This is a genomic window from Amycolatopsis sp. NPDC104819 (assembly GCF_055583145.1).
The window spans coordinates 1-53757 of the sequence record NZ_JBVJON010000026.1; the positions used below are offsets into that span (position 1 = coordinate 1).

Here is a 53757-nt window from a genome sequence, read left to right on the forward strand (position 1 = left end):
CCCCCCCCCCCCCCCCCCCCCCCCCCCCCCCCCCCCCCCCCCCCCCCCCCCCCCCCCCCCCCCCCCCCCCCCCCCCCCCCCCCCCCCCCCCCGGCCGTTTTCGAGGAGGAACCATGGCTCCGGTGCTCGTGCGGCTTGCGCTGCGGCGCACGCTGCGGGACGTGAAGTACGTCGAGGCGGTGCGGCCGCGGCACGCGCGGGGCCTCGTCCGGGACGTCTACCGCCAGGTGGAGCGGGACTTCGGGATGCTCGCCCCGCCGATGGCGCTGCATTCGCCCGCGCCGCAGGTGCTCGCCGCGGCCTGGTTGATGCTGCGGGAGTCGCTCGTGGCGGCGGGTTCGGCGAGCCGGGCGGACAAGGAGGTCGTCGCGGCCGCGGTGTCGGCGGCGAACTCGTGCCCGTACTGCGTCGAGGTGCACGGGATGGCCATCGGCTCCCTGGGCGACCCGGCGGCCGCGGCGGCGATCGCTTCCGGCGCGGTCACGGAGATCCCCGACCGCGACACGCGGGCGCTCGCGGCCTGGGCGCGCGGCGCCGGCCCGCTGCCCCCGGACGTCCCGGCCGCCACGGCGGCGGAGTTCGTCGCGGTGGCCGTGGCGTTCCACTACCTCAACCGGGTGGTGAGCGTCTTCCTCGGGCCGTCCCCGCTGCCGGAGGCAGTGCCGCCGGCCGCGCGGGCGAAAGCCAAGGCCGTGCTGGGGTTCCTGCTCAAGCCGGGCACCCCGCCGCCGCCGGGGGACGCCCTCGGACTGCTGCCCGCGGTGGCCGTCAGCGGCCCGGACTGGGCGCCCGCGGGCGGAACCCTCTCGGACGCCTTCGCGCGGGCCGCGGTGGCCATCGAGGCCGCCGGGGAACGCTCGGTGCCGACGCGGGTGCGTGACCTCGTGCGCCGTGAGCTGAAGGCGTGGGACGGGAAACCGCCCGGGCTCAGCCGCGCGTGGACGAAGGAGGTCGTCGCGGAGCTGCCGCCCGAAGAGCGGGTGGTGGGCCGCGTCGCGCTCCTCGTGGCCAAGGCGCCGTACCAGGTCGACGCCGCCGACGTGGCCGACTGGGTGCCCGGCGATCGTGGCCTGGTCGAGCTGGTCTCGTGGGCAAGTCTCGCCGCGGCCGTGGAGTTCGGCGACCGCTTTCCGCTGGGCGCGTGAAGAGAAGACCCTGGCCGGCCCGCCGGGTGATGATCGAAGGGTCGGATCCACCGCCGGGGCGCGCAGCACCGGGGCACACCGAAAGCCCCTCCCGGTTCGCGTCGCTGCCCCCGCGCGGCAGCCGATCCGGCGACCGGCGGCCGCTCGCGACGGTGGCTCCCCAGCCACTGCGCGGGCGGCCGCCGGCGCACGAACACCAAGTCATACGGTGAGAGGAAATCAAGGTGACTGACACCACGGGCGTGATCGCCGACCTGACCGCCGAGGGCGCCGAAGTCGACGCGCTCGTCGCCGGTCTCACCGAACGGGAGTGGGACACCCCCACTCCGGCCCCCGGGTGGGCCGTCCGGCACCAGATCGGGCACCTGGCGTTCATCTTCCGGCTCGCCGGCCTCTCGGCCGCGCAGCCGGAGACGTTCGTCCAGCTGACGAGCTCCCTTTCCGGTGGCCTGGAGGTGGCGGTGAACGCCGCCCTGGAGGAGTACATCCACGACCCCGCCGAGGTGCTGCTGACGCGCTGGCGGGCCGAGCGGGACGCCGGCATCAAGGCCCTCGCGGCCGTGCCCGGCGACCAGCTGGTGCCGTGGCTGGTCAACCCGCTGCCGCCGTACGTGCTGGCGTGCGCCGGGATGATGGAGCTGTTCGGCCACGGCCAGGACGTCGCCGACGCGCTCGGCGTGCGCCGCGAGCGCACCGACCGCATCAAGCACCTGGTCGGGTTCGCCGTGCGGGTCCGGGACTTCGGGTACGAGGCGCGCAACCTGACGCCGCCGGCCGAGGAGTTCCGGTTCGAGCTGACCGCGCCCTCGGGCGCGCTCTGGACGTTCGGGCCGGAGGACGCGACGCAGCGCATCACCGGCAGCGCGGCGGACTTCTGCCTGCTGGTGACCCGGCGGCGGCACCGCTACGACCTCGACGTGCGGGCCAAGGGCACCTTGGCCGACCAGTGGCTGGACATCGCCCAGGCGTACCGGGGCCCGGCCGGCGACGGCCGCCGGCCGGGGCAGTTCCGCGACTAGAAGATCCATTGTGGACGGTTAGACGTCCTTGTCCGAGCGTGCTGAGGTGCAGGCCACGGGCAGGAAGAAAGAAGACGGTCCGCGCCGTCCGGGAGATGCTGGACCCCGGCCGGACGGGCGGGCCGGGACGGACGGGCAGGCCGGAAACGGGACGCGGTCCCGGGTACGGACGACAGCGGGACCTGACGGACCCGGTGAGACTGGGCTCGAGAGCCAGTGGGAGTGCGGTGGCATGAGCGTTGAGCGGATTTCGATCGTCGGTATCGGCCTCCGATACCCCGACGCGAGTTCTCCGGAGGAGCTCTGGGAAAACGTGCTGGCCGGTCGCCGGGCGTTCCGCAGGCTCCCCGACGAGCGGATGAACCGGGCGGACTACTATTCGCCCGATCCCAAGGCACCAGACCGTTTTTACGCACAGAAGGCGGCGGTGCTGCGGGACTACGAGTTCGACCGCGTTTCGCACAAGGTGGCCGGCAGCACGTTCCGGGCCACCGACACCACGCACTGGCTGGCGCTGGACGTGGCCGAGCAGGCGCTGGCGGACGCCGGGTTCGCCGAAGGGGAAGGCGCGCCGAAGACGAGCACCGGCGTGGTCATCGGCAACAGCCTGACCGGTGAGTTCTCGCGGGCCAACATCATGCGGCTGCGCTGGCCGTACGTGCGCCGCACGGTCGCCGCCGCGCTGAGCTCACGCGGCTGGGACGACGAGGAGACCGCGACCTTCCTGCGGGACCTCGAGGTCCAGTACAAGGAGCCGTTCCCGGAGATCAACGAGGACAGCCTCGCCGGTGGCCTGGCGAACACGATCGCCGGCCGCGTCTGCAACCACTTCGACTTCGCCGGCGGCGGGTTTACCGTCGACGGCGCCTGCTCCTCGTCGCTGCTGTCGGTCGTGACCGCGGCGAACGCGCTGGTGCAGGGCGACCTCGACCTCGCCATCGCCGGCGGTGTCGACCTCTCCATCGACCCCTTCGAGGTCATCGGCTTCGCCAAGACCGGCGCGCTGGCCAAGCGCGAGATGAAGGTCTACGACGCCGACTCCAACGGCTTCTGGCCCGGTGAGGGCTCGGGCATGCTCGTCCTGATGCGCGAGAGCGACGCGCTGGAGCAGGGCAAGCGCATCTACGCGTCGATCGGCGGCTGGGGCGTTTCTTCCGACGGCAAGGGCGGCATCACGCGGCCCGAGGCCGCCGGGCACCGGCTCGCCCTCCAGCGCGCCTACACCCGCGCCGGCTACGGCGTCGAGACCGTGTCCTACTTCGAGGGCCACGGCACCGGCACCGCGCTGGGCGACGCCACCGAGATCGAGGCGCTGTCCACCGCCCGCCGCGACGCCGACCCGCTGGCGAAGCAGGCCGCGCTGTCGACGATCAAGGGCAACATCGGCCACACGAAGGCCGCGGCGGGGGTCGCCGGCCTGATCAAGGCGACGCTGGCGGTGTACCACCAGGTCATCCCGCCGGCCACCGGGCACTACGAGCCGCACGAGTCGCTGACCGGCTCCTCGGCGCGGATGTACGTGCCGAGCGAGGCGGCGCTGTGGCCGGCCGACCAGCCGGTGCGCGCCGGTGTCTCGGCGATGGGCTTCGGCGGCATCAACTCGCACGTCACGGTCACCGAGGCGCCGACCGCGCCGCGGCGGCGCGAGGTCGACGAGCGGGCCCGCGCGCTGGTCGCCGGGCGCCAGGACGCCGAGCTGCTGCTGTTCGACGCTGACGACGTCGCCACGCTGCGCGGGAACGTCGCCGCGGCGCTGGAGGTCGTGCCGAAGCTGTCCTTCGCCGAGCTGACCGACCTCGCGGGCTCGCTCGCCGGGGAACTGGCCGGCCGTGCGGTGCGCGCGGCGGTCGTCGCGGGCAACCCGGAGCAGGCCGAGCGGAAGCTGACCAAGCTGCTCGAGAAGCTCGAAGAGACCAGCTCCGTGTTCGACGCCGCCGACGGCGTCTTCGCGAGCAACCGCACCAAGGCGCCGAAGATCGGCTACCTGTTCCCGGGCCAGGGTTCCGGCCGCGGCGGGGACAGCGCGCTGCGCCGCCGGTTCAGCGCGGCCGAGGAGATCCACCGCGCCGCCGGCCTGCCGGTGACCGGTGACCAGGTCGCCACCGAGGTGGCCCAGCCGCGGATCGTCACCGGCTCGCTCGCCGCGCTGCGCGTCCTGCGCTCGTTCGGCGTCGAGGCGGTCACGGCCACCGGCCACAGCCTCGGCGAGCTGACCGCCCTGCACTGGGGCGGCGCGCTCGACGAGCGGGCGCTGCTGGACCTGGCGAAGGTCCGCGGCAAGGTGATGGCCACGACCAGTGGCGACGGCACCGGCGCGATGGCCGGCATCGCCGCCTCACCGAGCCGGGTGGAAGAGCTCGGCCTCGGGTCCGACGTCGTCATCGCCGGCTACAACGCCCCCGAGCAGACCGTGCTCTCCGGGCCGGCCGAGTCGATCGACCGGATCGTGGCCCGGGCCAAGGCCCAGGGGGTCAGCGCGACCCGGATCAAGGTCTCGCACGCCTTCCACTCGCCGCTGGTCGAGCCGGCCGCGGTCGAGATGACCGGCCGGCTGGGCGAGTTCAGCTTCTCGCGGCTCGAGCGGCCGGTGGTTTCGACCGTCAGCGGCGACGTGCTGCACGCGGCGGAGAACCTGCCGGAGCTGCTGCGCGAGCAGATCGTGCTGCCGGTCCGCTTCCGCGAGGCCGCCACCAAGGTGGCCGAGCGCAGCGACCTGGTGGTCGAGGTCGGCCCCGGCCGGGTGCTGACCGGGCTGTTCGAGGAGATCGCGCCGGACACCCCGGTGCTGGCGGTCGACTCGGACAACGCGTCGCTCGCGGGTCTGCTGCGGGTCGTCGGCGCGGCCTTCGCGCTCGGCGCGAACCTCACGCTGGACACGCTGTTCGAGGGCCGGGTCGTCCGGCCGCTGCCGATCGACGGCCAGTTCTCCTTCCTCGCCAGCCCGTGCGAGGCCGCGCCCGCCATCGACGGCGAGCTGGCCGCCGAGCTGGCCGCGGAGAAGGCGCAGGCCGCCGAGGCCGACGCCACGGCCGACAACTCCGGCAGCTCCACCCTCGACCTGCTGCGCAAGCTCGCCGCCGACCGCGTCGAGCTGCCGCTGGAGACCGTCACGGCCGACACCCACCCGCTCGACGACCTGCACCTGTCGTCGATCACGGTCGGGCAGCTGGTCAACGACGTCACCCGGGCGCTGGGCCGGCCCGCCTTGGAGGGCATGCCGAACTTCGCGACCGTGTGCCTCGGTGAGCTCGCCGAGATGATCGACGAGCTGGCCCAGACGGCGAAGCCCGCCGACGCGGGCCAGGCCGAGGCCACCGGTGTCGGTCCGTGGGTCCGGCCGTTCGCGGTCGAGTACGTGCCCGCGCCGCGCCCGGTCGCCGACCTCACCCCGGGGATCGGCAACGCCCAGTGGCAGGTCTTCGCGACCCCGCGGCACCCGCTGGCCGAGCCGTTGAAGGCCGCGCTGGCCGCGGCCGGCGCCGGTGACGGTGTCGTGCTCTGCCTGCCGGCGGACTGCGACTCCAGCCACGTCGGGCTGTTCCTCGACGCCGGCCGCGCGGTCATGGCCGCCCCCACCGGCACGCGTTTCGTGGTCGTGCACCACGGTTACGGCGCGGCCGGCCTGGCCCGGACCCTGCGGCTCGAGGACCCCTCGGCCAAGACGACCATCATCGACCTCGCCGACCCGACCCCGTCGGGCGCGGACGAGATCACCGCGGCCGTCCAGTCCGTGGTGGCCGAGGTCGCCGGGACGACGGACTTCACCGAGGTCCGCTACGGCGCCGACGGCGGGCGCACGGTGCCGCGGCTGTCCGCGCTGCCGGCCGCCTCGACCGGCCCGATCCGCGAGTCGCTGGACCAGACCGACGTCCTGCTCGTCACCGGTGGTGGCAAGGGCATCACGGCGGAAAGCGCGCTGGCGCTGGCCAAGGACTCCGGGGCCAAGCTCGCCCTGCTCGGGCGCAGCGACCCGGAGACCGACACCGAGCTGGCGGAGAACCTCGACCGGCTGGAGGCCGCGGGCATCCGCTACCGGTACGAGCGCGCCGACGTCACCAACGCGACCCAGGTCGCCGAGGCGGTCGGCCGGATCCAGGCCGAGCTCGGCACGGTCACCGCGGTGCTGCACGGCGCCGGCCGCAACGAGCCGGCCGCCCTGTTCAGCCTCACCGAGGACAGCTTCCGCAAGACCCTCGCCCCGAAGATCGGCGGGCTCAACGCGGTGCTCTCGGCGGTCGACCAGGACCGGATCAAGCTGCTGGTCACGTTCGGCAGCATCATCGGCCGGGCGGGCCTGCGCGGGGAAGCGCACTACGCCACGGCGAACGACTGGATGACCGAGCTGACCCTGCGCTTCGGCCAGGAACACCCGCAGGCGCGGGCGATCGCGCTGGAGTGGTCGGTCTGGTCGGGCGCCGGCATGGGCGAGAAGCTCGGTGTGGTCAGCGCGCTGATGCGCGACGGCATCACGCCGATCCCGCTGGAGGAGGGCATCACCATCCTCCGCCAGGTGCTGGCCGACCCGGCCGCGCCGCCGGTGCTGGTGGTGTGCGGCCGCACGTCGGGCCTGGCCACGCTGCCGATCCAGAAGCGCGAGCTGCCGCTGACCCGGTTCGTCGACCGCGCGGTCGTGCACTACCCGGGCGTCGAGCTCATCACCGAGGCCGACCTGTCCGACGGCAGCGACCCGTACCTGACCGACCACCTGCTCGACGGGCAGCTGCTGTTCCCGGCGGTGCTCGGCATGGAGGCGATGACGCAGGCCGCGTCGGCGACGCTGGACCGCGTCGGCGCGCCGGTGCTCTCCGACGTCGAGTTCCTCCGGCCGATCATCGTCGCGCCAGGCGGGTCGACCACGATCCGGCTGGCCACGCTGGCCCGCGACGCCGACACCGTCGACGTCGTGATCCGCAGTGACGAGACCGGCTTCAGCGCCGACCACTTCCGGGCGCGGCTGAGCTTCGCGCGGCCGGCGGAGCTCGGCGAGCGGGCTCCTCGCGAAGTCGCGCTGCCGCCGGTCCCGGTGGAGCCGATCAGCGAGCTGTACGGCTCGGTCCTGTTCCAGGGCAAGCGGTTCCAGCGGGTCCTCGGCTACCGGCGGGCGAGCGCCCGGCACGCGGTCGCCGAGATCGCGACCACCGCGGACTTCTCCTGGTTCGCGCCGTTCCTGCCGCAGGACCGGCTCCTCGCCGACCCGGGCACACGGGACGCGATGATGCACGCGATCCAGTGCTGCGTCCCGGACGCGACGCTGCTGCCGCAGAGCATCGAGAAGCTCTACCTGGCCGAGCCCGGTGTCCAGCACGAGGAGTACGTCCTGCTGGACGCGAAGGAACGCTTCCAAGACGGCGACAGCTACGTCTACGACCTCGACGTGCGCAACCCGGACGGGACGCTGGTCGAGCGCTGGGAAGGGCTGAAGCTGCGGGCGGTCCGCAAGCGCGACGGCGCGGGCCCCTGGGTCCCGTCGATGCTCGGGTCCTATGTGGAGCGTGCGTGCGAGCGCCTGCTCGGCGGGACGCGGTCGGTCGTGCTCGAGCCCGACCCCGCCGGCCAGCCGGCGGAGGCCACCGCCGAGCGGCGGGCGCAGACCGCGCTCGCGGCGGGCCGGGCGGTCGACCGCCAGGTCGAGATCCGGTACCGCCCGGACGGCAAGCCGGAGTTCGACGACGGCAACGTCACGGCTTCGCACACGTCACAGCTCACGCTCGTGGCGGCCGGTCCGGCGCAGCTCGCGGTCGACATCGAGACCGCGATCGAGCGCACCGACGAGGACTGGGCCGGGCTGCTCGGCGAAGAGCTCCTCGCCCTGGGCCGGCTGCTCGCGGCCGACACCGGGGAACCGATCAGCGTGGCCAACACGCGGGTCTGGAGCGCGATCGAGTGCGTCCGCAAGAGCGGCGCGATGACCCAGGCCCTGACCGTGCGCCAGGTCGACCCGGACGGGTGGGCCCTGCTCGCCAACGGCGAGGCGCGCATCGCGACCTGGTCGACCACCGTCAACGACCGGACCGACCCGATCGTGTTCGCGGTGCTCCACGCAGAGGGGAACTGAGATGACCGACTACTACGAGATCCGCCACACGGTCGGCTTCGAAGAGACCAACCTGGTGGGCAACGTCTACTACGTGAACTACGTGCGCTGGCAGGGCCGGTGCCGCGAGATGTTCCTGAAGGAGAAGGCCCCGGCCGTGCTCGAGGAGGTCCGCCACGACCTCAAGCTGTTCACCCTCAAGGTGGACTGCGAGTTCTTCGCCGAGATCACCGCCTTCGACGAGCTGTCCATCCGGCTGCGCCTGGAAGAGCTGACGCAGACCCAGATCCAGTTCACCTTCGACTACGTCCACCTGCACCCGGACGGCGAGCGGCTCGTCGCCCGCGGCCGCCAGCGCATCGCCTGCATGCGCGGCCCCAACACGGCGACCGTGCCGTCGCGGGTGCCGGAACAGCTGCGCGAGGCGCTGGCGCCGTACCACGCGGCGGGTTCGGTCAACGGCAAGGGAGTCTGATCGTGTCGACCGAGGCAGATCGGCCGCCGGAGCGGGGTGTGCTCAAGCGGCTGCCGACATCAGCGGCGCGGCGCGGGCTCTCGGCCCAGCCCGGCCTGCGCCAGGTGATGTCCCAGTTCGCGACCGGGGTCACGGTGCTGACGGCGGGCGGTGAGGACGCGCACGGCATGACCGCCAACGCGTTCTCGTCGGTCTCGCTGGAGCCGCCCTTGGTGCTGTGTTGTGTGTCGAAGGCGGCGCGGATGCACACGTCGATCGTGGCCGCGGACTCGTTCGCGGTGAACATCCTCGCCGCCGAGCAGCAGGAGCTGTCGAAGTACTTCGCCGACTGGCGCCGTCCCGACGGGATGGCCCAGTTCGACGCGGTGGGCTGGACGGCCGGCGCCAAGACCGGGGCGCCGCTGCTCGACGGAACGCTGGCCTGGCTGGAATGCGAGCTGGCCCAGGTGCTCGACGGGGGTGACCACTCGATCTTCCTGGGCCGGGTGGTCGCCACCAGCCGGGGCACCGGCGAGGACGCGCTGGTCTTCTACGGCGGCCAGTACCACGAAGTCGACGGGCGCGCCCGCGCGGCTTGAGAAGGGACGAGGTCATGCTGATCGCGGTCACGGGCGGCACCGGGTTCCTCGGTGCGCACACCGTCGCGGCGCTGCTGCGGCGGGGCCACCGGGTGCGCCTGCTCGCCCGTGACCCGGCCCGCGTGGCCGGCGCGCTCGCGCCGCTCGGCGTCGATCCGTCCACTGTGGACGTCGTCGCCGGTGACGTCACGGCGCCCGAAGCCGTGGGCCGGCTGGTCGCCGGGGCGGACGCGCTGCTGCACGCGGCGGGCGTCTACACCTTCGACAGCCGGCGTCGCGCCGAGCTGGACCGGGTGAACGTGCACGGCACCGAGGTCGTGCTCGACGCCGCGCGCCGGGCGGGCACCGGGCGGATCGTGCACGTCTCCACCGTCGGGGCCCTCTACCCGACGCGGGAGCCGTCGATCGGCCCGGGCAGCCCGGTCGGCGAGCCGCGGGAGGCCTACCTCGCGTCCAAGGCCGCGGCCGAGCGGATCGCCCGCGGGCACCGCGAGGCCGGCGCGCCGGTGGTCGTCACCTACCCGCCGGCGCTGCTCGGCCCGCACGACCCGCACCTGGGCGACCAGAACGCGCGGCTGCGGGACCTGCTGCGCGGGCTGATGCCGATCTGGCCGTCGCGCGGGCTGCCGATCGGCGACGTCCGCGACTCGGCGGAGCTGCACGCGCGGCTGCTCGACGGGACGGCGCCGGCCGGCGACGCGTTCTTCGGGCCGGGGCACTTCCTGGCCACCCACGAGTACCTCGCGACGGTCCGCGCCGCGACCGGGCGGCGGCTGCCCGCGGTGTTCCTGCCGCCGCGCTCGATGTACCCGGTCGGCCGCGCCGCCGACCTGCTGCAGCACGTCTGGCCGTGGCACATCCCGGCCGAGTACGGCGCGATCTACGTCTGCGCCACCGCCGTGCCCGTCGACGCGGCCGCGCCGCGCGCGGACGTCCCGGCGCGGCCGGCGCTCGAAACGGTGCACGACACGGTGGCCTGGTTGCACACGACCGGGCGGCTGACCGACCGGCAGGCCGGCATCGCGGCCGGGCCGGGCCCAGCGTCCACATCGTCCACATCGGACGACGGCTCCGGCGCGCCCGGAGCCGCAGAGATCGAGGAGGCACTGTCATGACCGCCAGCGACGCCACCGAGCCCATCCGCATCGCCCCCGCGCCCGCACCGGCCGTCGCGGCGGCGGACGTGCCCGCCGAGTGGCCGGTCCGGCCGATGCCCCGGCTGGGCCGCGGCATCGTGTGGTCCGACATCGTCGCGGAGATCGCGCGTGACAACGCCGCCCGTGACACCGGGATGCGGGACGCCGCGTGAGCGGTCGGCACGAGTCCGGGGCGCAACGCGCCGACGACACCGAGGTGGTGCCGGTTCCGGAAGCGCTGCAGCAGGGCCGTCGCCGGCTGAGCCGGGTCGACGACGGCGCGGCCCAGGTGATCGCGCTGGCCAGAACGGCCGAGCCGGTCCCGCCGGAGCCGGTGGAGATGCCCCTGCTGCGGCAGCAGCGGGAGGAGCTGCGCGCCCACATCGCCGAGGGGAAGCTCGAGGCGGTCCGGCGCCAGCACTCGCTGGGCAAGCTGACCGCCCGCGAGCGGCTCGACCTGCTGCTGGACGAGGACTCGTTCGTCGAGGTCGAGCCGTACCGGCGGCACCGCGCGAGCGGGCCCGGGCTCACCGGGAACCGGCCGTACACCGACGGTGTCGTCGCGGGCTCGGGCACGATCGACGGCCGGCGGGTGTTCGTCTACGCCCAGGACTTCACCGTTTTCGGCGGCTCGCTCGGGGAAGCGCACGCGAAGAAGATCCACAAGGTCCTCGACCTCGCGATCGCGAACGGCGCCCCGGTGATCGGGCTCAACGACAGCGGCGGCGCCCGCATCCAGGAGGGTGTGCTCGCCCTCGACGGGTACGGCGGCATCTTCCGCCGCCAGGTCGAGGCGTCCGGCGTGATCCCGCAGATCAGCGTGATCCTCGGGCCGTGCGCCGGCGGCGCCGCGTACTCCCCGGCGCTGGCGGACTTCACGTTCATGGTGCGGGACACCGCGCGGATGTACCTCACCGGCCCGGACGTCGTCGAGGCGGTGACCGGCCGCCGCGTGACCCACGACGAGCTCGGCGGCGCGGACGTGCACGGTTCGATGTCCGGCGTCGCGACGGTGGTGCACGACGACGAGGAGAGCTGCCTGGCCGACGTCCGGTACCTCGTCTCACTGCTGCCGTCGAACTACCTCGACGCCCCGCCGGTCGTCGCGGAAACCGGCGCCAAGGACGACTACCGGCCGCGGCTGGCCGAGCTCGTCCCGGTGCAGCACAACCAGCCCTACGACATGCGGGAGCTGTTCGCCGAGGTCGCCGACGACGGCGAGTTCTTCGAGCTGCACGAAGGCTGGGCCCGCAACGTGCTGTGCGCGCTGGCCCGCGTCGACGGGCGCGTGGTGGGCTTCGTCGGCAACCAGCCGGCGGTGTTCGCCGGGGTCCTCGACGGCCCGGCGTCGCAGAAGGCGGCGCGGTTCGTGCGGTTCTGCGACGCGTTCAGCATCCCGTTGGTCAGCTTCGTCGACGTCCCCGGCTTCCTGCCCGGCGTCGAGCAGGAGCGCGGCGGGATCATCCGGCAGGGCGCGCAGCTGCTGCACGCCTACTGCGAAGCGACCGTGCCGCGGATCCAGGTGATCGTGCGCAAGGCCTACGGCGGCGCGTACATCGTGATGGACTCGCGGTCGATCGGCTGCGACCTTTCGCTGGCCTGGCCGACGAACCAGATCGCGGTGCTGGGCGCGGAGGGCGCGGTGAACATCCTGCACCGGCGCGAGCTGGCGGCGTCGAACCACCCCGAGGCGCTGCGCGCGAAGCTCGTCGACGAATACACCCGCGAGTACCTCAACCCGAGCTACGCCGCGGAACGCGGGCTGGTCGACGACATCATCGACCCGGCCGAGACCCGCGCGGCGCTCGCGCGGGGCCTGGCCATGCTGGCGGACAAGCGGAAGCCGGGCCCGGCCAGGAAACACGGCAACCAGCCCATCTGAGGGGTTTACCACGATGGACGAGCTGAAGGTGGTGCGCGGCAACCCGGACGACTACGAGCTGGCCGCCCTGGTGGCGGTGCACGCGGCCCTGCGCGCCCGCCGGCGGGCGCCGGAGCCCCGCCGGTCGTCGTGGGGCCGCCGGGCCGGCTGGGCGACGTCACCGGCGGCGTGGCGTCGCTCCGGCCTGCCGGGCTGAGCCTTCCGTTACTCGTCGAGGAACCGCGCCAGACCGGCGTACCCGACCTCGGCGAGCCGCTCGCCGGATTCGGTGGCGTAGGCCGGGTCCGCCTTGATGCCGATGCCTTCGACCATCCGGTTCATGAAGTTGAAGAGCGCGCAGACGAGCACGGCGTCGTGCAGCGCGTCCTCGTCCCACCCGGCGGCGAAGACGGCCTCGGCGTCGGCCTCGGTCATCCGCGCCGGCGTCCGAGTCAGCTTGCCGACGTAGGCCAGCACGGGCTTGAGCTTCTCGGAAACGGGCGCACTGTCGAGATCGGCGACCGCGGCGGCGAGCACACCCGCGGGGACCCCGAAGGCTTCCGCGGTCACGGTGTGGATCCCGTGGCAGTAGTCGCAGCTGTTCAGCCCCGAAACGTAGGCGGCGATCATTTCGCGTTCCCCGGTGGTGAACGGCGAATCCCCGCGCAACAGCGTTTCGTGGAAGGCGAGCAGGTGTTTCGCCGGTTCGGGGTGGGCCCGGAAGACCTGCAGCAGGGTCGTTTCAGCCGGCAGGGACTTCAGGTAGGACATCGTGGAGTTCCTCTCGGTCGCAGAGCCGCTCGATTTCGTCGCGGCGGATCCAGCAGGCGGTCAGATAGCTCCGCGACGCCGTCCCGGCACCGGGAACGGCCCGCTCGACCCGCCTGGCGGTGTCCCGCCATTCCCGCCGCATGCCCCCGGAAGGCGTTTTCCCGGGCACGGCTTCGACGGCGGGCCGCAGCCGCCGCCATTGCCGCACCCCGCTGGTGACGAGTTCGGCGTGCCCGGCGCTGAAAACCCCGTGCCTCGCTCGGTCGACGACTTGCGTGACAAGCCCGGGATCATCGGCCAACCCGGCAAACCCGAGCCCGGCGAGCAGCCGGTCGGGGTCGAGGCCGAGCAGGATCACCCCGGCTTCCTCGTCCGGTGAGGCGTCGAGGTCGGGGAGGTCGAAGCGGGAGTCAGGCACTGAGGGTCACCTCCGCGGGGGAGTCGGGAGTCGTGTTGCGGAAGCGGGGGCCGGGTGATGCGACGGCCCCGCCCGCCGCCCGAGGCCGAGTCTGGGTAGGCCGCTGTGCGTGGCGGCCACCGGCGCCGGTCTTGCGGGGGCGAGCCCCGGTCGGCCGCTGTGCGAGGCGGCCGCCGGGTGTGCGGTGGGGGCGTCAGACACCGGCTCCCACCCTGTTGCGGCGGGGGAGGGCCGCCATTGCGTCGTCGTGGCGGAGGCTCTGGGCCACCGCGTCCGCCACGCGGGCCGTCGCCACCCGGTGGCCGTCGATGTTGCGGGCCGCCGGGCCCAGGACCATCCCCGCCGCCGCGCCGACCACCGACACCCGGGGGGCGTGCGTGTAGGCCAGGGTGCGTTCGTCCAGGTCAGGCCAGCCGTCGCGCTCGCCGACGGCGAACGCCGGCAGCAACCCGCGGCCGGTCTCCGGTGTGGTGCCCAGCGCGAGCACGGCGTGGTCGCCGCTCACCCTGCGGCCGCCCGCGAGGCGCAGGACCGCCGTCCCGCCCATCCCGGCCGAGAGCCCGGTGATCTCCTCGCCGCGGTGCACGACCAGCCGGCCTTCGGCTTCGGCCCGCTCCAGCGCCGGCCGGAACTCGAACATCACCGACGCGCGCCGGTACTGCGCGAACAGCCCGAGCCGGTCCTTCCACTGGACCCCGCCGATGCGGGCGCGGCCCTCCGGCCGGAAGAACTTCGAGTTCACGTCGGCGCACTGGTAGTGCTCCCCGGTCGCGCGGACCACCCAGTGCACCTCGCGCCCGGCCTCGAGCGCCGCGGTGATCAGGTGGGCCGAGCTCAGCCCGGCGCCGACCACCACCTGGCGGCCCGTGATGCCCGACGGCAGCCGCTCGTCCCAGTACGTCACCCCGGGTGGCGCGGCCCCGCCGCCCCACCAGCTGTCCGGCGCCTCGCGGCGTTCCTCGCCGGGGCACAGCACGACGTGGCGCGCGGTCACGGTGCCCCGGTCGGTGCGCACGATGACCTCGTCCGCCTCCGGGCTCACCTGCTGGACACTGGCCCGCCAGGTCTTTTCCGCGACCTCGTGGGTGGCGACGAGGTGTTCGCAGTACGCCTCGAAGACGTCCACCGGCACCACCGAGCGGTGCCCGGCCTGCGACATCCGCACCTCGCGCCGTTCGGTCGGCGTCAGCCGCCCCCAGTGCAGCCGCGCGAAGTCCAGCAGCTCGCAGTCGCGGTACCCCTCGACCCCGGGGTGGTGTTCGTACGGCGACCGCAGCACCCGCTGGCCGAGCAGGTCGATCCGGCCGAAGAACCGGCCGCAGGCCCGTCCGCCCCGGTCCAGGACGACCACGTCGCGCACCCCGTGGTGCCACAGCGCCGAGGTCACCGCGAGCCCGGCCGGACCGGCTCCCACGACGACGACGTCGGCGCGGGCCGGCAGCTCGTCGCGCGGCGGGACGGGCGGGAACGGCAGCCGCGGCCACGCCCGGCCCCGCGGCGAACCGAGCAGGTGCGGCTCCGGGATGAACGAGCTCGTCACGGGCCCGGGCGGGGGAGTCATCCGATCACGGTGACGGGGACGACGATCTCCACCATCGGCCGCCGCGGCATGCCGTTCGTCACCATCTCTTCGAGCGTCTGCTCGGACTGCTCGAGGCTGTCGGTGGCGATGGGGCTGTAGCGCGAGTACGAGTAGGCGGGCTTCCGGGCGCTGGTCTCCATTTCGTACACCTTGATGACCGCTTCGCCGGGTCGCACCTCGCCACCGTAGAAGGTCAGGCGGCGCTGGTCCGGGGTCATGAACGACTTGGAGAACTGGCGCGACATCACCAGGGTCTCGGGGTCGTTCACGAAGGTCGACTCGTCGTCCATCACGACCTGCATCGCGACCCAGGTCTGGTCGGTCAGGTTCGTCTCGGACTTGATGATCTGCCAGCGCCCCGGCTCCGGGAGGTTCACCGTCACCGAGACGTCGTGGTCGGTCGTGTCGATGGCGCCCGAAATCATCATGACCCGGCGGCGGACGTCGGCGACACCCGCCATTTGGATGTCCCGCGCGCGCACCCGGCCGGAAACGTCCAGTCCGGCGAATTCAGGTGAAGACATTTGCGTGGCCTCCTAGTTATTTCCCCCGAGAACCCCCGATGAGCCAACAAGGCCGAGGATTCCAGAGCGACGGAAGCATCGCAAGATGACGGATACACGATCACCGCGGGTGATCCGCGCGAGCGGCGGCGCGGATCACCTGGGGACTGCGACGTTCGGAGTAGTGGCCGTTCGCGAACGGGTCAAGGCTCGTCGATGTCCACGTCCGCCTCGACCTCGGCGACGAGGGCCGCACCGGCCGCAGCCGCGGCGTCGTCGTCGAGCGTGCCGACGTACCGGATTTCGAACGAGGACTCATTCCGGTTGATGGCGACCTTGAGGGTCAGGTCGGCTTTCACCAGAATGACGAAATTGTAAATGTGCTCGGGGTCACCGAAGACGTCGTAGATGAGAAAAACCGAGCCGTCCCCGATCGCGAACAATGCCTCGTAGACGATGTTTCGCTCGGCCTGCGTCGCCTTGGCCGACCATTCCTCGAGCACCTCGAAACCCGCGATGAGCTGGAGGCGCATAGCCATCCCGCTGGCCTCCCAACGAGCGCACGCCGAGGGGCGGGAAGAGCGGGCTCGGACGTGCGCGAGACGGCCCGCCGAAGGTCCGGCCTCAGGCCGGGTTCCTCCCCCGTGGTGATATCCACTCAAGTCTGTCGGTGCGGGAAACGCCCCGGCATCTCCGAGATTGCCCACCGTGGCCGGGATGACTACCGCCGGTACCGCCACCTTGCGGGAAACCGGCCCGCCGGACCGGTGCGCAACGGACGAGAAGCCCCGCGGCCGTGAAGTGCGGTGAGCTGGACGGGTGTGAAATATCCACTGCGCAACCCCTTCGAGGTGCATGATGACCGAAAGCGTTGAACCCCAGCGGATCCCCGGGCTTTCTGCATACTCCCCGTGTGAGGAAGCCCGATGAGCGCGGCCGAACGCCAGCAGACGTGCGCCGTCTGCGGCGGAGCGTTCGTTCCGGGCGAACGCACGGACGTCGAAGTCCTGCTGGACGGCGAAGTGCGGTACGTGGCCGTGCATCCGGGACACAGCACGTTCCCGGCCTCCGCAGCCGGGGAAGAAAGCGCCCCGGGATCGGGCCGCCAGGCGGCTTGACCGTCACAGGACCGGCTTTTGTTAGCACAGCGGGAGATTCCCCGCCGGTGCTGCCTGAAGATGAGACGTGGTCGCGGTTTCCCGGCTCCGGCGTGAAGATCCCCACGGTGTCAGGTCCGGTCTTCCAGCCGCGCGGCGATGTCGGCCGGGCTCGGCTGGGTGGCGATCTCCGCCGCCACCTGCTCCGCCGCCGTCCGGTGGTCGGGCGACTCGAGGAGCTCGCGGCAAGCGCGGCGCACGGCCTCGATCGTCGCCTCCGCCGGGAGCAGCATGATTCCCGTGCCGGCCTTGACCGCGGCCTCCGCATTGTCGAAGGCGTCGTCGAACTGCGGGATCACCACCTGCGGGCAGGCGGCGGCGAACGCGGTCAGCGTGGTGCCCTGCCCGCCGTGGTGGATCACCGCCGAGCAGGTGGGCAGCACCTCGGCGAGCGGCAGCCGGCCGGCGTGGCGCACCTGCTCGGGCAAGGCCGGCCACGACGCGGCCACCTGGTCGTCGATCGCGACCACCAGCTCGACGTCCAGCGAGCTCAGCTGCCGCAGCAGCGGCACCATGAACCCGCCGACGTCCCGCGAGCCGAGGTGCGGCAGCAGGGTGCCGAACGTCAGGCAGATGCGCGGTGAACGCCGGGCGCCGATCAGCCAGCGGGGCAGCGACGCGTCCCCGCTGTGGGCGACGTGCCGGATGCTCTGGTGGGCCTCGGCGTAAGCGGCCCGCAGGCTCGGCGGCCACGGGTTCAGCAGGACGTCGGCCTCGGGCGCGGGGCTGCCCGACTCGGCTTCCCACGCGGCCCGGTACTCCGCCAGGTGCGCGGCGCCCCAGTGCAGTTCGACGCGCGGCAGCCCGCGCCCGGCCGCGACGACCGGCCCGGCCAGCTCGGCCTTTTCGCTCACGACCAGATCGGGCCGCCAGTCCCGGATGACCTCGTCCGCGCCGGAAAGGCTGCGCCGCGCGATTTTCGCGAACGCGAGGCCGTGGGCGAACCGCTCGTCTTCGGTGGCCTGATCCGTCGCGGCGACGTCGGCGACACCACCGGAACTGCTCCACGCCACGACCGGCAGGCCCGTGCGGACGGCGGTCGGCCGGAAATCTTCCGTGGTGGCAACCAAAACCTCGTGCCCGCGCGCGCGGCAGGCCCAGGCGAGCGGAACCAGCGGGAAGAGGTGGCCCGGGAGACCGACGGTGGTGAACAAGATGCGCACGGCCACTCCTGGCTCGCCGATTCGGTTGGGTTCAAACTAGCGTCGATCCGGCGGGCGCCTTCTTCTCGATTGACTCAGGCGGCATCCGCTGTGGAGGGTGGGGCGCCGGGACCGGACAGCGGCGTTTCCGTGGGGGAGCCGGGTTTGCGTGTTCGACCTGCGGTGGAGTAGTACGCCGGCGCGGAGGAGGGCGGGATGCCGAGTCCGGGTGTCTCGCCGGGCGCGAGGTGGAGCGACGGCGGCTCGGTGGTGCGGGGCGGGGTGCTGGGGCTGTGCGTCCGGCCGGTGATGGTGGTGCCGATGACGTGCGGCGAGTCGGGGAGCAACGCCGTCTCGGGGGTGTCGCGCTCACCGAGGTGCCGCAGTTTCCTGAGGTGCCGCTGGACGAGCCCGGCGCGGCGCGCTTCGTCCAGCTGCGCGCGGGCGACCCGGTTGGCCCGGCGGCGCCGGTGCCGGCCGGCGGAGGGGTGGTCGGTCATGTCGGTCCTATCGCTCAATGTGATCGTTCGATTGCGGCGCGCAGGAATGGTGAATTGCCGCCCAGATAACAAGCTTGTCTCGAGTGGAGCTCGGTAGGGAGCGGTTGGGCCACTTGGCCGCTCGCGCGGTGCGACGTCCGGTCGCGGCGCGGGGACGCTGACCGTCCACAGTGGGTGCCCGCCGATGTGGGGCCGGTCACTGGTCGAAAGGGAAGCCGTGCGCGCCCCGCGCACGGCGTCTTCCCTGGTGGCGCCCCCGGCAGGACTCGAACCTGCGACCTAGAGATTAGAAGGCTCTTGCTCTGTCCAGCTGAGCTACGAGGGCCAGCGCCGACGACCTGTGCCGGTCTCGCCGGTCGCCCGGCATCCGCAGCTTAGTCGTCGCCACTCTCTCGATCGTTCGACACCGGCGAATCGTTTCAGGTCTCGTTCGACGTAATTTCGGGGCGCGGCGGGGGTGATGTCGCGCGGGGGCGAACCACCGGCGGTGGTTGTACGGACCAATGCCACCCGGGCGTGGTGGGCGGGTGACGCCCGGTCGGGTGAAGCCGGTCGGTGAGGGTGATCGGTGGCATGGGCTTTCCCAGGTGGGTTCGTGGGTGTTCTGGTGGTGTGGGGCGAACTGCGGTGGGGCGGGACTTCGGTGGGCCTCGAAGCTTTCCGAGGTGTGGGACGGTCGGTTGGTTCGACATCGGTGCTGGGCGCGGTTGAGGAGCTGTCGCAGGTGGGGTTGGCGACGCCGCTGGTGGAAACGACGCGCCCGGCTGGGGAAGGGCCGCCGCGGTTGCGGTGGGTCGGGGAGCGGGTAGGACGGGGCAAGTGCTGGACGCCGGGTTGCAACAGCGGTGGAGAGGACGCCCGGCGGAGCGGAATCGGTAGTGGGCCGGCTGGCATGTCGGGCTGTAGCTGCTGTGGTGGGGTGCTTGCTGGGTCTCGACTGGTCATGGGCGCAGGACTGCAGGGCGGTGACGGGTGTCTGCGAGGCCTGGCTGGTTCTGAGTGCCGGGCTGCAGTTGCGGTGGTGGGGTGCTTGCTTGGGTCTCGACTCGTTCTGGGTGCCGGGCTGCAGCTGGGGGTGGTGAGCCTGGCCGGTGCTGGACACCAGGCCGCAGATGCTGCGGAGAGGTGCCTGCTCAGCCTTGAGCGGTACTGGACGCCAGGCCGCAGCCGCTGGTGGCGCCTGCTCGCCTGCGAATCGGGCCGGGGGCCGTTCGCAACTGCCGCGGAGAGATACCCGCCGGGCGGGAGCCGGAGGCGGGCCAGCTGGGATGTCGGGCTGCAGGTGCGGTGGTGGGGTGTTTGCTGGGCCTGGCTGGTTCTGGGGCGGGGCTGCAGCTGTGGGTGGTGAGGTGCTTGCTGGGACTGGCCGGTGCCGGACACCAGGGCGCCGGTGCTGCGAAGAGGTGCCTGCTTGGCCTGGCCGGTCCTGAGCACCAGGTCGCAGCCGCAGAGGGGCGCCCGCCCGCCTGCGAATCGGCCCAGGGGCCGTTCGCAACTGCCGCGGAGAGATGCCCCGCCGGACGGGATCCGGAGGCGGGCCAGCCGGACACTGAACCGCAGATGGAGAGGTGCCCCGGGCCTGCACTCGTGCCAGGCCGCAGCCGCTGCGGCGAGGAAGCCGGGCGGAACCGGTCGTCATGAGCCGGCTCCTGCGGGCAGTCGCCGCTCGGAACCAGGCGTGAGGCCCGGTGCTGTGGGCGGCCACAGGCGGCGAGCCGCTGGTTAGGGGCCCGTGGGCGCGCCACGCCGCAGTGGTGCGCCCACGGGTGGGGCCGCTGTTCGGGGGGAGCGGCCCCGGGCGGGCCCGGCCGCCGCCGCGAGCCGGCTCCCCCTGGAGCGGGCGGCGGGCTCGGGCCCGGGTCACTCGGTCACTCCCAGATCTGGATGCCGCGGACCACGAACGGCGCGTCCGGGACGTACGTGCCGCCGCCCGGGTACGTCGTGAAATCGCCCTCCGTCGAGCATTCCTCGCTCTGGTACACCGTGACGTCGCGGCTCATCAGATTCGCGAACGACCAGCCGGCGAATCCTTCCGGCAGGGGAATGCATTCCCCGGGATTCGCGGTGCGCAGGTCGAAACGCTGTGTGTCCCCTTCGTAGACGTTCGACGACCACAGGCAGAACTCGCCCTTCTGGCAACCCGGATCCTCCGCGGCGGAGGCGGCCTGGGCCGCTCCGGTGCAGGTCAGCAGGCTGAGCGCGGCCATGATCAGCAGGTGCGGGACGCGGGCACGAAGGCGCAGTGAAGACATGATGGTTTCCCCTCGGGAGTCGCGGCTCTGGGGGCCGCGGTGAACGTGTGATTCCAGATTGGCGGGCGGGCGGGGATTTGTCAGCCCGCAAATTCGATTCTGTGGACAAGTGGGCGCCGGTCACCCGGTGGGGGAATGGTTGTCCACAACTTCGCGGGAGGTCTTGCGGGGAGGGGGAGGCGATGTTATGCGCAGCCGGCCTGCGAGACACTCCCCGAAGCGCACGACGGAAGGGGCAGCCATGCGGACCGCGGTGTTCACCGTGTTCGCCCTCAACGGGCTCGCGCTCGGCTCGTGGGCGTCGCGCACGCCCGCGCTGGCCGCGCAGGTGCACGCGTCCCCGGGGATCTTCGGCCTGGCCCTGCTCGGCGCCAGCGTCGGCATGCTCGCCGCCGCCTCGGTGTCGGGACGGCTCATCGAACGGGCCGGGGCCCGCGCGGTCGTCGCCGGGAGCACCACGCTGGCCGCCGTGGCGCTGGTGCTGATCGGCTACGCGCCGAACGTGCCGCTGCTGGCCGGCGCGCTGCTCGTGATCGGCGTGAGCGTCGGGATGCTCGACGTCGCGATGAACGTCGCCGCCGTGGCCGTCGAACGCCGGGCCGGCAAGCCGGTCATGGCGGTGTTCCACGCCGGGTTCAGCTTCGGCGCGCTCGCCGGCTCACTGGCCGCGGGCCTCGCCGCCGGCCACGGCTGGTCCCCGGCGCGCCACCTCACCGTGGCCGCCGTCGTCGCAGTCGTCGTGCTGCTGCTCGTGGTCCGCGCGGTGCCGGGCATCAACCCCGAGCACACCGAAGCGCCCGTCGTGACCCGCAGCCGGGCGCCGATCCGCCGTCCGGTGCTGTGGCTGCTCGCCGCGGTCGCCTTGTGCTCGGCCATCGCCGAAGGCGCGGCTTCGGACTGGTCCGCGCTGCTGATGACGGCCGAACGCGGTGTCGGCCAGGGGGCGGCGGCCCTGGCGTTCGCCGGGTTGCAGCTGGTCATGGCGCTGGTCCGGCTGGCCGGCCCGTGGACCCAGCGGCGGTTCGGCCCGACCCGCTGCCTCGCCGTGGGCGCCGCGGTGGCGGCCGCCGGGCTGCTCGCCACGGCCACCGTCCCCGTCGCGGCCGTCGGCTACGCCGGGTTCGCGCTGGCCGGCGCGGGTCTCGCCGCGTCGTTCCCGCTCGCGCTCAGCCTCGCCGGGGACGCCGGGAAACGCGGTGACGGCACCGGCGGCGAGCGCGAGATCGGCTTCGTCACGGCCATCGCCTACACGGGCTTCCTCGGCGGGCCGCCGATCGTCGGCGGCATCGCGCAGGTGACGAACTACGGTGTCGCGTTCGGTTTTGTCGCCGCGGTCGCCGCCCTGATCCTGCCCGCCGCGCTCGGCGCCCGCCGGGCCCGGCGGCGGGAAGACGCCGCGCTGACGGTCGAATCGTGACAAAAACCCGGGAGCCGGGCGCTCCCGGGCCGCGTCTCTTCCCGGACAGACCCTACGGTCCCCACCCCCGTTGACAGCGCGGAAGCGCACGGGGCAAGCTGATCGCGTCGTAAGCTGAAATGAATACACCGACGTTACGGTTTCAGGTGGGCTGGTCAGGGTAGGGGCCTTGATCCGGGGAGGACGTCGTGAGAACTGTGCTGCTCGGCGGAGCGGGGGCGCTCGCCGGAGGGGCAGGATTTCCGTTGGTGCAGGGCGCCGTGCCGCGGCTGGTGCTCGTGCCGGTCGCGTTCCGGCTCGCGTTGTTCCTGCAGGCGGTCTGGGCCGGCGGCCCGCTGAGCGCGCCGGTGCTCTGGCTGGCCGTCGCGCTCTACCTGGTGCCGAACCTGCTCGAGGTGGCCTGGGTCTTCCAGCGGGCCGCCGGCATCAAGCCGGTGCTGGCCGCCGACACCGCGTACACACTCGTCACGAGCCTGGCCGCGGCCGTGTTCGCGGCGCACTCACCCGACCTGCTCACGCTGACCTGGCCGAACATCATGGGCACGGTCATGGTGTGGACGCTGCTGCGCGGGGCGCCCGCCGGTGCGGTGGCGATCCTCGGCGCCGTGCTGCTGCGCTACGGCATGGCCGAGCTGTCGGGCACGCCCGCGCCTGCGACGTGGATCCTGCTCGCCCTGGTCGCGGCCGCCCTGACGGCGCTGGCGATCGTGCTGCTGGTCGCCGGGTCGATGCGGTTCGCGCTCGGGCTGGGCGAGCAGCGCGGCCGGGCCGCCGAGCGGGAACGGCACCGCCGGGACGTGCACGACACCGTGCTGCAGGTGATGGAGTCGCTCGCGCTGCCGGCGCCCCGGGACGCGCTCGACCCGGTCGGCAGCCTCGACCAGGTCCGCCGGACCGCCCGCGCGCACGCCCTGCGCCTGCGGCTGAGCCTGGACGGCGCCGTGCCCGCGGAGCCGGGTGGCCTCGAACACCGCTTGGGCGCGCTCGCGGTCGAGATGACGGCGGACGGCCTGCGCGTCGACCTCGTCACGCTCGCGAAGCCGTCCGACGTGCCCGAAGCCGTTGTCAACGCGCTGCACGACGCGGCCCGCGAAGCGCTGCGAAACACGTTGAAGCACGCGAAAACCTACACAGCCGTCGTGTGCCTCGAAGCGCGCGAAAACGTCGTCACGGTGTCCGTGCGCGACCACGGGACCGGCTTCGACACCGGCGCGCACCGCGCCGGGTTCGGCATCGAGAACTCGATCCACGCCCGGATGGCCGAAATCGGCGGCGGAGCCCGGATCGACTCGGCGCCCGGCCAGGGCACCCGGGTCGTGCTGACCGCGCCGTTAGAGCTGCGTTTCCCCGTCGGGTGAGTCCCGCCACTGGGCGAACGGGCGGTCCAGCGTCCACTTGCCGCCGTGCTCCTCGAGGACGCGGTATTCGCAGGTCGCCGGGTTGGACAGCGACTCGAACAGCTCGATGCTCCAGCCGAAGAGGCGGCGGCACAGCAGCCGCAGCGTGAGCCCGTGCGAGACGATCAGCACGGTCTCGGGGTGAGTTTCGTCGCGCTGCCGCAGGTCGGAGAGGAACGCGGCGACGCGGTCGTCGACGTCCGCGCCGGACTCGCCGAACGGCAGCCGGTAGAAGAAGTGCCCGAACTCGTTGCGCCGCGCCTTCTGGAGCTCCTGCTCGGCCGGGTCCTGGAGGTTGCCCCAGTCCTGTTCGCGCAGCCGCGGCTCCTGCAGCAGCCGCTCGCACGCGGCCTCGATGTCCAGCAGCCGCAACGTTTCCCGGGTGCGCAGGTACGGGCTGACGTACACGGCGGGACGCGCGCCGCCGAGCAGCCGGACGATCTCCGGGGCCACCGCGGCGGCCTCCTTGCGGCCCGCGTCGGTCAACGGCAGGGCGTGGTCCGGGATCCGCGTGTAGGCGAGCTCGTCGACGTTGCCGAGCGACTCGGCGTGCCGCAGGAGGATCATCTTCACGCTGCCATCCTGCCCGTCACGCGGGCATGACCCGGCCGGGGCATACGCTCAGGGGCGTGTCCGAGCAGTCCGTGACGAAAACCGGCGTCCCCTCGCAGCGCCGGGCCAGCGTGCTACCCCTCGTTTCGGTCGGCGTGCTGCTGGCCGCGGTCGTCGCGATCGGGCTGATCGCGCTCACCGGCGGGGCCGGGTACGTCATCGCCGGCCTGCCGGATCCGGGCCTGGTGACCAAGTACGGCATCACCGTCATGCGCGTGCTGTCGGAAGCCGCGTCGGTGATCTGCGTCGGGTCGCTGCTGCTGGCCGCGTTCCTGGTGCCGCCGCAGAAGTCCGGCACGCTCGGCGCCGAGGGCTACGGCGCCCTGCGCGCGGCCGGGATCGCCGCCTGGGTGTGGTTCGCCGCGGCGCTGCTCTCGGTCGCCTTCACCGCCGCCGACACCGCCGGGAAGCCGTTCGGCGACGTCCTGGACCCGCAGACGCTGCTCGACCTCGTCGGCGCCATCGAGCAGCCGAAGGCCTGGCTGTGGACGGCGCTGATCGCGGTCCTGGTCGCGCTCGGCTGCCGGCTCGCGCTGTCGTGGGGCTGGACGGCGGTGCTGTTCTTCCTGGCCGTCGGCGGGCTGGTCCCGGTCGCGGTCACCGGGCACTCGGCGTCGGGCGGCTCGCACGACGTCGCCACCAACAGCCTGCTGTTCCACCTGGTCGCCGCGTCGTTGTGGGTCGGCGGGCTGGTCGCGCTGCTCGCGCTCGGCTACCGGCGCGGGAACCACCTGAGCCTGGCCGCGCAGCGGTTCTCGCGGCTGGCGCTGGTCTGCTGGATCGTGATGGCGATCTCCGGTGTGGTCAACGCGCTGGTCCGGATCGGCCTGAACGACCTGTTCACCACCGACTACGGCCTCCTGGTCGTCGCGAAGACGGTCGCGCTGCTGCTGCTCGGGGTCTTCGGCCACCAGCAACGGCAGAAGGGCGTCGCGGACCTCGTCGACGGCAAGGGCGGCGGCCAGCTGATGCGGCTGGCCGCGGTCGAGATCCTGATTATGTTCGTGACGATCGGCATCGCCGCCGGACTGGCCCGGACGCCGCCACCGGCGGACGCGGTCACCCAGCCGTCCACCACCGAGCTGCTGATCGGCTACAACCTCGACGGCCCGCCGACGGTGTGGCGGCTGCTCTTCGACACCCGGTTCGACCTGGTCTACGGCACGCTCGCGCTGGTCGTCGGCGGCCTGTACCTCGCCGGGGTCCGGCGGCTGCTCCGCCGGGGTGACACCTGGCCGGTGGGCCGCACGGTCGCCTGGATCGCCGGCTGCGTCGTCCTGCTGATCGCGACGTCTTCGGGCATCGGCCGGTACGCGCCCGCGATGTTCAGCGTGCACATGGGCAACCACATGCTGCTGTCGATGGTGGCGCCGGTGCTGTTCGTGCTCGGCGGGCCGGTGACGCTCGCGCTGCGCGCCCTGCCGGCGGCGGGCAAGGACGCGCCGCCAGGCCCGCGCGAGTGGCTCGTCTCGGCGGTGCACTCCCCGGTGTCGCGGTTCCTCACCCACCCGGTGGTCGCGCTGCTGCTGTTCGTCGGCTCGTTCTACGCGCTGTACTTCTCGGGGCTGTTCGACAACGCGCTGAACTACCACTGGGCGCACCTGGCGATGAACGCGCACTTCCTGCTCGCGGGGTACGTCTTCTACTGGCCGGTGATCGGCGTCGACCCGGCGCCGCGGCGGATCCCGTACCTCGGCCGGCTCGGGATGATGTTCGCCGCGATGCCGTTCCACGCGTTCTTCGGCGTCATCCTGATGAGCAAGCAGACCGTGATCGGGCAGGCGTTCTACAGCCAGCTGCACCTGCCGTGGGTGCCGGACCTGCTCACCGACCAGCGGCTCGGCGGCGGCATCGCCTGGGCGTCCGGCGAGCTGCCGGTGCTGCTGGTGCTGATCGCGCTGCTGGTGCAGTGGTCGCGCCAGGACGAGCGCGAGGCGAAGCGGCGTGACCGGCGCGAAGCGGCGACCGGCGACGAAGAGCTGAACGCCTACAACGCGATGCTGAAGAACCTCGCCGAGGGCAAGCGCGCCGACTGAGTCTCGACTTCTGGTTGAGCTTGAGCCTGGGTCCGGAGCGGGGCAAAACGGCGGTTTCGGTGTTCTCCCGGTGATCCCGGGCTGACTTTCGGTAGTCCGACGGTGACCGGCGTCAGGTCGCGATCACGTGCGCTCTACGATCGTGCGTATGGCCGAGTTCATCTACACCATGAAGAAGGTGCGCAAGACCGTCGGGGACAAGGTCATCCTCGACGACGTCAGCACCGCGTTCTACCCCGGCGCCAAGATCGGCGTGGTGGGGCCGAACGGTGCCGGTAAGTCCACCGTTCTCAAGATCATGGCGGGGATCGAGACGGCCAGCAACGGCGAAGCGTTCCTCCAGCCGGGCGCGAGCGTCGGCATCCTCATGCAGGAGCCGGAGCTCAACGAGGAGAAGACGGTCCGGGGGAACGTCGAGGAGGGCCTCGGCGAGATCAAGACCAAGCTCGACCGCTACAACGAGATCGCCGAGCTGATGGCGACCGACTACAGCGACGCGCTGATGGAGGAGATGGGCCAGCTCCAGGAGGAGCTGGACCACGCCGACGCCTGGGAGCTCGACTCGACCGTCGAGCAGGCGATGGACGCGCTGCGCTGCCCGCCGCCCGAGGAGGGCGTCGCGCACCTCTCCGGTGGTGAGCGCCGCCGCGTCGCGCTGTGCAAGCTGCTGCTCTCCGCGCCGGACCTGCTGCTGCTCGACGAGCCCACCAACCACCTGGACGCCGAGAGTGTCCTGTGGCTGGAGCAGTTCCTCTCCCGCTACGCCGGCGCCGTCCTGGCCGTGACCCACGACCGGTACTTCCTGGACAACGTGGCCCAGTGGATCATGGAGCTGGACCGCGGCCGCGTCGTCGGCTACGAGGGCAACTACTCGACGTACCTGGAGAAGAAGCGCGAGCGCCTCGAGGTCCAGGGCAAGAAGGACGCGAAGCTCGCCAAGCGCCTGAAGACCGAGCTCGAGTGGGTGCGGTCCAACGCGAAGGCGCGCCAGACCAAGTCCCGGTCGCGGCTCGACCGCTACGAGGAGATGGCGGCGGAGGCGGACAAGCACCGCAAGCTCGACTTCGAAGAGATCCAGATCCCGCCGGGCCCGCGGCTGGGCAACGTCGTGGTCGAGGTCGAGAAGCTCAAGAAGGGCTTCGACGACCGTGTCCTCATCGACGGCCTGTCGTTCGACCTGCCGCGCAACGGCATCGTCGGCGTGATCGGCCCGAACGGCGTCGGCAAGACCACGCTGTTCAAGACGATCGTGGGGCTCGAGGAGCCGGACGACGGCGTCGTCAAGATCGGCGAGACGGTCAAACTGTCCTATGTGGACCAGAACCGCGGCGGGATCGACCCGAAGAAGACGGTCTGGCAGGTCGTCTCCGACGAGCTGGACTACATCCACGTCGGGCAGACCGAAATGCCGTCGCGCGCCTACGTCAGCGCGTTCGGTTTCAAGGGCCCGGACCAGCAGAAGCCGGCGGGCGTGCTCTCCGGTGGCGAGCGCAACCGGCTCAACCTGGCGCTGACGCTCAAGCTGGGCGGGAACCTGATCCTGCTCGACGAGCCGACGAACGACCTGGACGTCGAGACGCTGGGCTCGCTGGAGAACGCGCTGGAGCAGTTCCCCGGCTGTGCCGTGGTGATCTCCCACGACCGGTGGTTCCTCGACCGGGTCGCGACGCACATCCTGGCCTGGGAAGGCACCGACGAGAACCCCGCGCAGTGGTTCTGGTTCGAGGGCAACTTCGAAGGGTACGAGAAGAACAAGGTGGAGCGGATGGGCGCCGAGGCCGCCCGCCCGCACCGTGTCACCCACCGCAAGCTGACCCGCGACTGAGGGGGCGGGTTTCCCCGTGGAAGCCAGCAAAGCGCACCGGACGGGCCCGTTCTCCCGGGAGGAGAGCGGGCGCTCCGCCAATGCCGGGGGAACCCTCTCCGCAGTCGGCCGGCTGATCGAGCGGGCGGACGCCCTGCACCTGCGGGCGCCCGAGCTCGCACTCGTGCTCGGGGAGCGCGCCGCCGCGCTGTCCGAGGCCGCCGGCGCCGACGAGCAGTGGATCCGGGCCGAGAGCCTGGTCGTGTCCGCGCGCGTCCGGCTCGGCGACCGGCCGGGCACGGTCGGGCGCGCGGTCGCGGCGTTGCGCGCGGCCGAGCACGCCGGGTACGGCGACATCGCCGCCCGCCTGCGCATCGACCTCGCCGTCTGCGCCCGCGGCCTGGGCGTGCCGCTGACCGGGCTCGCCGCGCTGCGGCCGGTGCTGACCGACCCGGTCGTGTCGCCGGTCCACCGCGCCGCCGCGCTGACCCACCTGGTCGGCTGCCTCGGTCTGCTGGGCCGGAAAACCGAACTGGACCGGGCGCTCGTCGAGGCGGACAAGCTGGTCCTCGGTGACGAGTCCCTCGGCGCGGACACCCAGCTGCTGGTGCGGGCGCTGCTGCGCGTCGGCACGGCGGCCCACCGGCGTCGCCACGGCGACCTGACGGCGGCGGCCGACGCGGCGCGGACGGGGCTCGGCTTCCTGGAGAAGCTCGACAACCCGGCCGACGACGGCGGCCTCGTCCGGATCCGGCTCGTGCTGCTGCTGGTGAGCACGCTGCTCGACCGCGGTGACACCGAAATGGCGTACGAGATCGCCGAGCCGGTGCTGGCCGAACCCGTGCGAGCGGCGGGCATCGCGCCGGCGGGCTGGCTGCGGCTGGCCGTCGCGACGCGGATCATGCTGCCCGCCGGTGCCGGCGAGGCGGCGATCGAGCTCGTCCGCGAAGCCGTGGCGAGCACCGACCGGCACGGCATGTCCGCCGTCACCGCCCGGTTGTGGCTGGAGCTGGCGCAGCTGCAGGAGCGGTTCGGCCAGCCCGAGGAAGCCATCGCATGCCTGTACCGATCGCGGGCGGCCGAGCAGCTGCACGCGCGGGCCCGGCGGCAGGCGTGCAACGTCCTGGCCGGCGAGTTCGGCTCGGGTGAGCCCGCTTCGGTCGATCTCGACGAGGTGCTGAAGGCGGTGCCGTCACGGGCGGTGCCGGTGGTCGCGGCCGAGCCGGTTTCGCCGCCGGCCGCTCCTGCCGCGCCGCAGCCCGCCGAGCCGCGGACGCCCGCGTGGTCGTTCGGCCGCGAGGAGAACCCGGCGCCCCGGCAGCCGGCGCCCGCGTGGTCGTTCGAGCGGCCCAAGGTGACCGCGGACGCCGCCGAGACGACGCTGATGCCCGCGGTGCGCGACGAACCCGCGCCGGCCCGGCGGCCCGAACCGCGGGTGCGGCCGGAACCGGTGGTCGTCGAGCGACGTCCGGAGCGCCCGGCTGCTCGTCCTGAGCCGATCGAGGTGCGGTCCGGGCCGGTGGGGCGGGCGGAGCCGGAGTTCCGGCCGGAGCCGGTCGAGGTGCGACCCGCGCCGGAGCGGCGGGCGGAGCCGGTCGAGGTGCGGTCTGCGTCGACTGGGAAGCGTGCCGAGCCGGAGCCCGAGGTGCGGTCCGCCGGATCGGGGTATCGGCCGGAAGCGGCCGAGGCGTCGCCGGGACAGCGCAGGGAACCGGAGTTCCGGGCGGAGTCGCCCGAGTCGCGGCCCGCGGTGCCGGGGCGGCGGGCGAAGCCGGACTTTTCGGCGGAACCGGTCGAGGTGCGTCCGGAACGCACCCCCGAGGCGCCCACGCCCGTCGACGGCGGGAAGACCAAGTTCTCCTGGGCCGCCCTCGCGGAGGCGCGGCTGAAGGAGACCGAAGCCGAACGGGAGTCGGCGCCCACGCGCGTCACGCCCGCCTTGCCGCTCGCGCCCGAGCCGGCCGCCGAGCGGGAGCCGTGGGAGCCCGGTGGGCGTCGGGAGCCGCAGCCGTCGACGCGGCACGATGCCGAGCACGGCTCCGAAGCCGCGCGGTCGGTGCTCGACCGGCTCGGCATCTCCTCCTCGGGTGGTGGCGCCGGGGGCGGCCGCAGGCGGGCGGAGGACGCCGAAGCGCGTGCCGAGGAGCCGTCGCGGCCCGAGCCGGAGCTCGCCCCGCCGCCGCGGCCCGAGGACGAGCCGCCGTCGGCGCCGGACTACCGCGACGAGGTCGAGCCCTGGCTGCCGCGGCTGCGGATGCCGCCGTCGCTGGAGCCGATGGAGGACTTCGGCCACTGGACGCCGGCGACCGCGCCGTTCCCGGAGAGCTACGCCCGCGCCATCGCGGAGGACGAGCCGCCGCCGGACGCCGGGCTCGCCGACCTCCTCGCCCGCGCGCTCGCCGAGCACCAGGCGGGCACGGCCAGTGCGGCCGCGCTCGTCAAGAAGCTGGGGTCGCAGGACACGGGCCGCCGCAACGGCCACGGCCGCAACGGTCACGGCGCGGAGGTTTCGGACTCCCGCCGCCACGGCTCCGGCGACTGACCCGGCGGCCCTGCGCCACTGCGGTTCGCGATGACTGGCGTGGTGCCAGTTTTGCGTGGCGACGAGGTGGATTCATCGCGACGGCGGTCTCGCACCGAATCGCCGGTTTTGCCGGGGTTCACCCCCGCCGCACCCCTCTCGGTCGCCGAACCACCCCAGCCCGTCGCCGAATCACGCCGGGCGCGTCGCAGTGGGATCGGTCGCACTTGCGGGGTCGCCGACCGGCCGTCACCGTTCGCCGAACGGCGTCGGCCCCCTCACATCACCCTCAGCTGAACCGATCATGATGGCTCCGTGGCCGGTGACGGCCCTTGAGCGCGGCTGGTCAGCGCCGCGCGCCCGGGCCGGACACAACCCGTCAGTAGCTTGACCGATCACGCGAATTCGCAGGCCGGGTAGGGGTTTTCCCCACGAACCAACCCCCCGGGTCTTCGTGTGATCAGTGGGCGCGGCGCATTAGTGTGGGGTGGTCCGGTTCAGAGCCGAACCGGCACGGTGCCACCTCACGCATACTGGAGAGTTGCCTCAAATGAGCTCGACCGGAGTCTCGTCCCTACCCGGAACCGGAGCCGAAACCGAACCCGAGTTCGGCCAGCGCTCCCCGGCCAGCCCGGAGCAGATCAGGGACGACCTGATCGACGCCGCCGCCGGCCTGGCGCCGGAGATCGGGGAGCTCATCCGGCTCTACTACCGGCACATCCCGGCCGAAGAGATCGTCGGCGACGAGCCCGTCAACCTGGTCGGCGCCGTCCGCTCGCAGCTGCAGCTCGCCAAGCACCGGATGCCCGGCCGCCCGGCCGTGCGGCTGCTGAACCCCACCGTCGCCGAAGACGGCTGGGCGCGCGAAGCCACCGTCGTGCAGGTGGTCACCGACGACATGCCCTACCTGGTCGACTCGATCGCCGCCGAGTTCGCCCGGGACGGCGTGCAGGTGCAGCGGATCGTCCACCCGATCGTCGTCGTCACCCGCGATCTCACCGGTGAGCTGCAGGAAGTCCACCCGGACGCCGACCCGGCCGCGCCGCCGGCGAACTCGGCCGCCGAGTCGTGGATGTACATCGAGATCGACTTCGTCACCGACCCGAACCGCGCCCGCGAGCTCGACAACCGGCTCTCCAGCGTGCTGGGTGACGTCCGCGAGGTCGTCGAAGACGCCGACAAGATGGCCCAGACCGCCTGCCAGCTCGCCGAAGAGCTGGAGACGGACCCGCCGCAGCTGCCGCAGGCCGAGGTCGCCGAGGGCGCCCGGCTGCTGCGCTGGCTGGCCGACGGGCACTTCACCTTCCTCGGCTACCGCCGTTACGAGCTGATCGACAACCCGCACCCGGACGCCGACGACCCCGCGTTGCGCGCGGTCCTGGCCTCCGGGCTCGGCGTGCTGCGCCAGGACAGCCTCGCCGCCCGCGGCCTCACCGCGGGCCCGGACACCGCCGCCTCCGCGCTCTCGCCGACGCTGCTGGTGCTGACCCAGGCGAGCGCGCCGTCGACCGTGCACCGGCCGGTTTACCCCTACTACGTCGGGGTGAAGACCTTCGACGCCGAAGGCACCGTCACCGGCGAGCACCGCTTCCTCGGCATGTTCACCACCACCGCGCTGCACGAGAACGTGCTCGACATCCCGGTGGTGTGCAAGCGGGTCCGCGAGGTCATCCACCGCGCCGGGTTCCCGATGGAGTCCTTCTCCGGCCAGCGGATGCTCGAGGTGCTGCAGAACTGGCCGCGCGCCGACCTGTTCTCCGCCGACACCGACTCGCTGTACTCGACGACGACCGGCGCGATCACGCTGTCGGACCGCCGCCGGCTGCGGCTGTTCCTGCGCCGCGACCCGTACGGCCGTTTCTACTCGTGCCTCGTCTACCTCCCGCAGGACCGCTACACGACGCGCTCGCGCCTGGCGATGCAGGAGGTCCTGCTCGAAGAGCTCGAAGGCACCCAGCTCGAGTACAGCGCGCGGATCGGCGAGACCGTCCTGGCGCAGGTGCACTTCATGGTCCACACCGATCCCGCGCGCCGGCTGGAGCCGGACACGGCGAAGATCCAGGACCGGCTCAACGGCGCCGTCCGCAGCTGGGACGACCGGATGGTCGAGGCGGTCCTCGACGAACGCCGTGAGCGCTCCGACGGCGGCGTGGCCGTCGGCGTCCTCGGCGAGGAGTCCGCGACCGAGCAGGGCCAGCGCTTCGCGAGCGTCTTCCCCGAGGGCTACCGGGAGGACTTCTCCGCCGAAGAGGCACTCGCCGACCTCCGCGCGCTCGATTCGCTGACCGACGAGGGCGACCTCGCGCTGTCGTTCTACCTGCCCGCCGACGCCGAGCCCGGCGAGCGCCGGTTCAAGCTCTACCTGCGCGGCGAGGGCGTGACGCTGTCGAAGGTGCTCCCGGTGCTGCAGGCGATGGGCGTCGAGGTGGTCGACGAGCGGCCGTACGAGCTGCACCGCGAAGACGGCGGCGCGTGCTGGATCTACGACTTCGGCCTGCGTATCGACCAGAAGGTGATGGCCAAGCCGGACGCCGAAGCCATCACGGCGCTGCGCGACCGCTTCCAGGACGCCTTCGAGGCCGCCTGGCGCGGGGACGCCGAGGTAGACGGCCTCAACGGCCTGGTCCTGCGGGCCGGGCTCACCTGGCGCCAGGCCGCCGTGCTGCGTGCGTACTCGCGGTACCTGCGCCAGGCCGGGAGCGCGTTCTCCCAGGACTACATCCAGAACACGCTGCTGAACCACACGCAGGTCGCGACGAAGCTGCTGCGGCTGTTCGAGGCCCGCTTCGACCCGCAGCTGGGCGAGACCGACCGCGAGGCCGCCACCGAAGCGCTGGCGAGCGAGCTGAGCGCGATGATCGACGAGGTCACCAGCCTCGACGAAGACCGCATCCTGCGGCGGCTGATGGCCGTCATCCGGGCCACGCTGCGGACGAACTACCACGTCACCGACTTCGACGGGAACCCGCGGAGCTACCTGGCGATCAAGCTCGACCCGGCCGGGGTGCCCGACCTGCCCGAGCCGCGGCCGCGGTTCGAGATCTTCGTCTACTCGCCGCGCGTCGAGGGTGTGCACCTGCGCTTCGGCGAGGTCGCGCGCGGTGGCCTGCGCTGGTCGGACCGGCGCGAGGACTTCCGCACCGAGATCCTCGGCCTGGTCAAGGCGCAGGCGGTGAAGAACGCGGTGATCGTGCCGGTCGGCGCGAAGGGCGGCTTCGTCGTCAAGATGCCGCCGGTCGCGACCGGCGACGCGAGCATCGACCGCGACGCCCAGCTGAACGAGGGCATCGCCTGCTACCGCATGTTCATCGCCGGCCTGCTCGACCTGACCGACAACCGGATCGAGGGCAAGACCGTGCCCGCGCCGGGTGTCGTCCGGCACGACGCGGACGACTCGTACCTGGTCGTCGCGGCGGACAAGGGCACCGCGAAGTTCTCCGACATCGCCAACGAGATGTCGGCGAAGTACGGCTTCTGGCTCGGGGACGCCTTCGCCTCCGGCGGCTCGGTCGGCTACGACCACAAGGCCATGGGCATCACGGCGAAGGGCGCCTGGGAGAGCGTCAAGCGGCACTTCCGCGAGCTGGGCAAGGACACCCAGACCGAGGACTTCACCGTCGTCGGCATCGGCGACATGATGGGTGACGTCTTCGGGAACGGCATGCTGCTGTCCGAGCACATCCGGCTGGTCGCGGCGTTCAACCACATGCACGTCTTCCTCGACCCGGACCCGGATGCCGCGGCGACGTTCGCCGAGCGCCGCCGGCTGTTCGACCTGCCGCGCAGCTCGTGGGACGACTACGACCGCTCGCTGATCAGCGAAGGCGGCGGGATCTATCCGCGGTCGGCGAAGTCGATCCCGATCAGCCCGCAGGTCCACGCGGCCCTCGGCCTCGAGGAGGGCGTCACCGCCCTCGCGCCGATGGACCTCATCCAGGCGATCCTGCTGGCGCCGGTGGAACTGCTCTGGAACGGCGGCATCGGCACCTACGTCAAGGCGGAGTCCGAGACCCACCTGGCCGCGGGGGACAAGGCCAACGACGCCATCCGCGTCGACGGGAAGCAGCTGCGCGTCAAGGTGTTCGGCGAGGGCGGCAACCTCGGCCTGACCCAGCTGGGCCGGATCGAGTTCGCCCGCGCCGGCGGCAAGATCAACACCGACGCGCTCGACAACTCGGCCGGCGTCGACTGCTCCGACCACGAGGTCAACATCAAGATCCTGCTCGACCACCTGGTGCAGACCGGGAAGCTCGAGGAGGCCCAGCGCAACGAGCTGCTGGTGGAGATGACCGACGAGGTCGGCGCGCTCGTGCTCGACGACAACTACCGGCAGAACGCCGTCCTCGGCGTCAGCCGGGCGCACGCCGCGCCGATGCTGTCGGTGCACGCGCGGCAGGTCCAGGCGCTGGTGTCCGCGGGTGCGTTCGACCGCAAGCTCGAGGCGCTGCCGAGCAACTCGGAGTTCCGCGAGCTGGAGAAGGCGGGCAAGGGCCTGACCTCGCCGGAGCTCGCGACCCTGCTCGCGCACGTCAAGCTGGAGCTGAAGGACGAGCTGCTGGCCAGCGACCTGCCCGACTCGCAGGTGTTCGCCGGCCGGCTGCCCGAGTACTTCCCGAAGCCGTTGCGCGAACGGTTCGCCCCCGCGATCGGCGAGCACCCGCTGCGCCGCCAGATCATCACCACGCTCATCGCCAACGAGGTCGTCGACGGTGGGGGCATCTCCTTCGTCTACCGGCTGATGGAGGAGATGAACGCGACCGCGACCGACGCGGTGCGCGCGTACGCGGTGGTGACGCGCGTGTTCGACCTGCCCGCGCTGTGGGCGGAGATCGACGCGCTGGACAACGTCGTGCACACCGACGTCGCCGACGAGATGGTGCTGGAGACACGGCGGCTGCTCGACCGGGCCGCGCGCTGGTTCCTCACCAACCGGCCGCAGCCGCTCGCGCCGCTGGCGGAGATCAACCGCTTCGGCCGGGTGCTCGGCGAGCTCGTCCCGAAGATCGGCGACCTGCTGCGCGGCCGCGAGGCGGAGTCGGTGCAGACGCACGTCGACGAGCTGATCGCGGGCAACGTCCCGCCGGGGCTCGCCCGCCGCGTTTCCTTGCTGCTGCACACCTACGGCCTGCTCGACGTCACCGAGGTGGCCGAGCTCGCCGAGCAGCAGATCGGCGTGGACGCGACGCACAGCCCGGCCGAAACCGCCGAGCTGTACTACGCGCTTTCGGACCACCTGGACGTCGACAAGATGCTGACCGAGATCAGCGCGCTCGAACGCGGCAACCGCTGGCACGCGCTCGCCCGGCTTTCGCTGCGCGACGACGTCTACGGCTCGCTGCGGGCGATCACGCTGGACGCGTTGCGGCACAGCGATCCCGGGACGTCCGGCGACGCCAAGATCGCCCAGTGGGAGAAGACGAACTCCTCGCGGCTGCAGCGGGCGCGCGTCGCGCTGGACGAGATCCACAAGTCCGGCCGGCTCGACCTGGCGACGCTCTCGGTGGCCGCGCGCCAGATCCGGAGCACGGTGCGGTGACCTACGTTTCGCTGGTCCGTCCCCGCTGGACGGACATGGACGTCTACGGCCACATCAACCACGCGAAGATGGTGACGCTGCTCGAAGAGGCGCGGATCCCGCTGCTGTTCGAGGGGGCCGTGAAGGCCGGCGTCGAGCAGCTGCCGAAGGGCATCGTCGTGGTCCGGCTGGCGGTGGGCTACAAGGCGCCGATCGTGGTGACCGGGCAGCAGCTGCGCGTCGACATCGACCTGACCGAGCTGCGGGCGGCGAGCTTCACGCTGTCCTACCGCGTGCACACCGGGCCGGACGCCGCGGATCCGGTGGCGGTGACGGCGGAGACGGTGCTGGCGCCGTACGACACGGTCGCGCTGCGGCCGCGTAGGCTCAGCCCGCCCGAGTCGGAGTTTCTGAAGCAGGGGTTCGCGGATGCCTGAGTTGTTCGTGCCGGACGCGGCGGACCGGGAGACCCTCGGTGCGTTCGTCGCCCGCGCGGTCCGGCTGGACGGCAATACGGCCGTCCGGCTCCGCCAGCGCGGTGACGGTGTGGTCGAGGCGTGGACGGCGACGCCGTTCGAGTGCCTGGCCACCCGCGCGGTGGCCGGGGACGTCACCCCCGGCGACGTCACGGTGTCCGGCAACGAGCTGCTCGCCGCGCTGACGGTGGCGGGCGGGCCACGGATGGACCCGGGCCCGGCGCGTGACCTGCTGTGGCACGGCGAGCTGCCGGCGCCGGGCCGCTGGCAGCTGGTCGACGAGCTTCCGGCGGCGGTCGTCGCGGACCTCGCCGACCGCGGCGTGACGCTGGCCAGGGACAACGCCGGCCCGCACGGCACCCCGCCGGCGTCGCTGATGGACCAGGCGGTGCTGACGGTGACCGGCGGTTCGGTCGAGATCAAGGTCCAGATGCGCTGCCTCTTCGCGATGTCCGGCATGGGTTTCGTGGATTCGGACGTCGAGGGTGACGTCGTCCGCGTGACGGCGACGGACTCGTGGATGCGCCTGGACGCCCGCTACGGCGCGATCGTCCGGCGCCGCCACGCACTGCTGCCGCTGCTGTTCTGATTACGGAATCCTTGCGGCTCGGGCGTGCACCGGTGGTCGGTGGCACGCTGGAGGCATGACCCCGGACGACGACCCGACCGCGGACTTCCTCGACGAGGTCCGCACCTCGGAAACGCCGTGGCGGCGTGACCGCCCACCGGGTGAGCAGGCGCCGGAGCGCGCCGGAAGACCTGAGAGGTGGGGCCGCACGCGAGCGGCGGGCCGGGCGGCCGCCCAAGCGGCGCCCTACCTCCAGGCCGCGGCCCTCGTGGCGTGGCTGGCGAGCGGCGCCTTCGACGACGGCTCGGGCTCGGGCGACCAGGGCGGTTGACAGCTTCGGGACCGATTGGTTACGGTCCGCGCCTTCCCGGAGGTGAGCCAGTTGATGAGGTTCCCGGCGTTCACCGTGGCCGTGACCCGCGAAGCCGGTCTGTGGACGGCGAAGGTGACCGACGGCCTCGACGGTGCCGAGGGTGAGTTCAAGCAGTTCGCCGACGTCGAGCCCGGCATGCGGAAGACGGTCGCGAACCTGACGGGTCTCCCGGCCGAGCGGTTCCACCTCCGCTGGCGCTACGAGTTCGACGACGCGGACGCGACCGACCTCGTCCTGCAGTACCAGGAGGCGGACCGGCTCGCCGAAGAGGTGACGCGGTGGCGTGAAGGTGTCCGCGCCCGCCTGGTCGCGACGCTGAACGGCCAAATCCCGCAGCGGGCGATCGCCGACCTGGTCGGCCTGTCACACCAGCGGGTCAACCAGATCGCGCGCGGCACGGCGCCGGAGGCGGCCGAAGTCGTCAAGCCCGGCCGGTGGGTCCCGCTCTAGACCAGCCAGGCCGCCGCGTCGGCCGGGAGCTTGCCGTTCACCAGCGGGCTGCTGGCCAGCAGCACCTCGCCCGGCGGCAGCGCGATCGGGCTCGCCGACGTGTTCAGCGCGCACACGAGCCCGCCGCCCTTGCGGCGGAACGCGAAACACCCCGCCGGGGCGCCGTACCACTCCAGCTCTTCCCCGCCGAACGCCGGATGCGTCTTGCGCAGCTCGATCGCCTGGCGGTACAGCGAAAGCGTCGAGTCCTCGTCCTCGATCTGCTTCTCCACCGTCAGCCCGGCCCACTCGGCCGGCATCGGCAGCCACGTGCGCGGGTTGCGGGAGAACCCGAACGGCGGCAGGTCGCCCTCCCAGGGCAGCGGGACGCGGGAGACGTCGCGGCCGAACTCGGCGCCGCTCGTCTTCGCGCGCGGGTCGGCCATCTCCGCGACCGGGATGTCCACGTTGGCCAGGCCGAGCTCTTCGCCGTTGAACAGGTAGACCGCGCCGGGCAGGGCCAGCTCGACCAGCGCCATCGCCCGGGCGCGCCGGACTCCGGTGGGCCCGCCGCCGTAGCGGCTGACCTGGCGCCAGACGTCGTGGTTGCCCAGCGTCCAGGTCGCGGGCGCCCCGGTGCGAGCCGGCACCGCCAGGGACCGCTCGATGGCCGTGCGCATGGCGTCGGCGTCGAAATGGGTCAGCACCAGCCGGAAGTTGAACGCCAGGTGCAGCTCGTCGGGCCGCAGGTAGCGGGAGAGCCGCTCCTCGTCGGTCACCCAGATCTCGCCGACGGCCATCGCGTCCGGGAACTCGTCGAGCACCTTGCGGATCATCTGGTGGATCTCGTGGACGCCGTCGTGGTCCCACCGCGGGTCGTAGTAGTGGCTCGGGCCCAGCGCGTTCGCGCGCGGGTCCATGTCCGGCAGGCCGGGCGGCTTGGCCATGCCGTGCGCGACGTCGATCCGGAAGCCGTCGACCCCGCGTTCGAGCCAGAACCGCAGCGTGCGCTCCAGGTCGGCCGCAACCTCGGGGTTGGCCCAGTTCAGGTCCGGCTGCTGCGGCGCGAACAGGTGCAGGTACCACTGGCCGTCGGGCACCCGGGTCCAGGCCGGGCCGCCGAACGCGCTGACCCAGTTGTTGGGCGGGTCCTCGCCCTTCGGGCCGACGCCGTCGCGGAAGACGTACCGCTCGCGCTCCCGGCTGCCCGGCGCGGCCGCCATCGCCGACTTGAACCAGGCGTGCTGGTTGCTGGTGTGGTTGGGGACGACATCCACGGTGACCTTGATGCCGCGCTTGTGCGCCTCGGTCAGCAGCACGTCGAAGTCGCCGAGGGTGCCGAACATCGGGTCGACGTCGCGCGGGTCGGCGATGTCGTAGCCGTGGTCGGCCATCGGGGAGCGGTAGAACGGGGTCAGCCACAGCGCGTCGACGCCCAGCAGCTCCAGGTAACCGAGCCGGGAGTGGATGCCTTCCAGGTCTCCGACGCCGTCGCCGTCCGAGTCGGCGAACGAACGCACGTAGACCTGGTAGAACACGGCATCCCGCCACCAGTCGGGCCCGGCTCTCATCAGACGAAGCTGTTCATCATGCTGTGGGCGGCCATCTCGAGGTAGGCCCACAGCTGCTGCCGGTAGGGCTCGTCGAGGTTCTCTTCGTCGACGGCGATCCGGATGCAGCGCAGCCAGGCGTCCCGCTCGATCGGCCCGATCTTGAACGGCGCGTGCCGCATCCGCAGCCGCGGGTGCCCGCGCTGGTCGGAGTAGGTGTGGGGGCCGCCCCAGTACTGCATGAGGAACAGCCGGAACCGCTCCTCGGCCGGGCCGAGGTCCTCCTCGGGGTAGAGCGGGCGCAGGATCTCGTCCCGCGCCACCTCCTCGTAGAACCGCCCGACGATCCGGCGGAACGTGGGTTCGCCGCCCACCGCTTCGTAGAGGTTCGCCGGTTCGCTCACTGCAGACACGCCTTCCATTTTGCCCTTCGGGTGCGGGGTTCCGACGCCGGGGACCGAACGTTTCCGGATGGTCGCAAACCCGTTTCCCAGCGTAACGGCGCGGGGCTAGGGTCCCGGACCGTGACCTCCGGACTCGACGGCTGGCGCGCCGACCCGCAACGGTGGAGCGAGCTCGCTTTCGCCGGGACCCTCGACGAGGACGGCCTGCCCGGCGACGCCCACCACGCGGCGCGGGAAGCCGTGCTCCACCTGCTGCTGCGGGACCGCCGTGATTCCGACGCCGGGTTCCTCCGGTACCTCCTGGAGCAGGAGATCCGCCTCCACGAGGACGGCTGGGGCTTCGACGACAGCCTCGGCCTGGCGGTCCTGCTGCTCGGCGAGTGCGGCCACGCCGAAGACGTCTGGCTCATCTGGGAAGCGAAGACCACGAGCTTCGACACGTTTTCCGGCGTCGACGCCTTCCTGCTGTTCCCCGCCGGTGTGGCCGCGACTCTCGAGCACGTCGAGCGCAGTGACCGCGCCGACCGGGACGAGGTGCTGGAGTACTTCCGGGAGCACCTGGTGGAGGACCCGGACGCCGAGCGGGACCGGCCCGCCCGGCTCGCGGGGCGCCGCGAGTACTTCTCAGGCTGACGTCACTTCTCGAGAGCAGTGGCGGAGTTCGGGAACAGCCGGCCCAGCGGCGGCTCGAAGCCGGCTTCCTCGAGCGCGGCCAGCAGCTGGCCGCGCAGGGCCCGCTGGACCGCCCACTGCTTGCCCGGGCGCACCTTCACCGTCAGGCGCAGCTGGATGCCTTCCGGCGTGACGCTCTCCACGCCGAGCATCTCCGGCGGCTCGAGGACGTTCGCCTGCAGCGTCTCGCTCTCGGTGGCCGCCGAGGCGGCGGCCATGAGCACAGTGGACGCGCGCTCGACGTCGGCGGTGTAGCCGAGCGGGACGTCGACCACCGCGACCGCGAAGCCCTGGCTCGAGTTGCCGACGCGCAGCACCTCGCCGTTGCGGACGTACCAGACCGTGCCCTTGAGGTCGCGCAGCGTGGTGATCCGCAGGCCCACGGCCTCGACGGTGCCGGTGGCCTCGCCGATGTCGACGACGTCGCCGACGCCGTACTGGTCCTCGACCATCATGAAGATGCCGGACAGGAAGTCCTTCACCAGGTTCTGCGCGCCGAACCCGATCGCGACGCCGATGATGCCGGCCGAGGCGATGATCGGGCCGAGGTTCAGGCCGAGCTCGCCCAGCACGAGGATGAAGGCGAGGCCGTAGACCAGGAACGTCGCCATCGACTTCAGCACCGAGCCGATGGTCTGGGCGCGCTGGCGGCGGCGTTCGATCACGGCGGAGCCGAGCACCTCGGGGGCGCGCTCGCGCAGGGGCCGCAGCAGCGCCGGGAGCTTGCCGCCGGAGCGCGGCAGCGTCGTGACGCGGTTGATCAGCCGTCTGATCATCAGCCGCACGACGAACGCGATCACGACGATCATCAGGATCTTCAGCGGCTTGGTCAGCAGCCAGTTGGTCGAGCCGGCCAGCCACTCGTTGTTCGTGGCCTTGAACACCTGGTAGCAGAGGGTGCTGGCGTCCGTGATGCAAGGCGTCTGGCCGCCGGCCGCGGTGAGCAGGGGGGACACGGGAGTTCGATCATCCTTTCCGATCAGGTCGGTTTTCCCAACTTCGAGTGGATGTTGGGTCGCGCGGATGTGACACGTCTTGTAACACACGTGCGCTGGGGACCAGTTCTGTGGTCGACTATGCCTACGCCCCTGGAGGTGGTCGAGTGCCAGACCGACAACCCAGCCCCCGCGGCGTCTCCGGCCAAGCCATGGCCGAAGAGACGTCAGAGGTGGTTCTGCGCGCCTACCCGGGGGGATCCGCATCCGGCGGCGCCGTCCCGGCCGGGCCGGGGAACCGCCCAGGGGGAGTTGCAGATCCGGCCGAAAGCAGGCCGGCCCCCGAGCAGCAGGTGATCGTTGCCACCAAGGCCATCGGCCGTGACTGCAGCCGGATCGGCAACGAACGACACAGCACCCGCCCGCCCGGACAGCGTAGTAGAGGCCGGGATCCGGCGGCCCCGGCCTGGGGCCGCCGCCGGGTGCTCCTGCTCAACGCCACTTTCGAGCCGCTGACCGCGCTGCCCCTGCGCCGCGCGGTCGTGCTGGTGATGTGTGGCAAGGCCGAAGTGGTGCACGGCGACCCCGGCGGCATCGAGCTGCACGCCGCGACGGTGTCGCTGCCGGTGCCTTCGGTGATCCGGCTCAGCACGTACGTGCGGGTGCCGTACCGGGCCCAGGTGCCGCTGACCCGCGCCGGGCTGATGCACCGCGACCGGTACCGCTGCGCGTACTGCGGAGGGCGGGCCGAGACGATCGACCACGTCATCCCGCGCAGCCGTGGCGGACCTCACAGCTGGACCAACTGCGTCGCCTGCTGCGCCAAGTGCAACCACCGCAAGGCGGACCGGCTGCTCTCGGAGATCAACTGGCGGCTGCGCGTCGTCCCGCGGGCGCCCCACGGCCCGCACTGGCGGCTGCTCGCGCACTCCAAAGAGGCCGACCCGCTGTGGCGGCCTTATCTCGGCTCTGCGGCTTAACCTCCGGGGCCCGGACATAACGGCGCCCCGGCTGCCTTGCGGCGGCCGGGGCGAGCCGGGTGCTTGCGCGTGTTCAGGTAGTGCGTGCGGCCCTGGGGTGCGGGGTCAGGCAGCGAGCGCGTAGTCGCTCTGGCAGGTGACGCGGGTGCCCATCGTGACGCGCGTGCCGCGGGTGACTCGCGTGCCCCGCGTGACGCGGGTGCCACAGGTGACGCGCGTTCCGGCCGTCACCCGCGTGCCCATCGTGACGCGCGTGCCCCGGGTGACCCGGGTGCCTCGGGTGACCCGCGTTCCGGCCGTCACCCGGGTGCCCATGGTGACGCGCGTTCCCGCCGTGACCCGTGTACCGCGAGTGACGCGTGTACCCCGGGTAACCCTTGTGCCCGCCGTCACACGCGTTCCGGGCACAAATTCGATGCCGCTGAGTGACGTGGTGGTCTCGGTGATCGCCTGTGCGGGGGTGTCGACGCTGTTCATGGCAAGGCCTCCTGGGACCGGTGCGTTACCTGCTGGGGCTGGGGAGCGGGGCGCAAGGCCCGTACAGGTGAAAAAGCTACGAGGATTTCAAGGCAACAACAAGACGACAGCGGCGGGTGCGGCCGCCTGTACGTTGAGTTGCAACCTTTCGGCCCGACGGTCTTCGCCCCAACGTTCCATCGGCCGCGAGCCAAGCGGCGGACGGCACCCGGCTTACGACGAACGGTCGAGTGCGGCGCGCGCGGTGGTCGTGGAGGTCATCCGATACGCTCAGCGCCGTGAACGTTGTCGAGACGATCGTGGTCTTCGCCGTGATCCCGCTGGCCATCTACGGCCTCGCCGGGCTGCTGACGCTCCGGCGCAGGTCCGGCGGCGCAGCGCGGTTCCGGTCCGGCCAGGCGTGGGAGTTTCCGGCCATGTGGTGGAGCGCCAACCCCGACGGGGTGGGCGACGGGCACCGGCACGCCGGCGCCGAGAACAGCGCGCCCGCGGGCGCCCCGACCGCGGCGGGAGGCGCTCGTGGCAACTGGTGAGCTGGTCAAGCCGGTCGACGAGACCGAGCTGGCCTACGGCGAGGCGATCACCGGCAGCGGCCGCCGGTCCGCGGCCAAGATGTACGAGCCCGAGGTGCCGTCCGGCCCGTTCAACACCCGGCAGCTGGCCCGCCTCGACGAGGCGCTGACGTTCGCGAGCCGCGAGACCGGCCTGGACTTCAGCGTGTACCTCGGCGAGCTCGGCGAGGACAGCCGCGCGGAGGCGGAGAAGCTGCACGCGACCACGGCCGACCCGGCCAACGCGGTCCTGATCGCGGTCTCGCCCGGCGAGCGCAAGATCGAGATCGTCACGGGCCGGCTCGCGTACCAGCGCCTGCCCGACCGCGGCGCCAAGCTGGCGGTGGCCAGCATGGTGGCGTCCTTCAAGGAGGGCGATCTGGTTCGCGGGCTCGTCAACGGCCTGGTGAACGCGCTGCGCATGCTGTCCGACCAGGCGGGCCCCGCGCCCCGCTGACGTGGACACCGAAGAGCCCCGCACCTCGAGTGAGGTGCGGGGCTCTTTCACGTGCGGCTTCGGTTCCGGTGTCGCGAATGGGTCATTCGCGACGCGCGAGCCGCGGTCACGACGTCCGGACGCACCCCCTCCCGGCCAAAAACGGACCGGGCCGGTTCCGACGCTGCGTCCTACCCAGCCGCCACGACAAACGAACGGCGGGGCGTGCCGGAGCACGGCCCGCCGCCAAACGAAACTCAGCCCTGGGCGTCGAAGTCCCGGGCCGCGAGCGCCCGGACGATCCCCGCGCGCCCCTCCGAAACCAGCCGACGCAAGGCCTGCGGGTGGTCGCCCGCCAGCCACTCGTCGGAGGCCGTCACCGTGGCCGGGGCCACCGCCCACGACGGGTACAGCCCGATCGCCATCGGCTGCGCGCGCTCGCTGGAACGCCGCTGCCACACCTCGTCGATCACCTCGAAGTACTTCGCCACGTACGAGCCCAGCAGCGCCTTCTGGCCGGGGTGCGAGAAGCCCGAGATGAGCGAGTCGCTGACCGCGTTGGGCAGCTCGTCGTCGTGGACCGCGCGCTGCCACGCGTCGGCCTTGGCCTCCGCCGTCGGGCGCAGGGCCCGGGCCCGCTCGGCCTGGCGGCGGCCCGTCGCCGTGTTGTCGCGGGCCAGCTCGGCGTCGATCTCCGTCGCGTCCGCCTTGCCGTGCGCCACCAGCGCGTGCAGCAGGCGCCAGCGCAGGTCCGTGTCCACCGTGAGACCGGGAAGCGGCGACGAGCCGTCGAACCAGCCGGCCAGCACCGACAACGCGGCCTCGTCCAGCACCGAGCCCGCCAGGGAGTTGACGAACGCCAGCTGGTGGTCCGAGCCCGGCTCGGCGCCGCGGACGAGCTCCAGCAGCCGTGCGGTGAACGCCGGCCAGCCGGTCGAGGCCGCCCACTCCTGCTCGGCGTAGGAGTTCAGCGCGGTCTGCGCCTGCAGCAGCAGCCGCTGGACGACGCCGACCTCGCTCTCGGTGTGGATGCCGCGCTGCACCAGCGTGACGAAGTCGCGGGCCTTCAGCTCGGCCTCGCGGGTCATCTCCCACGCCGCCGACCAGCACAGCGTCCGCGGCAGCGACTCGGTGATGTCGGCGACGCGGTCGATCAGCGTCGTGAGCGACGTCGGGTCGAGGCGCATCGTGCAGTAGGTCAGGTCGTCGTCGTTGACCAGCACGAGCTTGCCCGCGGCCTGGCCGACGAGGTCCGGGACCTCGGTGCGCTCGCCGTCGACGTCCAGCTCGACGCGGTGGGTCCGGACGATCTTGCCGCCGCCGTCCTCGTCGTAGATGCCCACGGCGACGCGGTGCGTGCGCAGCTCACCGGCGCCCGGCTTCGCGCCGGACTGCACCACGGCGAACGACGTGAACTTCCCGTCCGCGCCGACCTCGTAGCGCGGGCTCAGCGAGTTCAGCCCGGTGGTCTCCAGCCACTGCGCGCTCCACCACGACAGGTCGCGGCCGGACGCCTCTTCGAGCGCGCCCAGCAGGTCGGCCAGGGTGGCGTTGCCCCACGCGTGCTTGCCGAAGTACACCTTCAGGCCGTCGAGGAAGTGGTCGAGCCCGACGTAGGAGACGAGCTGCTTGAGCACGCTCGCGCCCTTGGCGTAGGTGATGCCGTCGAAGTTCACCTCGACCGCGTGCAGGTCGACGATGTCCGCGGCGATCGGGTGCGTCGAAGGCAGCTGGTCCTGCCGGTAGGCCCACGACTTCTCGATGTTGGCGAAGCTGGTCCACGCGTTCTTGTACTCGGTCGCCTCGGCCTGGGCCAGCACGCTCGCGAACGTGGCGAACGACTCGTTCAGCCACAGGTCGTCCCACCAGCGCATGGTGACCAGGTCGCCGAACCACATGTGCGCCATCTCGTGCAGCAGCGTCTCGGCGCGCCGCTCGTAGGCGTAGCGGGTGACGCGGCTGCGGAAGACGTAGTCCTCGAGGAAGGTCACCGCGCCGGCGTTCTCCATCGCGCCCGCGTTGAACTCCGGCACGAAGAGCTGGTCGTACTTGGAGAACGGGTAGGGCGTGCCGAACTTCTCGTGGTAGAAGCCGAAGCCCTGCTTGGTCTCGGTGAACAGCCGGTCGGCGTCCATGTGCTCGGCCAGCGACGCGCGGCAGTAGATGCCCAGCGGGATCGTCTTGTGCGCGTCGGTGTACTCGTCGCGCCACTCGGCGTACGGGCCGGCGATCAGCGCGACCAGATAAGTCGAGAGCCGCTCGGACTCCTTGAACACCGTCCGGACCGCGCCTTCCGGCGTCTCGGAGGTGGACTCGGCCATCGTGTTCGAGACGACCTTCCAGTCCGCCGGCGCGACGACGGTCAGCCGGTAGACCGACTTGAGGTCGGGCTGGTCGAAGCAGGCGAACATCCGCTTGGCGTCGGCCGTCTCGAACTGCGTGTACAGGTAGACGCTGTCGTCGACCGGGTCGACGAACCGGTGCAGGCCTTCGCCGGTGTTCATGTACCGGCAGTCGGCGCGCACCGTGAGCTCGTTCGCCTCGGCCAGGCCGGCCAGCGTGAGGCCGCGGTCTTCGACGTACGCGCTGACGTCGACGTCCGCGCCGTTCAGGGTGGCCGAGTGCACGCGGTCGGCGACGAGGTCGACCCAGGTCTCCAGCCCGGCCTTGGCGCTGGAGAAGTGGACGGTCGTCGTCGACGCGAAGGTCTTCTCCCCGGGTCCGCCGTGGCCGTCGGTCAGATCGAGCTCGATGTCGTAGCGGGTGACGTCGAGCAGATCCGCGCGCAGCTTGGCTTGGTCGCGGGTCAGGTTGGGGGCGGGCACAGGCACCTCTGGTCGTGGGATCGGTTTTCAACTCCCCGCATCCAATCATGGGGACGGGGTGGCGGGCGATAAGGGAACAAGCCTGCGTCCCGAGGTGTTGGCCCGCTGTGTGGGGGTGTGCCCGCACCCAGACCGGACCTGATTCGCACAGGAGTACCTGATGACCGCTGCCCAGCAGCCCACGAAGGTCGATTTCTACTTCGACCCGATCTGCCCGTTCGCCTGGATCACGTCGCGCTGGATCCTCGAGGTCGAGAAGCACCGCAACCTCGACCTGAACTTCCGGATCATGAGCCTTTCGGTCCTGAACGAAGGTCGGGACGAGCTGCCCGAGGAGTACAAGAAGCTGCTTTCGCAGGGCTGGGGCCCGGTGCGCGTGGCGGTCGCGCTGTCGCAGCTCAACGGCGAGAAGGCGCTGCGGGACTACTACACCGAGTTCGGCACCCGCTACCACAACGAGGGCAACAAGGACCGCGACGCCGTCATCAAGGAAGCCCTGGCCGCCATCGGCGCGCCCGCGGAGCTCTACGAAGCGGCCGACAAGACCGAGTTCGACGAGGCCCTGAAGAAGAGCCACCACGAGGGCATGGACCCGGTCGGCATGGACGTGGGCACTCCGACGATCCACATCGACGGCGTGGCGTTCTTCGGCCCGGTGCTGAGCTCGATCCCGCGGGGCGAGGACGCGCTGAAGGTGTTCGACGGCGCCGTCGCGCTGGCGAGCTACCCGGACTTCTTCGAGCTCAAGCGCACCCGCTCGGGCGAGCTCAACTTCGGCTGAGACGCCTTCAAGGCGTCCCGAGGGCGGCCAAGGTGACGTCGCCGGGGTAGCGGGAAGCTGCCACGGCGGCCTCCTCGGTCGTCTCGCCGCGCCCGACGCCGGCCTTGAGCGCGATCAGCTCGTGCAGGCCGTGGCGGTGGTAGCGGACGAAGTCGGCGTCGACGGGCTCGCCGTGGCCGGGCACGATCACCCGCGGCTTGAGCTCGAGGAGCGTGTCGAGCGTGTCCGGCCAGGCGGTCAGGTCGGATTCGGTGCTGAAGGAGAATGCGCTGAAGCCGTGTTCGGCGTTCTCGACGACGTCGCCGGCGAAGAGCACGTCGACGTCGGGCACGTGCACCACGACGTCGTGGTCGGTGTGGGCGCGGCCGGGGTGCAGCAGGACGGCGGTCCGGCCGCCCAGGTCGAGCTCGGTCCGGTCGGTGAACAGGTGGTCGGGCACGACGAACGTGGTGCGCGCGATGGCGTCGGCGGTCGCCGCCTTCCCCTCTTGCCGGTAGTAGGCGATCCACTTCGCGCGGGCGTCTTCCGCGTACTCGGTCAGCTCGGCGCGGCAGCCTTCGTGCGCCCAGACCGGGCAGGGCGTGAACCGCTCGGTGCCCCAGGTGTGGTCGAAGTGGGCGTGCGTGTACACCACCGACCACGGCAGCGAGGTCAGCTCGCGGACCGCCGTGGCCAGCTCGGCGCCCTGCTCGAGGTCACCGCGCGTGTCGACGACCAGGCAGCGCTCGGCGCCCACGACCAGCCCGACGGTGAGGTCCAGCTCCTCGTATCGGCGCGCGTGCACCCCGTCGGCGACCTCGATCCAGTGCCCGCTCATGCCAGTACTCCTTCGCTCAGGACGGGTGCAGCATCGCTCACGTCGAGCCGTGCGGCCAGCGTGACGTCGGCGCCGTGCCCCGATTCGGTCAGCTCGCGCCCGGAGACGCAGGACGCCAGCGCGCCGACGTCCACCGATCGGGCGGCGAGCGCGGCTTCGGGGGACAGCGAGAGGCCGTGCCCGGCCAGTGCGGCGGCGATCGCGCCCGCGCCGACCTGGTCTTCGACGCACGGGCGCAGCGGCCCGAACGTGCCGCCGTCGCCGAAGATGTTCACGCCCCAGCGTTCCCCGGCGGCGACCAGGCCAATCGGGCCGCCCAGCTCGTGCGCCTTGGCGGCGACGGCGGAAGCATTGCGCAGGCAGCCCGTCAGCACGCGGGCGCCGGTCGTCGCGGCGGCTTCGCAGAGCGTCGCGCCGTTGGGCGAGGGGAGCGCGAGCAGTGTTCCCGGCGGGATTTCCGTCACAGAAGACGGCCTGAGGGTGAACGCGCCTTCACCCGCGACCACCGCGCCGGCCGCCCGCGCCTGCGCCACGCCGCGCTCGTCGCGCCACCGCACCGGCAGCACCCGCCCGCCGCGGCCCACCACGAGATCCGTCGTGGTGCTGAAGGAAAGGACGTCGACGACCACCAGGACGGCGCACTCCCGGCCGAGCGCGGCGACGCCTTCGCCGCCCCAGTCGAGCCGGACGTCGTAGCCGGACTGCTCCCAGATGCCCACCCCCGGAGCATGCCCGAAACCGGACGGGGTGGCAGACTCCCAGCCGTGCGTGTCTACTTGGGATCCGACCATGCCGGTTTCGAGCTGAAGAACCACCTGGTGGCTCACCTGGAGAAGCAGGGCCACGAGGTCACCGACATCGGCCCGCGGGTCTACGACGCGGCCGACGACTACCCGGCGTTCTGCGTTGAGACGGCGTTGCGCGTGGTGGCCGACGAAGGCAGCCTCGGCGTCGTCGTCGGCGGCTCGGGCAACGGCGAGCAGATCGCGGCGAACAAGGTGCCCGGCGCGCGGGCCGGCCTGGCCTGGAGCGTCGAGACGGCCAAGCTGTGCCGCGAGCACAACCACGCCCAGCTGATCGGGGTCGGCGCCCGGATGCACACCGTCGAGCAGGCCACCGAGATCGTCGAGGCGTTCCTGGCGACCGACGTCTCGCCGGAGGAGCGCCACGCCCGCCGCGTCCAGCAGCTGCTCGACTACGAGCGCACCGGGACGCCGCCGGCGCTGCCGGAGGCCTGATGCCCGAGGGGCACACGCTCCACCGGCTCGCGCGGCTGCACAAGCGCCGGTTCGCCGGCGCGCCGGTCGAGGTGAGCAGCCCGCAGGGCCGGTTCGCCGCCGAAGCGTCCCGTTTGGACGGTCAGGTGCTCGTCGGCGCCGAGGCGTACGGCAAGCACCTCTTCCACGACTACGGCCCGCACGGGATCGTCCACATCCACCTGGGCCTGATCGGGATCTTCGGCGAGGGCAAGGTTCCGGCGCCGCCGCCGGTGGGCGCGGTCCGGATGCGGCTCGTCGGCCGGACACAGTGGACGGACCTGCGCGGGCCGAACACGTGCGAGCTGCTCGACCCGGCCCAGGCCGACGCGATCAAGGGCCGTCTCGGCCCCGACCCGCTGCGCCGGGACGCCAAGCCGGAAAAGGCGTGGGCGCGGATCTCGAAGTCGAAGGTCTCGGTCGCCGCGCTGCTGATGGACCAGGCCGTGCTGGCCGGGGTGGGCAACGTCTACCGCGCCGAAGTGCTGTTCCGCCACGGCATCGCCCCGATGACGCCGGGCCGCGCGCTCGACCGGGCGCTGTGGGACGACATGTGGGCCGACCTGGTGACGTTGATGCGCGACGGCGTCCGCGTCGGCCGCATCGACACGGTCCGCCCGGAGCACCTGCCGGAGGCGATGGGCCGCGCGGCGCGCGTCGACCGCCACGGTGGCGAGGTGTACGTCTACCGCCGCGCCGGCGAGCCGTGCCTGGTGTGCGGGACGCCGGTGCTGACGTCGGAACTGGTGGGCCGGAACCTCTACTGGTGCCCGATCTGTCAGCCGGCCTGAAGCCGCTTCCCGAACGCCTTCGCGAACGTGTGCACGTCGCCGGGCCAGCGCGCTGAGACGTAGTTGCCGTCCTCGACGACGAACGCCGGACGCGCGTCGTCGAGCCGGTCGCGGGCCCGGCCGCTCGCCTGGACGCGGTCGGTCGTGTCGCGGAAGTCCGCCGGCCGGGCCAGCGCGCGCGTGACCTCCTGCTGCACCGACATGTAGCCCTCGGGCTGCCCGGGTTCTTCGCGGTAGGTGCGGTAGTAGTCCGGGTCCCAGAACCGGGTCCGCCGCGCGAGCCGCCAGGCCGTGCGCTCCAGCTGCCAGGTCAGGGCCGTCGTCGTGCGGCCGTGCAGGACCGAGCGGCCGGTGTCCGGGTCGACGCTGCGTGCGGCGAGCAGGACGCCGTGGCAGATCGCCGCGACCGGGAGGTCCCGGCGGAACGCTTCGACGACGATGCCCTGCAGCACGGGGCTTTCGAGGTACTCGCGCATGCCGCGGGCGCGGTGCCCGCCGGGCAGCAGGACGCCGTCGAAGCCGTCGAGCTTGATGTCGTCCCAGCGGATCGGGGTGCGCCACGCGGGATCCCCGAGCAACGTGCGGTGGGCGTCACGCGCGGCTTCGTCGGCTCGCAGCACCCGGCCGAGCGCCGTGAGCTTCCGCAGGCCCGGCACCCGGCTCCACAGGTCGAGGCCCTCGCCGGTGACCATGATCTCGTCGCAGGTGGCCTGCGCGCCGTCCGGCGTCGCGAACCGCACGGTGTGCCCGGCGGCGGTGAGCACCGCGTGGCTCACCGCCACCTCGGACGGGTCGGCATCCCGCGCCGGGACCGGGATCAGGACAGTCGCCATGCGCCCGAGGATGCCAGCCGGTGATCAGAAGTCGAAACCGCCGCCGTCGAAACCGCCACCATCGAAGCCGCCGCCGTCGAAACCGCCGCCGCCCCAGTCGCCGCCGCCCATGTCTCCGCCGCCGTCGCCGCCGAAGTCGCCTCCGCCGTCACCACCGTCGCCGCCCGCGTCGCCGGACTCGAGCGCGTCCTGCTGGCCGGCGTCGTAGCCCGACTCCCAGGCCGACGCGCTGGCGATGCCGCCCATGCCGGAGAACATCGCGCTGAACAGGAACATCGACCCGAGGCCCCAGGCGCCGGCGACGAGCGCGGGCTTCCACCACGGCTCGCTGTACCAGCCCTGCGGCACCGGCCGCCCGGCCACACGGCCGCCGGGGTAGTAGTACGGCGTGTCCTGGCCGGCGTCGGGCGAAGCGGCGTAGTGCTGGCCCTCGACGTCGACGTCGCGGCGCTCGGTCACCTTGCCGGCGCGCTCGCGCTCGGCCTCCTCCGGTAGCTGCGGGCCGGGGTCCATGCCCATCGCGACCCGCGCGGCGCGGACGTAGTAGAGGCCCTCGACGGCGGTGTCCTTGACCAGCCGGGCCTGCTCGATCGTGCGGGCCTGCTCCATCTGCGAGCCGGCCGCGTTGTAGCGCTCGGCCGCGTCGGCCATCGCCTGCTGCGACGCGGTGTCGTTGCCGCTGATGTTGAGGACCTGACCGCCGAGCCGCTCGACGAGCCGCCGCGCGTCGGCCTTGGCGTCGTCGAGCTCCCGCTGCCGGGCCGCGGCGCGCTGCCGCGAGAAGTAGAGGCCGCCACCGACGATCACGACGACGAGCACGATCAGGAAGATCGCGGTGCCCATGGACCAACTCCCAGAAGTTCGGGCCTCGGTGACCGGAAGTCACCTTTGATTCGGACAACGCGGACGTTACGCGGAGGGTTCCCGGCGAGTGATCCGGCACACCGTTCCACCTGGCCGAAGAAACTAGAACACGTTATAGTTCAACGCTATGAAGTTCACCCTGTCGATCGCGATGAACCCCCTCGATCAGCTGGGCGAGCTCGCCCGGGCCGCCGAAGAGGCCGGTTTCGCCTCCATCGCCCTGCCGGACTCGCTCTTCTACGCCGAGACGGTGGACACGGACTACCCGTACACCCCCGACGGCAGCCGGTTCTGGACCGCGGACACCCCCTGGGTGGACCCGCTCGTGGCGACCGCCGCGATGGGCGCGGTCACCAGCCGCATCGAGTTCTACACGTCCGTGCTGAAGCTCGGCTCGCGCAACCCCGTGCTGCTGGCGCGCCAGGTCGGCTCGGCGTCGGTGCTCACCGGCGGCCGCTTCGGGCTCGGGCTCGGCGTCGGCTGGCTGCCGCAGGAGTTCGAGTACTGCGGTGTCCCGTTCGAGCGGCGCGGCAAGCGCGTCGACGAGGCCATCGACGTCCTCCGGCTGATCCTCGACGGCGGCATGGTCGAGTACCACGGCGAGTTCTACGACTTCGACAAGATCCAGATGAGCCCGGCGCCGCCTTCGCGCGTCCCGTTCTACATCGGTGGCCACACCGAAGTCGCGCTGAAGCGCGCCGCCCGGGTCGCCGACGGCTGGTCGTCGGCGATGATGAAGCTCGAGGAGCTGCGCGCCACCATCGCCCGGATCAAGGAGCTGCTGGCCGAGCGCGGCCGCGCGGACGACCCGTTCGAGTACCAGGCCGTCTGCATCGACAAGTTCGGCCTCGACGGTTACCGCGAGCAGGCCGAGGCGGGCGTCACGGACGTCATCACCATGCCGTGGGTGTTCGACGGCGTCGGGTTCGACGCCCCGGTCGAGCCCAAGCTCGAAGCGATCCACAAGTTCGGCGCCGAGATCATCGCGAAGTTCGAGGAGTGACGGGCATGGGCGTGCAGGTCAGCTGGGACACCGAGCGGGAGCAGCCGGCGGCGCGGCGGGCGGCGTTCGCGTCGATGACCGCGGTGACGGCGGGGGACAAGGACGCCTGGCTGGCGCTGTTCGCGCCGGACGCCGTCGTCGAGGACCCGGTCGGGCCGTCGATGTTCGACGCCGAGGGCAAGGGCCACCACGGCCCGGACGGCATCAGCGCGTTCTGGGACATGACGATCGGCAACGTCGAGCGCTTCGAGTTCACCATCCGCGACTCCCACGCGGCGGGGGACGAGTGCGCCAACGTCGGCACGATCACGACGTACCTGCCGGGCGGCTACCGCGTCGACACCGACGGGGTGTTCGTCTACCGCGTCGGCGAGGACGGGCTGATCCGGTCGATGCGGGCGTTCTGGGAGACCGAGCGCGCGATAGCGACGGCGCGGCAGGTCGAGGGGGAGTGAGGTCCCGGCCGCTCGCGCCGCCGGGTTCTCGCGCTGCCCGGCTGCCCGGCTGCCCGGCTGCCCGGCCGCTCCGCCACGCTTCGCTCAGCCGCCCGGCCGCCCGGCCGCTCCGCCGCCCGGCTGCTCCGTCACGCTTCGCTCAGCAGCCCTGTCCCGCCGCGCCGCTTCGCTCAGCCGGTGGCGGGCCACCCGCGAGACGGCTTCGCCGCGCCTCGCCGCTCTGCCCGGCCCCGCCGCCCTGTCCCGCCGCCCCGCTCTGCCCGCCCGCCCCGCCCCGCCCGTCCGCCTGCCCGCCTGCCTGCCCGCCCCGAGTGGGGGGGGGGGGGGGGGGGGGGGGGGGGGGGGGGGGGGGGGGGGGGGGGGGGGGGGGGGGGGGGGGGGGGGGGGGGGGGGGGGGGGGGGGGGG

General features: G+C 72.3%; 47 protein-coding genes and 1 tRNA gene. 29 read left to right on the forward strand and 19 right to left on the reverse strand.

Annotated features, from left to right (window positions below):
• Positions 1–113 precede the first annotated feature (113 nt).
• The 9 genes from ACZ63E_RS44500 (at position 114) to ACZ63E_RS44540 (ending at position 12465) form a co-directional block, all read left to right on the forward strand.
• Positions 114–1145, forward strand: a complete 1032-nt coding sequence (locus tag ACZ63E_RS44500; RefSeq protein ID WP_465342367.1) for a carboxymuconolactone decarboxylase family protein — start codon at positions 114–116, stop codon at positions 1143–1145.
• A 224-nt stretch (positions 1146–1369) separates the two neighbouring features.
• Positions 1370–2164 carry a TIGR03084 family metal-binding protein gene (locus tag ACZ63E_RS44505; RefSeq protein ID WP_465342368.1) on the forward strand — a complete coding sequence of 265 codons (795 nt, stop codon included), beginning with the start codon at positions 1370–1372 and terminating at the stop codon, positions 2162–2164.
• Between the two features lie 232 nt (positions 2165–2396).
• Positions 2397–8219: a type I polyketide synthase gene (locus ACZ63E_RS44510; protein ID WP_465342369.1), complete on the forward strand. Its 5823-nt coding sequence runs from the start codon at positions 2397–2399 to the stop codon at positions 8217–8219.
• A gap of 1 nt (position 8220) precedes the next feature.
• Positions 8221–8673, forward strand: coding sequence for an acyl-CoA thioesterase (locus tag ACZ63E_RS44515; RefSeq protein ID WP_465313264.1), 453 nt, complete (start codon positions 8221–8223; stop codon positions 8671–8673).
• A 38-nt stretch (positions 8674–8711) separates the two neighbouring features.
• On the forward strand, positions 8712–9251 hold the full coding sequence (locus ACZ63E_RS44520) for a flavin reductase family protein (protein ID WP_465313305.1): 540 nt from the start codon (positions 8712–8714) through the stop codon (positions 9249–9251).
• A 14-nt stretch (positions 9252–9265) separates the two neighbouring features.
• Positions 9266–10366, forward strand: a complete 1101-nt coding sequence (locus ACZ63E_RS44525) for an SDR family NAD(P)-dependent oxidoreductase (protein WP_465342371.1) — start codon at positions 9266–9268, stop codon at positions 10364–10366.
• The gene (locus ACZ63E_RS44530; RefSeq protein WP_465313262.1) at positions 10363–10560 is read left to right on the forward strand and encodes a DUF6222 family protein; all 198 of its coding nucleotides are present in this window, start codon (positions 10363–10365) and stop codon (positions 10558–10560) included. Before ACZ63E_RS44525 ends, ACZ63E_RS44530 begins: the two co-directional genes overlap by 4 nt.
• On the forward strand, positions 10557–12269 hold the full coding sequence (locus tag ACZ63E_RS44535; protein ID WP_465342372.1) for an acyl-CoA carboxylase subunit beta: 1713 nt from the start codon (positions 10557–10559) through the stop codon (positions 12267–12269). Before ACZ63E_RS44530 ends, ACZ63E_RS44535 begins: the two co-directional genes overlap by 4 nt.
• A 13-nt stretch (positions 12270–12282) precedes the next feature.
• Positions 12283–12465, forward strand: a complete 183-nt coding sequence (locus tag ACZ63E_RS44540; protein WP_465313260.1) for an acyl-CoA carboxylase epsilon subunit — start codon at positions 12283–12285, stop codon at positions 12463–12465.
• An 8-nt stretch (positions 12466–12473) separates the two neighbouring features.
• Here ACZ63E_RS44540 and ACZ63E_RS44545 read toward each other — a convergent pair whose 3' ends face one another.
• The 5 genes from ACZ63E_RS44545 to ACZ63E_RS44565 all read right to left on the reverse strand — a co-directional run bounded on the left by ACZ63E_RS44545 (position 12474) and on the right by ACZ63E_RS44565 (position 16055).
• Positions 12474–13019 (reverse strand): carboxymuconolactone decarboxylase family protein, encoded by a 546-nt coding sequence (locus ACZ63E_RS44545; protein WP_465342373.1) that lies wholly within the window; start codon positions 13017–13019, stop codon positions 12474–12476.
• Positions 12991–13437 (reverse strand): DUF6187 family protein, encoded by a 447-nt coding sequence (locus ACZ63E_RS44550; RefSeq protein WP_465342374.1) that lies wholly within the window; start codon positions 13435–13437, stop codon positions 12991–12993. Before ACZ63E_RS44550 ends, ACZ63E_RS44545 begins: the two co-directional genes overlap by 29 nt.
• Positions 13438–13630: 193 nt before the next feature.
• Positions 13631–14998: an FAD-dependent oxidoreductase gene (locus tag ACZ63E_RS44555; RefSeq protein ID WP_465342375.1), complete on the reverse strand. Its 1368-nt coding sequence runs from the start codon at positions 14996–14998 to the stop codon at positions 13631–13633.
• Positions 14995–15480 carry a DUF6423 family protein gene (locus ACZ63E_RS44560; RefSeq protein WP_465313304.1) on the reverse strand — a complete coding sequence of 162 codons (486 nt, stop codon included), beginning with the start codon at positions 15478–15480 and terminating at the stop codon, positions 14995–14997. Before ACZ63E_RS44560 ends, ACZ63E_RS44555 begins: the two co-directional genes overlap by 4 nt.
• 245 nt (positions 15481–15725) lie before the next feature.
• Positions 15726–16055 (reverse strand): DUF6235 family protein, encoded by a 330-nt coding sequence (locus ACZ63E_RS44565; protein ID WP_465342376.1) that lies wholly within the window; start codon positions 16053–16055, stop codon positions 15726–15728.
• A 393-nt stretch (positions 16056–16448) separates the two neighbouring features.
• Here ACZ63E_RS44565 and ACZ63E_RS44570 point away from each other — a divergent pair, with 393 nt between their 5' ends.
• Positions 16449–16640, forward strand: a complete 192-nt coding sequence (locus ACZ63E_RS44570; RefSeq protein WP_465313255.1) for a hypothetical protein — start codon at positions 16449–16451, stop codon at positions 16638–16640.
• A 110-nt stretch (positions 16641–16750) separates the two neighbouring features.
• On the opposite strand, the gene ACZ63E_RS44575 is transcribed toward ACZ63E_RS44570, so the two are convergent.
• The 4 genes from ACZ63E_RS44575 to ACZ63E_RS44590 form a co-directional block, all read right to left on the reverse strand.
• Entirely contained in the window at positions 16751–17842 is a 1092-nt protein-coding gene (locus ACZ63E_RS44575; protein WP_465342377.1) for a nucleotide disphospho-sugar-binding domain-containing protein, read from the reverse strand.
• Positions 17843–17916: 74 nt separating this feature from the next.
• Entirely contained in the window at positions 17917–18321 is a 405-nt protein-coding gene (locus tag ACZ63E_RS44580) for a hypothetical protein (RefSeq protein ID WP_465342378.1), read from the reverse strand.
• Between the two features lie 248 nt (positions 18322–18569).
• Positions 18570–18646, reverse strand: a tRNA-Arg gene (locus ACZ63E_RS44585).
• A gap of 1543 nt (positions 18647–20189) precedes the next feature.
• Positions 20190–20573: a peptidase inhibitor family I36 protein gene (locus ACZ63E_RS44590; RefSeq protein ID WP_465342379.1), complete on the reverse strand. Its 384-nt coding sequence runs from the start codon at positions 20571–20573 to the stop codon at positions 20190–20192.
• 241 nt (positions 20574–20814) lie between these two features.
• Between ACZ63E_RS44590 and ACZ63E_RS44595 the strand changes: the two genes are divergently transcribed.
• Entirely contained in the window at positions 20815–21990 is a 1176-nt protein-coding gene (locus ACZ63E_RS44595) for an MFS transporter (RefSeq protein WP_465342380.1), read from the forward strand.
• A 197-nt stretch (positions 21991–22187) separates the two neighbouring features.
• Positions 22188–23348 (forward strand): sensor histidine kinase, encoded by a 1161-nt coding sequence (locus ACZ63E_RS44600; RefSeq protein ID WP_465342399.1) that lies wholly within the window; start codon positions 22188–22190, stop codon positions 23346–23348.
• Here ACZ63E_RS44600 and ACZ63E_RS44605 read toward each other — a convergent pair.
• Entirely contained in the window at positions 23322–23960 is a 639-nt protein-coding gene (locus ACZ63E_RS44605) for a phosphoglycerate mutase family protein (protein ID WP_465342381.1), read from the reverse strand. The genes ACZ63E_RS44600 and ACZ63E_RS44605 overlap by 27 nt on opposite strands.
• A 56-nt stretch (positions 23961–24016) precedes the next feature.
• Here ACZ63E_RS44605 and ACZ63E_RS44610 point away from each other — a divergent pair, with 56 nt between their 5' ends.
• The 8 genes from ACZ63E_RS44610 to ACZ63E_RS44645 all read left to right on the forward strand — a co-directional run bounded on the left by ACZ63E_RS44610 (position 24017) and on the right by ACZ63E_RS44645 (position 37742).
• On the forward strand, positions 24017–26035 hold the full coding sequence (locus ACZ63E_RS44610) for a bifunctional copper resistance protein CopD/cytochrome c oxidase assembly protein (protein WP_465342382.1): 2019 nt from the start codon (positions 24017–24019) through the stop codon (positions 26033–26035).
• Between the two features lie 148 nt (positions 26036–26183).
• A complete protein-coding gene (ettA, locus tag ACZ63E_RS44615) occupies positions 26184–27860 on the forward strand; it encodes an energy-dependent translational throttle protein EttA (protein ID WP_465342383.1) in 1677 nt (558 codons plus the stop codon).
• A gap of 16 nt (positions 27861–27876) precedes the next feature.
• Positions 27877–30381 carry a hypothetical protein gene (locus ACZ63E_RS44620; protein ID WP_465342385.1) on the forward strand — a complete coding sequence of 835 codons (2505 nt, stop codon included), beginning with the start codon at positions 27877–27879 and terminating at the stop codon, positions 30379–30381.
• A 529-nt stretch (positions 30382–30910) separates the two neighbouring features.
• The gene (locus ACZ63E_RS44625; RefSeq protein WP_465342386.1) at positions 30911–35896 is read left to right on the forward strand and encodes an NAD-glutamate dehydrogenase; all 4986 of its coding nucleotides are present in this window, start codon (positions 30911–30913) and stop codon (positions 35894–35896) included.
• Positions 35893–36312, forward strand: a complete 420-nt coding sequence (locus ACZ63E_RS44630; RefSeq protein WP_465313244.1) for an acyl-CoA thioesterase — start codon at positions 35893–35895, stop codon at positions 36310–36312. Before ACZ63E_RS44625 ends, ACZ63E_RS44630 begins: the two co-directional genes overlap by 4 nt.
• The gene (locus tag ACZ63E_RS44635; RefSeq protein WP_465342387.1) at positions 36305–36940 is read left to right on the forward strand and encodes a DUF8010 domain-containing protein; all 636 of its coding nucleotides are present in this window, start codon (positions 36305–36307) and stop codon (positions 36938–36940) included. Before ACZ63E_RS44630 ends, ACZ63E_RS44635 begins: the two co-directional genes overlap by 8 nt.
• A gap of 55 nt (positions 36941–36995) precedes the next feature.
• Positions 36996–37250, forward strand: a complete 255-nt coding sequence (locus ACZ63E_RS44640) for a hypothetical protein (protein WP_465313242.1) — start codon at positions 36996–36998, stop codon at positions 37248–37250.
• A gap of 54 nt (positions 37251–37304) precedes the next feature.
• Complete coding sequence (locus ACZ63E_RS44645; protein ID WP_465313241.1) at positions 37305–37742, forward strand: hypothetical protein; 438 nt, start codon at positions 37305–37307, stop codon at positions 37740–37742.
• Here the strand turns inward: ACZ63E_RS44645 and ACZ63E_RS44650 are convergent.
• Both ACZ63E_RS44650 and ACZ63E_RS44655 read right to left on the reverse strand, forming a co-directional pair.
• Positions 37739–39292: a glycoside hydrolase family 13 protein gene (locus ACZ63E_RS44650; RefSeq protein ID WP_465342388.1), complete on the reverse strand. Its 1554-nt coding sequence runs from the start codon at positions 39290–39292 to the stop codon at positions 37739–37741. The two genes, ACZ63E_RS44645 and ACZ63E_RS44650, sit on opposite strands and share 4 nt — an antisense overlap.
• Positions 39292–39675: a globin gene (locus tag ACZ63E_RS44655; protein ID WP_326960134.1), complete on the reverse strand. Its 384-nt coding sequence runs from the start codon at positions 39673–39675 to the stop codon at positions 39292–39294. Before ACZ63E_RS44655 ends, ACZ63E_RS44650 begins: the two co-directional genes overlap by 1 nt.
• A 120-nt stretch (positions 39676–39795) precedes the next feature.
• On the opposite strand from ACZ63E_RS44655, the gene ACZ63E_RS44660 reads away from it, so the two are divergent.
• The gene (locus tag ACZ63E_RS44660; protein WP_465342389.1) at positions 39796–40308 is read left to right on the forward strand and encodes a hypothetical protein; all 513 of its coding nucleotides are present in this window, start codon (positions 39796–39798) and stop codon (positions 40306–40308) included.
• A gap of 2 nt (positions 40309–40310) precedes the next feature.
• Here ACZ63E_RS44660 and ACZ63E_RS44665 read toward each other — a convergent pair whose 3' ends face one another.
• A complete protein-coding gene (locus tag ACZ63E_RS44665) occupies positions 40311–41303 on the reverse strand; it encodes a mechanosensitive ion channel family protein (protein ID WP_465342390.1) in 993 nt (330 codons plus the stop codon).
• 461 nt (positions 41304–41764) lie between these two features.
• Between ACZ63E_RS44665 and ACZ63E_RS44670 the strand changes: the two genes are divergently transcribed.
• A complete protein-coding gene (locus ACZ63E_RS44670) occupies positions 41765–42262 on the forward strand; it encodes an HNH endonuclease (RefSeq protein WP_395926704.1) in 498 nt (165 codons plus the stop codon).
• Between the two features lie 105 nt (positions 42263–42367).
• Here the strand turns inward: ACZ63E_RS44670 and ACZ63E_RS44675 are convergent, their stop codons facing one another.
• On the reverse strand, positions 42368–42739 hold the full coding sequence (locus tag ACZ63E_RS44675) for a hypothetical protein (protein WP_465342391.1): 372 nt from the start codon (positions 42737–42739) through the stop codon (positions 42368–42370).
• 278 nt (positions 42740–43017) lie between these two features.
• Between ACZ63E_RS44675 and ctaJ the strand changes: the two genes are divergently transcribed.
• Together ctaJ and ACZ63E_RS44685 are read left to right on the forward strand one after the other, a co-directional pair.
• A complete protein-coding gene (ctaJ, locus tag ACZ63E_RS44680; protein ID WP_465313236.1) occupies positions 43018–43272 on the forward strand; it encodes an aa3-type cytochrome oxidase subunit CtaJ in 255 nt (84 codons plus the stop codon).
• Positions 43259–43747 (forward strand): DUF5130 family protein, encoded by a 489-nt coding sequence (locus tag ACZ63E_RS44685; RefSeq protein ID WP_465313235.1) that lies wholly within the window; start codon positions 43259–43261, stop codon positions 43745–43747. Before ctaJ ends, ACZ63E_RS44685 begins: the two co-directional genes overlap by 14 nt.
• Positions 43748–43983: 236 nt before the next feature.
• On the opposite strand, the gene pepN is transcribed toward ACZ63E_RS44685, so the two are convergent.
• A complete protein-coding gene (gene pepN, locus ACZ63E_RS44690; RefSeq protein ID WP_465342400.1) occupies positions 43984–46551 on the reverse strand; it encodes an aminopeptidase N in 2568 nt (855 codons plus the stop codon).
• A gap of 160 nt (positions 46552–46711) precedes the next feature.
• Here pepN and ACZ63E_RS44695 point away from each other — a divergent pair, with 160 nt between their 5' ends.
• Complete coding sequence (locus ACZ63E_RS44695) at positions 46712–47332, forward strand: mycothiol-dependent nitroreductase Rv2466c family protein (protein WP_465313233.1); 621 nt, start codon at positions 46712–46714, stop codon at positions 47330–47332.
• Between the two features lie 7 nt (positions 47333–47339).
• On the opposite strand, the gene ACZ63E_RS44700 is transcribed toward ACZ63E_RS44695, so the two are convergent.
• Positions 47340–48149 (reverse strand): MBL fold metallo-hydrolase, encoded by an 810-nt coding sequence (locus ACZ63E_RS44700; protein WP_465342392.1) that lies wholly within the window; start codon positions 48147–48149, stop codon positions 47340–47342.
• Positions 48146–48868, reverse strand: a complete 723-nt coding sequence (locus tag ACZ63E_RS44705; RefSeq protein ID WP_465342393.1) for a 2-phosphosulfolactate phosphatase — start codon at positions 48866–48868, stop codon at positions 48146–48148. Before ACZ63E_RS44705 ends, ACZ63E_RS44700 begins: the two co-directional genes overlap by 4 nt.
• Before the next feature lie 45 nt (positions 48869–48913).
• Between ACZ63E_RS44705 and ACZ63E_RS44710 the strand changes: the two genes are divergently transcribed.
• Both ACZ63E_RS44710 and ACZ63E_RS44715 read left to right on the forward strand, forming a co-directional pair.
• Positions 48914–49387 carry a ribose-5-phosphate isomerase gene (locus ACZ63E_RS44710; RefSeq protein WP_465342394.1) on the forward strand — a complete coding sequence of 158 codons (474 nt, stop codon included), beginning with the start codon at positions 48914–48916 and terminating at the stop codon, positions 49385–49387.
• Positions 49387–50196 carry an Fpg/Nei family DNA glycosylase gene (locus ACZ63E_RS44715; protein ID WP_465342395.1) on the forward strand — a complete coding sequence of 270 codons (810 nt, stop codon included), beginning with the start codon at positions 49387–49389 and terminating at the stop codon, positions 50194–50196. The genes ACZ63E_RS44710 and ACZ63E_RS44715 overlap by 1 nt, the downstream gene beginning before the upstream one ends.
• On the opposite strand, the gene ACZ63E_RS44720 is transcribed toward ACZ63E_RS44715, so the two are convergent.
• Positions 50184–51029: a type 1 glutamine amidotransferase domain-containing protein gene (locus ACZ63E_RS44720; protein ID WP_465342396.1), complete on the reverse strand. Its 846-nt coding sequence runs from the start codon at positions 51027–51029 to the stop codon at positions 50184–50186. The two genes, ACZ63E_RS44715 and ACZ63E_RS44720, sit on opposite strands and share 13 nt — an antisense overlap.
• A gap of 24 nt (positions 51030–51053) precedes the next feature.
• The gene (locus tag ACZ63E_RS44725) at positions 51054–51872 is read right to left on the reverse strand and encodes a hypothetical protein (RefSeq protein ID WP_465342397.1); all 819 of its coding nucleotides are present in this window, start codon (positions 51870–51872) and stop codon (positions 51054–51056) included.
• A 148-nt stretch (positions 51873–52020) separates the two neighbouring features.
• On the opposite strand from ACZ63E_RS44725, the gene ACZ63E_RS44730 reads away from it, so the two are divergent.
• Positions 52021–52896: an LLM class F420-dependent oxidoreductase gene (locus ACZ63E_RS44730; protein ID WP_465313227.1), complete on the forward strand. Its 876-nt coding sequence runs from the start codon at positions 52021–52023 to the stop codon at positions 52894–52896.
• Positions 52897–52901: 5 nt separating this feature from the next.
• Positions 52902–53351, forward strand: coding sequence for a nuclear transport factor 2 family protein (locus ACZ63E_RS44735; protein WP_465342398.1), 450 nt, complete (start codon positions 52902–52904; stop codon positions 53349–53351).
• Positions 53352–53757: the final 406 nt, after the last annotated feature.

Coding starts and splice junctions, on each gene's coding strand:
- ACZ63E_RS44500 (WP_465342367.1), top strand. CDS start 114: ATGGCTCCGGTGCTCGTGCGGCTTGCGCTGCGGCGCACGCTGCGGGAC.
- ACZ63E_RS44510 (WP_465342369.1), top strand. CDS start 2,397: ATGAGCGTTGAGCGGATTTCGATCGTCGGTATCGGCCTCCGATACCCC.
- ACZ63E_RS44515 (WP_465313264.1), top strand. CDS start 8,221: ATGACCGACTACTACGAGATCCGCCACACGGTCGGCTTCGAAGAGACC.
- ACZ63E_RS44525 (WP_465342371.1), top strand. CDS start 9,266: ATGCTGATCGCGGTCACGGGCGGCACCGGGTTCCTCGGTGCGCACACC.
- ACZ63E_RS44530 (WP_465313262.1), top strand. CDS start 10,363: ATGACCGCCAGCGACGCCACCGAGCCCATCCGCATCGCCCCCGCGCCC.
- ACZ63E_RS44540 (WP_465313260.1), top strand. CDS start 12,283: ATGGACGAGCTGAAGGTGGTGCGCGGCAACCCGGACGACTACGAGCTG.
- ACZ63E_RS44545 (WP_465342373.1), bottom strand. CDS start 13,019: ATGTCCTACCTGAAGTCCCTGCCGGCTGAAACGACCCTGCTGCAGGTC.
- ACZ63E_RS44555 (WP_465342375.1), bottom strand. CDS start 14,998: ATGACTCCCCCGCCCGGGCCCGTGACGAGCTCGTTCATCCCGGAGCCG.
- ACZ63E_RS44560 (WP_465313304.1), bottom strand. CDS start 15,480: ATGGCGGGTGTCGCCGACGTCCGCCGCCGGGTCATGATGATTTCGGGC.
- ACZ63E_RS44565 (WP_465342376.1), bottom strand. CDS start 16,055: ATGCGCCTCCAGCTCATCGCGGGTTTCGAGGTGCTCGAGGAATGGTCG.
- ACZ63E_RS44570 (WP_465313255.1), top strand. CDS start 16,449: ATGAGCGCGGCCGAACGCCAGCAGACGTGCGCCGTCTGCGGCGGAGCG.
- ACZ63E_RS44580 (WP_465342378.1), bottom strand. CDS start 18,321: ATGACCGACCACCCCTCCGCCGGCCGGCACCGGCGCCGCCGGGCCAAC.
- ACZ63E_RS44590 (WP_465342379.1), bottom strand. CDS start 20,573: ATGTCTTCACTGCGCCTTCGTGCCCGCGTCCCGCACCTGCTGATCATG.
- ACZ63E_RS44595 (WP_465342380.1), top strand. CDS start 20,815: ATGCGGACCGCGGTGTTCACCGTGTTCGCCCTCAACGGGCTCGCGCTC.
- ettA (WP_465342383.1), top strand. CDS start 26,184: ATGGCCGAGTTCATCTACACCATGAAGAAGGTGCGCAAGACCGTCGGG.
- ACZ63E_RS44625 (WP_465342386.1), top strand. CDS start 30,911: ATGAGCTCGACCGGAGTCTCGTCCCTACCCGGAACCGGAGCCGAAACC.
- ACZ63E_RS44635 (WP_465342387.1), top strand. CDS start 36,305: ATGCCTGAGTTGTTCGTGCCGGACGCGGCGGACCGGGAGACCCTCGGT.
- ACZ63E_RS44640 (WP_465313242.1), top strand. CDS start 36,996: ATGACCCCGGACGACGACCCGACCGCGGACTTCCTCGACGAGGTCCGC.
- ACZ63E_RS44645 (WP_465313241.1), top strand. CDS start 37,305: ATGAGGTTCCCGGCGTTCACCGTGGCCGTGACCCGCGAAGCCGGTCTG.
- ACZ63E_RS44650 (WP_465342388.1), bottom strand. CDS start 39,292: ATGAGAGCCGGGCCCGACTGGTGGCGGGATGCCGTGTTCTACCAGGTC.
- ACZ63E_RS44675 (WP_465342391.1), bottom strand. CDS start 42,739: ATGAACAGCGTCGACACCCCCGCACAGGCGATCACCGAGACCACCACG.
- ACZ63E_RS44695 (WP_465313233.1), top strand. CDS start 46,712: ATGACCGCTGCCCAGCAGCCCACGAAGGTCGATTTCTACTTCGACCCG.
- ACZ63E_RS44700 (WP_465342392.1), bottom strand. CDS start 48,149: ATGAGCGGGCACTGGATCGAGGTCGCCGACGGGGTGCACGCGCGCCGA.
- ACZ63E_RS44715 (WP_465342395.1), top strand. CDS start 49,387: ATGCCCGAGGGGCACACGCTCCACCGGCTCGCGCGGCTGCACAAGCGC.
- ACZ63E_RS44720 (WP_465342396.1), bottom strand. CDS start 51,029: ATGGCGACTGTCCTGATCCCGGTCCCGGCGCGGGATGCCGACCCGTCC.
- ACZ63E_RS44725 (WP_465342397.1), bottom strand. CDS start 51,872: ATGGGCACCGCGATCTTCCTGATCGTGCTCGTCGTCGTGATCGTCGGT.
- ACZ63E_RS44730 (WP_465313227.1), top strand. CDS start 52,021: ATGAAGTTCACCCTGTCGATCGCGATGAACCCCCTCGATCAGCTGGGC.
- ACZ63E_RS44735 (WP_465342398.1), top strand. CDS start 52,902: ATGGGCGTGCAGGTCAGCTGGGACACCGAGCGGGAGCAGCCGGCGGCG.